General features: G+C 72.1%; 51 protein-coding genes, 1 pseudogene and 1 riboswitch (2 of these 53 running past the window's edge). Of the genes and pseudogenes, 13 read left to right on the top strand and 39 right to left on the bottom strand.

Annotated features, from left to right (window positions below; all coding sequences use genetic code 11):
• Nucleotides 1-139, top strand: partial view of a glycerophosphodiester phosphodiesterase gene (locus ACFZP7_RS25150; protein ID WP_046249486.1) — the end only. 608 nt of this gene lie to the left of the window's left edge; the window shows 139 of its 747 coding nt (coding positions 609-747); its start codon lies beyond the left edge, outside the window; the stop codon is at nt 137-139.
• 212 nt (nt 140-351) lie between these two features.
• On the opposite strand, the gene ACFZP7_RS25145 is transcribed toward ACFZP7_RS25150, so the two are convergent.
• From ACFZP7_RS25145 to ACFZP7_RS25135, 3 genes are all read right to left on the bottom strand, one after another.
• Complete coding sequence (locus ACFZP7_RS25145; protein ID WP_385635840.1) at nt 352-909, bottom strand: HXXEE domain-containing protein; 558 nt, start codon at nt 907-909, stop codon at nt 352-354.
• Nucleotides 910-921: 12 nt separating this feature from the next.
• Nucleotides 922-2,112, bottom strand: a complete 1,191-nt coding sequence (locus ACFZP7_RS25140; RefSeq protein WP_385635837.1) for a spermidine/putrescine ABC transporter substrate-binding protein — start codon at nt 2,110-2,112, stop codon at nt 922-924.
• A gap of 165 nt (nt 2,113-2,277) precedes the next feature.
• Nucleotides 2,278-3,717 (bottom strand): gamma-aminobutyraldehyde dehydrogenase, encoded by a 1,440-nt coding sequence (locus tag ACFZP7_RS25135; protein ID WP_019328894.1) that lies wholly within the window; start codon nt 3,715-3,717, stop codon nt 2,278-2,280.
• Between the two features lie 209 nt (nt 3,718-3,926).
• Here ACFZP7_RS25135 and ACFZP7_RS25130 point away from each other — a divergent pair, with 209 nt between their 5' ends.
• The 7 genes from ACFZP7_RS25130 (at nt 3,927) to ACFZP7_RS25100 (ending at nt 10,838) form a co-directional block, all read left to right on the top strand.
• Nucleotides 3,927-4,442, top strand: coding sequence for an Lrp/AsnC family transcriptional regulator (locus ACFZP7_RS25130; protein WP_029394089.1), 516 nt, complete (start codon nt 3,927-3,929; stop codon nt 4,440-4,442).
• Between the two features lie 2 nt (nt 4,443-4,444).
• Nucleotides 4,445-5,818, top strand: coding sequence for an aspartate aminotransferase family protein (locus ACFZP7_RS25125; protein WP_019328892.1), 1,374 nt, complete (start codon nt 4,445-4,447; stop codon nt 5,816-5,818).
• Between the two features lie 194 nt (nt 5,819-6,012).
• On the top strand, nt 6,013-6,792 hold the full coding sequence (locus ACFZP7_RS25120; protein ID WP_385635834.1) for an ABC transporter ATP-binding protein: 780 nt from the start codon (nt 6,013-6,015) through the stop codon (nt 6,790-6,792).
• A complete protein-coding gene (locus ACFZP7_RS25115; protein WP_385635831.1) occupies nt 6,774-8,231 on the top strand; it encodes a hypothetical protein in 1,458 nt (485 codons plus the stop codon). Before ACFZP7_RS25120 ends, ACFZP7_RS25115 begins: the two co-directional genes overlap by 19 nt.
• Nucleotides 8,232-8,370: 139 nt before the next feature.
• Entirely contained in the window at nt 8,371-8,778 is a 408-nt protein-coding gene (locus tag ACFZP7_RS25110) for a VOC family protein (protein WP_019328888.1), read from the top strand.
• Nucleotides 8,779-8,804: 26 nt separating this feature from the next.
• Nucleotides 8,805-9,953 carry an LOG family protein gene (locus tag ACFZP7_RS25105; RefSeq protein WP_385635828.1) on the top strand — a complete coding sequence of 383 codons (1,149 nt, stop codon included), beginning with the start codon at nt 8,805-8,807 and terminating at the stop codon, nt 9,951-9,953.
• A gap of 156 nt (nt 9,954-10,109) precedes the next feature.
• Nucleotides 10,110-10,838: an LAETG motif-containing sortase-dependent surface protein gene (locus ACFZP7_RS25100; protein ID WP_306693109.1), complete on the top strand. Its 729-nt coding sequence runs from the start codon at nt 10,110-10,112 to the stop codon at nt 10,836-10,838.
• A gap of 64 nt (nt 10,839-10,902) precedes the next feature.
• On the opposite strand, the gene ACFZP7_RS25095 is transcribed toward ACFZP7_RS25100, so the two are convergent.
• The 10 genes from ACFZP7_RS25095 to rpsB form a co-directional block, all read right to left on the bottom strand.
• Nucleotides 10,903-11,703, bottom strand: a complete 801-nt coding sequence (locus ACFZP7_RS25095; protein WP_385635825.1) for a maleylpyruvate isomerase family mycothiol-dependent enzyme — start codon at nt 11,701-11,703, stop codon at nt 10,903-10,905.
• A 25-nt stretch (nt 11,704-11,728) separates the two neighbouring features.
• On the bottom strand, nt 11,729-12,757 hold the full coding sequence (locus tag ACFZP7_RS25090) for an ABC transporter ATP-binding protein (RefSeq protein ID WP_109203891.1): 1,029 nt from the start codon (nt 12,755-12,757) through the stop codon (nt 11,729-11,731).
• Nucleotides 12,758-12,783: 26 nt separating this feature from the next.
• Nucleotides 12,784-14,463, bottom strand: a complete 1,680-nt coding sequence (locus tag ACFZP7_RS25085) for an ABC transporter permease (RefSeq protein ID WP_385635823.1) — start codon at nt 14,461-14,463, stop codon at nt 12,784-12,786.
• Entirely contained in the window at nt 14,439-15,524 is a 1,086-nt protein-coding gene (locus ACFZP7_RS25080) for a thiamine ABC transporter substrate binding subunit (RefSeq protein ID WP_385635820.1), read from the bottom strand. The genes ACFZP7_RS25085 and ACFZP7_RS25080 overlap by 25 nt, the downstream gene beginning before the upstream one ends.
• A gap of 78 nt (nt 15,525-15,602) precedes the next feature.
• Nucleotides 15,603-15,708, bottom strand: a riboswitch (TPP riboswitch).
• Between the two features lie 41 nt (nt 15,709-15,749).
• Nucleotides 15,750-16,856 (bottom strand): 23S rRNA (adenine(2503)-C(2))-methyltransferase RlmN, encoded by a 1,107-nt coding sequence (gene rlmN / locus ACFZP7_RS25075; protein ID WP_019328881.1) that lies wholly within the window; start codon nt 16,854-16,856, stop codon nt 15,750-15,752.
• A gap of 97 nt (nt 16,857-16,953) precedes the next feature.
• Nucleotides 16,954-18,078, bottom strand: coding sequence for a phosphatidate cytidylyltransferase (locus ACFZP7_RS25070; protein ID WP_385635817.1), 1,125 nt, complete (start codon nt 18,076-18,078; stop codon nt 16,954-16,956).
• The gene (gene frr / locus ACFZP7_RS25065; protein ID WP_029394086.1) at nt 18,078-18,635 is read right to left on the bottom strand and encodes a ribosome recycling factor; all 558 of its coding nucleotides are present in this window, start codon (nt 18,633-18,635) and stop codon (nt 18,078-18,080) included. The genes ACFZP7_RS25070 and frr overlap by 1 nt, the downstream gene beginning before the upstream one ends.
• A 181-nt stretch (nt 18,636-18,816) precedes the next feature.
• A complete protein-coding gene (pyrH, locus tag ACFZP7_RS25060; protein ID WP_019328876.1) occupies nt 18,817-19,575 on the bottom strand; it encodes a UMP kinase in 759 nt (252 codons plus the stop codon).
• A gap of 202 nt (nt 19,576-19,777) precedes the next feature.
• A complete protein-coding gene (tsf, locus tag ACFZP7_RS25055) occupies nt 19,778-20,614 on the bottom strand; it encodes a translation elongation factor Ts (protein ID WP_019328875.1) in 837 nt (278 codons plus the stop codon).
• A gap of 97 nt (nt 20,615-20,711) precedes the next feature.
• On the bottom strand, nt 20,712-21,614 hold the full coding sequence (rpsB, locus tag ACFZP7_RS25050) for a 30S ribosomal protein S2 (RefSeq protein WP_019328874.1): 903 nt from the start codon (nt 21,612-21,614) through the stop codon (nt 20,712-20,714).
• A gap of 271 nt (nt 21,615-21,885) precedes the next feature.
• Between rpsB and ACFZP7_RS25045 the strand changes: the two genes are divergently transcribed.
• The gene (locus ACFZP7_RS25045; protein WP_385635814.1) at nt 21,886-22,584 is read left to right on the top strand and encodes a murein hydrolase activator EnvC family protein; all 699 of its coding nucleotides are present in this window, start codon (nt 21,886-21,888) and stop codon (nt 22,582-22,584) included.
• Nucleotides 22,585-23,190: 606 nt separating this feature from the next.
• Here ACFZP7_RS25045 and ACFZP7_RS25040 read toward each other — a convergent pair.
• The 17 genes and pseudogenes from ACFZP7_RS25040 to ACFZP7_RS24960 form a co-directional block, all read right to left on the bottom strand.
• On the bottom strand, nt 23,191-23,748 hold the full coding sequence (locus ACFZP7_RS25040; protein WP_030971615.1) for a TetR/AcrR family transcriptional regulator: 558 nt from the start codon (nt 23,746-23,748) through the stop codon (nt 23,191-23,193).
• A 140-nt stretch (nt 23,749-23,888) separates the two neighbouring features.
• Nucleotides 23,889-24,731: an RNA polymerase sigma factor WhiG gene (gene whiG / locus ACFZP7_RS25035; RefSeq protein ID WP_029394084.1), complete on the bottom strand. Its 843-nt coding sequence runs from the start codon at nt 24,729-24,731 to the stop codon at nt 23,889-23,891.
• Nucleotides 24,732-25,014: 283 nt separating this feature from the next.
• Nucleotides 25,015-26,262 carry a DNA-processing protein DprA gene (gene dprA / locus ACFZP7_RS25030; protein ID WP_385635812.1) on the bottom strand — a complete coding sequence of 416 codons (1,248 nt, stop codon included), beginning with the start codon at nt 26,260-26,262 and terminating at the stop codon, nt 25,015-25,017.
• The gene (locus ACFZP7_RS25025) at nt 26,259-27,884 is read right to left on the bottom strand and encodes a YifB family Mg chelatase-like AAA ATPase (RefSeq protein ID WP_385635809.1); all 1,626 of its coding nucleotides are present in this window, start codon (nt 27,882-27,884) and stop codon (nt 26,259-26,261) included. Before ACFZP7_RS25025 ends, dprA begins: the two co-directional genes overlap by 4 nt.
• The gene (locus tag ACFZP7_RS25020) at nt 27,884-28,246 is read right to left on the bottom strand and encodes a YraN family protein (RefSeq protein WP_385631293.1); all 363 of its coding nucleotides are present in this window, start codon (nt 28,244-28,246) and stop codon (nt 27,884-27,886) included. The genes ACFZP7_RS25025 and ACFZP7_RS25020 overlap by 1 nt, the downstream gene beginning before the upstream one ends.
• 118 nt (nt 28,247-28,364) lie before the next feature.
• On the bottom strand, nt 28,365-28,673 hold the full coding sequence (locus ACFZP7_RS25015) for a DUF2469 domain-containing protein (RefSeq protein WP_003965949.1): 309 nt from the start codon (nt 28,671-28,673) through the stop codon (nt 28,365-28,367).
• Nucleotides 28,674-28,729: 56 nt separating this feature from the next.
• Complete coding sequence (locus ACFZP7_RS25010; RefSeq protein ID WP_030971609.1) at nt 28,730-29,254, bottom strand: NUDIX hydrolase; 525 nt, start codon at nt 29,252-29,254, stop codon at nt 28,730-28,732.
• Entirely contained in the window at nt 29,244-30,020 is a 777-nt protein-coding gene (gene lepB, locus ACFZP7_RS25005; RefSeq protein WP_385635806.1) for a signal peptidase I, read from the bottom strand. Before lepB (ACFZP7_RS25005) ends, ACFZP7_RS25010 begins: the two co-directional genes overlap by 11 nt.
• A 291-nt stretch (nt 30,021-30,311) precedes the next feature.
• Complete coding sequence (gene lepB / locus ACFZP7_RS25000) at nt 30,312-31,319, bottom strand: signal peptidase I (protein WP_046249475.1); 1,008 nt, start codon at nt 31,317-31,319, stop codon at nt 30,312-30,314.
• Nucleotides 31,210-32,292 (bottom strand): annotated as a pseudogene (gene lepB, locus ACFZP7_RS24995) (signal peptidase I); the annotation flags it as partial. The gene lepB (ACFZP7_RS25000) and the pseudogene lepB (ACFZP7_RS24995), both read right to left, overlap by 110 nt.
• On the bottom strand, nt 32,285-33,106 hold the full coding sequence (gene lepB / locus ACFZP7_RS24990; RefSeq protein ID WP_385635802.1) for a signal peptidase I: 822 nt from the start codon (nt 33,104-33,106) through the stop codon (nt 32,285-32,287). The gene lepB (ACFZP7_RS24990) and the pseudogene lepB (ACFZP7_RS24995), both read right to left, overlap by 8 nt.
• Nucleotides 33,107-33,151: 45 nt before the next feature.
• A complete protein-coding gene (gene rplS / locus ACFZP7_RS24985; RefSeq protein WP_016432403.1) occupies nt 33,152-33,502 on the bottom strand; it encodes a 50S ribosomal protein L19 in 351 nt (116 codons plus the stop codon).
• A gap of 136 nt (nt 33,503-33,638) precedes the next feature.
• Nucleotides 33,639-34,472 (bottom strand): tRNA (guanosine(37)-N1)-methyltransferase TrmD, encoded by an 834-nt coding sequence (gene trmD, locus ACFZP7_RS24980; RefSeq protein ID WP_385638518.1) that lies wholly within the window; start codon nt 34,470-34,472, stop codon nt 33,639-33,641.
• Nucleotides 34,472-35,056: a ribosome maturation factor RimM gene (gene rimM, locus ACFZP7_RS24975; RefSeq protein ID WP_385635800.1), complete on the bottom strand. Its 585-nt coding sequence runs from the start codon at nt 35,054-35,056 to the stop codon at nt 34,472-34,474. Before rimM ends, trmD begins: the two co-directional genes overlap by 1 nt.
• Nucleotides 35,057-35,183: 127 nt before the next feature.
• Complete coding sequence (locus ACFZP7_RS24970) at nt 35,184-35,423, bottom strand: RNA-binding protein (protein WP_003973401.1); 240 nt, start codon at nt 35,421-35,423, stop codon at nt 35,184-35,186.
• Between the two features lie 2 nt (nt 35,424-35,425).
• On the bottom strand, nt 35,426-35,845 hold the full coding sequence (gene rpsP, locus ACFZP7_RS24965; protein ID WP_019328776.1) for a 30S ribosomal protein S16: 420 nt from the start codon (nt 35,843-35,845) through the stop codon (nt 35,426-35,428).
• A gap of 240 nt (nt 35,846-36,085) precedes the next feature.
• Nucleotides 36,086-36,682 carry a hypothetical protein gene (locus tag ACFZP7_RS24960; protein WP_019328775.1) on the bottom strand — a complete coding sequence of 199 codons (597 nt, stop codon included), beginning with the start codon at nt 36,680-36,682 and terminating at the stop codon, nt 36,086-36,088.
• Between the two features lie 683 nt (nt 36,683-37,365).
• On the opposite strand from ACFZP7_RS24960, the gene ACFZP7_RS24955 reads away from it, so the two are divergent.
• Nucleotides 37,366-38,262, top strand: coding sequence for a class I SAM-dependent methyltransferase (locus ACFZP7_RS24955; protein WP_127444723.1), 897 nt, complete (start codon nt 37,366-37,368; stop codon nt 38,260-38,262).
• 181 nt (nt 38,263-38,443) lie between these two features.
• Nucleotides 38,444-39,046 carry a hypothetical protein gene (locus ACFZP7_RS24950; protein WP_385631280.1) on the top strand — a complete coding sequence of 201 codons (603 nt, stop codon included), beginning with the start codon at nt 38,444-38,446 and terminating at the stop codon, nt 39,044-39,046.
• A gap of 70 nt (nt 39,047-39,116) precedes the next feature.
• Here ACFZP7_RS24950 and ftsH read toward each other — a convergent pair whose 3' ends face one another.
• From ftsH to ACFZP7_RS24920, 6 genes are all read right to left on the bottom strand, one after another.
• Nucleotides 39,117-41,063, bottom strand: a complete 1,947-nt coding sequence (gene ftsH, locus ACFZP7_RS24945) for an ATP-dependent zinc metalloprotease FtsH (RefSeq protein WP_127444722.1) — start codon at nt 41,061-41,063, stop codon at nt 39,117-39,119.
• Between the two features lie 104 nt (nt 41,064-41,167).
• The gene (ffh, locus tag ACFZP7_RS24940; RefSeq protein ID WP_125769687.1) at nt 41,168-42,718 is read right to left on the bottom strand and encodes a signal recognition particle protein; all 1,551 of its coding nucleotides are present in this window, start codon (nt 42,716-42,718) and stop codon (nt 41,168-41,170) included.
• A 132-nt stretch (nt 42,719-42,850) separates the two neighbouring features.
• Nucleotides 42,851-45,334 carry a [protein-PII] uridylyltransferase gene (locus ACFZP7_RS24935; protein ID WP_385635795.1) on the bottom strand — a complete coding sequence of 828 codons (2,484 nt, stop codon included), beginning with the start codon at nt 45,332-45,334 and terminating at the stop codon, nt 42,851-42,853.
• Between the two features lie 29 nt (nt 45,335-45,363).
• A complete protein-coding gene (locus ACFZP7_RS24930) occupies nt 45,364-45,702 on the bottom strand; it encodes a P-II family nitrogen regulator (RefSeq protein ID WP_019328769.1) in 339 nt (112 codons plus the stop codon).
• A complete protein-coding gene (locus ACFZP7_RS24925; protein WP_385635792.1) occupies nt 45,699-47,048 on the bottom strand; it encodes an ammonium transporter in 1,350 nt (449 codons plus the stop codon). The genes ACFZP7_RS24930 and ACFZP7_RS24925 overlap by 4 nt, the downstream gene beginning before the upstream one ends.
• Before the next feature lie 315 nt (nt 47,049-47,363).
• Entirely contained in the window at nt 47,364-48,857 is a 1,494-nt protein-coding gene (locus tag ACFZP7_RS24920) for a hypothetical protein (protein ID WP_127440976.1), read from the bottom strand.
• Nucleotides 48,858-49,301: 444 nt separating this feature from the next.
• On the opposite strand from ACFZP7_RS24920, the gene ACFZP7_RS24915 reads away from it, so the two are divergent.
• A complete protein-coding gene (locus tag ACFZP7_RS24915) occupies nt 49,302-49,973 on the top strand; it encodes a bifunctional DNA primase/polymerase (RefSeq protein ID WP_385635789.1) in 672 nt (223 codons plus the stop codon).
• Nucleotides 49,974-50,075: 102 nt separating this feature from the next.
• Here the strand turns inward: ACFZP7_RS24915 and ftsY are convergent, their stop codons facing one another.
• On the bottom strand, nt 50,076-51,284 hold the full coding sequence (gene ftsY, locus ACFZP7_RS24910) for a signal recognition particle-docking protein FtsY (RefSeq protein WP_385635787.1): 1,209 nt from the start codon (nt 51,282-51,284) through the stop codon (nt 50,076-50,078).
• A 176-nt stretch (nt 51,285-51,460) separates the two neighbouring features.
• On the opposite strand from ftsY, the gene ACFZP7_RS24905 reads away from it, so the two are divergent.
• Entirely contained in the window at nt 51,461-52,912 is a 1,452-nt protein-coding gene (locus ACFZP7_RS24905) for a cytosine permease (RefSeq protein WP_385635785.1), read from the top strand.
• Between the two features lie 734 nt (nt 52,913-53,646).
• On the opposite strand, the gene ACFZP7_RS24900 is transcribed toward ACFZP7_RS24905, so the two are convergent.
• Entirely contained in the window at nt 53,647-55,065 is a 1,419-nt protein-coding gene (locus ACFZP7_RS24900; protein WP_385635782.1) for a sugar porter family MFS transporter, read from the bottom strand.
• Nucleotides 55,066-55,271: 206 nt separating this feature from the next.
• Nucleotides 55,272-57,010: the 3' portion of a chromosome segregation protein SMC gene (smc, locus tag ACFZP7_RS24895; protein WP_385635779.1), read on the bottom strand. The gene runs 1,816 nt beyond the window's last position; 1,739 of the gene's 3,555 nt are visible here — the last part of the coding sequence; its start codon lies off the right edge, out of view — the gene reads right to left on this strand; it ends in the stop codon at nt 55,272-55,274.

Raw genomic sequence — 57,010 nt, 5'->3', positions numbered from 1 at the left:
CTCCATGCGCCGGCTGATCGCGCTGGGCGTCGACTCGATCACCACCAACCGCATCGACACACTGTGCGCCCTGCGCGCCGCCGACGGAGCCCGCCCCGCCCCCGTACGGGAGGACCCCCACAACTCGCGGCCCGCGTAAGGGAATTCCCCGACTCCCGGCACGGGGCGGGCACCCTCCTCACCGACGATCCGCCCCGGGGCGCGGCGCACTAGGATGATCAAGTCCCTTCCGCCGCAACCGCCTTCACCCCGGGAGCAGTCGATGCGCGCCCGCACCCACACCGCCCTCGCCGCCGCCGCGGTCCTCGCCCTGGCCCAAGAGCGCGGAGCGGAACCCGGTCGTCGACGCGATCACCGTCGCCGCGCTGAAGTGACCCCCGTCAGCCACCGCCCCACCGCGTGCGCCCCGACCGTCGCCACGCCCGCGAGGCCGAGACCCACGGCGAGGTCGCGCGGGCGCGTGGGGCGCAGTACACCGGCGCGGCGCAGCCGGTGGCGGGCCCAGAGCGTGAACGGGACGACGACGAGCGCCGAGGTCGCGGACCCCGGTGTGTAACCGCGCACCAGTCCCGCCTGGGCGAGGTGGACCAGGCCGTGCAGACCGAAGGCGTCCAGCGCCGTCCGGTACACCGCCGACCGGCCTCCGGTGAGCCGGCCCGCGGCGGACGCGGCGGCCACGACCGCGGCCATCGCCCCGACCGCCACCGCGAACTCCCGGCCCTCCACCGACCCCGCCCGCCGCCACACCGCCTCCGGCACGGTGGGGAACCGCTCGCGCAGGGCGGGCAGCTCACGCCGCCACCAGTCCGGCACGGTCGCCAGTTCCTCGGCGTCGTGCAGCGCCCAGGCTGCCAGCAGCCCCAGCGTGACCGCCGCGCCCACCTTTTCATCACCTGGAGAATTACTCACGCGGCCAGTCTGCTACACCCCGACGATGCCGTTCCACCGCTTCGCGAACTCCGCCCGCTCCCCCGCCGCGATGTCCCGCGCGATCGCGAGCCGTTCGCGCATCGCCGCGTCCGGGAAGATCAGCGGGTCCTCGGCCAGCGCGGCCGTCTCCTCGTCGTCGGAGGAGGCGAGCACGTCCCGGGCGGCGGGGACCGGGCAGACGTAGTTGACCCAGGCGGCCAGCTCGGCGGCGACCTCCGGCCGGTAGTAGAAGTCGATCAGCCGCTCGGCGTTGGCCTTGTGGCGGGCCAGGTTGGGGATCATCAACGACTCCGACCACAGCTCGGCGCCCTCCTCGGGGACGACGAACTCGATGTCCGGGTCGTCCGCCTGGAGCTGGATCACGTCACCGGAGTACGCCTGGCAGGCCAGGACATCGCCGCTGGAGAGGTCCTTGATGTAGTCGTTGCCCGTGAAGCGGCGGACCTGGCCCCGGGCCACCTGCCTCTCCACCTGGTCGCACATCGTGTGGAAGTCGTCCGCCGTCCAGTCGGTGATGTCCACGCCGTTGCCCTGCATCAGCAGCGCGAACGCCTCGTCCATGCCGGACAGCAGGGTCACCCGCCCCTTGAGGTCGTCCGCCCACAGGTCGGAGACGTGCCGCACCTCCCGGCCGAGCCGGCGGCGGTTGTAGGCGATGCCGGTGATACCGGACTGCCAGGGCACGGTGAACGCGCGGCCGGGGTCGAAGGCGGGCGAACGCAGCAGCGGGTCCAGGTACCGGGTGACGTTCGGCTGGTGCGAGCGGTCCATCTCCTGCACCCAGCCGAGCCGTACGAACCGGCCGCACATCCAGTCGCTGATGACGATCAGGTCGCGGTCGGTGGGCTGGTGGTTCATCAGCGACGGGCTGATCTTGCCGAAGAACTCGTCGTTGTCGTTGATCTCCTCGACGTACGCGACGGAGATGCCCGTCTCCTCCTCGAACGCCTCCAGCGTCGGCCGCCGGCTCGGGTCCGCGTCGTCGGTGTCGATGTACAGCGGCCAGTTCGCCCAGGTCAGCCGCCGTTCGGTGGCGGACCGGTCGGTGGCGGCGCGGTCGCCGGGTGCGACGTAGGCGGCCGGTACGCCGCAGCCGGCCAGCGCGCCGAGCACGGCGGAACCGCCCAGGCCGCGCAGGAGGGTACGACGGGAGAACGGAGACGTCTTCGGGAGCAGGGGCATGGCAGGCAGGATCCCCCGCCCGCGATCACGGGGACAATCGACGCTGCGTCGAGAGGCCCGGTCCAGGCCCGACACCCTGTCCACCGGGGCGAGTCGGGCCCGCACACGACGCGGCCCCGGACGGGGTGTCTCCCGTCCGGGGCCGCGCGTGCGGAACCGCGTCCGTCACGCGTCCAGCGACGTCATCACGTGCTTGATCCGCGTGTAGTCCTCGAAGCCGTAGCCCGACAGGTCCTTGCCGTAGCCGGACTTCTTGAAGCCGCCGTGCGGCATCTCGGCGACCAGCGGGATGTGGGTGTTGATCCACACGCAGCCGAAGTCCAGCCGCTTGGACATCCGCATGGCGCGGCCGTGGTCCTTGGTCCACACGGAGGAGGCCAGCGCGTACTCGACGCCGTTGGCCCACTCGACCGCCTGGTCCTCGTCGCGGAAGGACTGGACGGTGATGACCGGGCCGAAGACCTCCTTCTGGATGATCTCGTCGTCCTGCTTGAGGCCGGAGACGACGGTCGGGGCGTAGAAGTAGCCCTTGTCGCCGACCCGGTGACCGCCCGCCTCGACCTTGGCGTGGGCGGGCAGCCGCTCGATGAACCCGGAGACCTGCTTCAGCTGGTTCGGGTTGTTGAGCGGGCCGTACAGCACGTCCTCGTCGTCCGGCTGACCGGTCTTGATCTCGGACGCGGCCTTCGCCAGCGCGCTCACGAACTCGTCGTGGATCGACTCGTGGACCAGCACCCGGGTGGCGGCGGTGCAGTCCTGGCCGGCGTTGAAGTAGCCCGCCTCCGAGATGCCCTCGACGGCCTTGGGGATGTCGGTGTCCTCGAAGACGACGACCGGGGCCTTGCCGCCCAGCTCCAGGTGGACCCGCTTGAGGTCCTTGGACGCCGACTCGGCGACCGACATGCCGGCCCGCACCGAGCCGGTGATGGAGGCCATCGCCGGGGTCTCGTGCTCGACCATCAGACGGCCGGTGTCGCGGTCGCCGCAGACGACGTTGAAGACGCCCTTGGGCACGATCGAGCCGATGATGTCGGCCATCAGGACCGTCGAGGCGGGGGTGGTGTCGGACGGCTTGAGGACGACCGTGTTGCCCGCGGCGAGCGCCGGGGCGAACTTCCACACGGCCATCATCATCGGGTAGTTCCACGGCGCGACCTGCGCGCAGACGCCGATCGGCTCACGGCGGATCATGGAGGTCAGGCCCTCCATGTACTCGCCGGCGCTCCGGCCCTCCAGCATCCGGGCCGCACCCGCGAAGAAGCGGATCTGGTCGACCATCGGCGGGATCTCCTCGGAGCGGGTGAGCCCGATGGGCTTGCCCGTGTTCTCCACCTCGGCCGCGATCAGCTCCTCGGCCCGCTCCTCGAACGCGTCCGCGATCTTCAGCAGGGCCTTCTGCCGCTCGGCCGGGACCAGGTCACGCCAGGCGGGGAAGGCCGCGGCGGCGGCCGCCATGGCGGCGTCCACGTCCGCCTGCCCGGACAGGGGGGCGGTCGCGTAGGCCTCGCCCGTGGCGGGGTTGACCACCTCGGTGGTCCGTCCGTCGGCGGCGTCCCGGAACTCACCGTCGATGTAGTTGCGCAGACGACGCAGCTCGGTGCTCACTGCCGGCCCTCCAAGTTCGGTGTCTTCTTCGGTCTCTCCGGTTCGGACCTCGCCGCTGTCGCGCGTGTCCGAACACTGAGACACCCACCCTAGACGGAGACCCCACGTTTTCAACACCCCTGGTCGCCTTCGTGTTGCGAAATCCGTCGGCTCAGACGCTTCAGACAACGAATTTCATCGATCCGGGCTTGCAAAACTGTCGATACGTCGTGCACAGTGAAGTCGTGGCCAGTCGAAGCGCAGACCAGAAGGACTCCCGCGAGTCCAGGGGCGGCGGTCCCCAGTTGGACGCCGTCTCCCTCGCCATCATCGAACAGCTCCAGGAGGACGGCCGGCGGCCGTACGCGGCCATCGGCAAGGCCGTGGGCCTGTCGGAGGCGGCCGTGCGCCAGCGCGTCCAGAAGCTGCTCGACCAGGGCGTGATGCAGATCGTCGCCGTGACGGACCCGCTCACCGTGGGCTTCCGCCGCCAGGCGATGGTCGGTGTCAACGTCGAGGGCGACGTGGAGTCCGTCGCCGACGCGCTGACGGCCATGTCCGAGTGCGAGTACGTGGTGATGACGGCGGGCTCCTTCGACCTGATGGTGGAAGTCGTCTGCGAGGACGACGACCACCTGCTGGACGTCATCAACAAACGCATCCGGGCCGTCCCCGGAGTGCGCTCCACCGAGAGCTTCGTCTACCTCAAGCTCAAGAAGCAGACCTATATGTGGGGAACCCGATAATCGTGAGCACCGACAGCCCCAAGGACCTCAGCAGGACCGCCTACGACCACCTGTGGATGCACTTCACCCGCATGTCGTCGTACGAGAACGCCCCCGTCCCCACCATCGTCCGCGGTGAGGGCACCCACATCTACGACGACAAGGGCAAGCGCTACCTCGACGGTCTCGCCGGCCTCTTCGTCGTCCAGGCCGGTCACGGCCGCCAGGAGCTGGCCGAGACCGCCATGAAGCAGGCGCAGGAGCTCGCCTTCTTCCCGGTGTGGTCCTACGCCCACCCGAAGGCCGTCGAGCTGGCCGAGCGCCTGGCGAACGAGGCCCCCGGCGACCTCAACAAGGTCTTCTTCACCACCGGCGGCGGTGAGGCGGTCGAGACCGCCTGGAAGCTGGCCAAGCAGTACTTCAAGCTGACCGGCAAGCCGACCAAGTACAAGGTCATCTCCCGCGCGGTCGCCTACCACGGCACCCCGCAGGGCGCCCTGTCCATCACCGGCCTGCCGGGTCTGAAGGCCCCCTTCGAGCCGCTGGTGCCGGGCGCGCACAAGGTGCCGAACACCAACATCTACCGCGCCCCGCTCTTCGGCGACGACCCCGAGGCCTTCGGCCGCTGGGCCGCCGACCAGATCGAGCAGCAGATCCTCTTCGAGGGCCCGGAGACGGTCGCGGCCGTCTTCCTGGAGCCGGTGCAGAACGCGGGCGGCTGCTTCCCGCCCCCGCCCGGGTACTTCCAGCGGGTGCGCGAGATCTGCGACCAGTACGACGTGCTGCTCGTCTCGGACGAGGTCATCTGCGCCTTCGGCCGCCTGGGCACGACGTTCGCCTGCGACAAGTTCGGCTACGTCCCGGACATGATCACCTGCGCCAAGGGCATGACCTCGGGCTACTCCCCGATCGGCGCCTGCATCATCTCCGACCGCCTGGCCGAGCCGTTCTACAAGGGCGACAACACCTTCCTGCACGGCTACACCTTCGGCGGCCACCCGGTCTCCGCCGCGGTCGGCATCGCCAACCTCGACCTGTTCGAGCGCGAGGGCCTCAACCAGCACGTCCTCGACAACGAGGGCAACTTCCGCGCCACGCTGGAGAAGCTCCTCGACCTGCCGATCGTCGGCGACGTCCGCGGCAACGGCTTCTTCTACGGCATCGAGCTGGTCAAGGACAAGAACACCAAGGAGTCCTTCGACGAGGAGGAGACCGAGCGGATCCTGTACGGCTTCCTGTCGAAGGCGCTCTTCGACAACGGCCTGTACTGCCGTGCCGACGACCGCGGCGACCCGGTCATCCAGCTCGCCCCGCCGCTGATCTCCAACCAGGAGACCTTCGACGAGATCGAGCAGATCCTGCGCGCCACGCTGACGGAGGCGTGGACGAAGCTCTGATCATCCTTCCAGAGGATCATCATCCGGCCCCGGTGCCGCCCGTTCGAGTGAGAAACGGCGGCCCGGGGCCGTGTGCTGTCCGGCCTCCCCACGGCGACTGCCTACGGTGCCCAGTGACCGATCGGCCCCGCCTTCGTTCGCCCGTACGGGGGAAGCGAACGGGGAAACACGGATCAGAACCGAGGTGTACGCCCATGGAGGCTCCGCCGGACAACGACGTGCTGTGGGCCCGCGCCCTGCACTTCACGCACCACGACGGCTCCCCCGCGCTGCAAGGCGTGTCGGTCGGCGTCCGCGAGGGCGAGATCCTCGCCGTGAGCGGGCCGCGGGGCAGCGGCAAGACCACCCTGCTGCGGTGCCTGTCCGGCATGGTCCGGCCGCAGGACGGCGAGGTCTGGTTCAACAGCGTGCCGGTGCACACCATGGGCCCCCTCAGGCGGGAGCGACTGCGCCGCGACCGCTTCGGCTGGATCGACCCCGCCCCGGTCCTCGTCCCGGAGCTCAGCGCCTGGGAGAACGCCGCCCTGCCCCTCATGCTGCGCGGCACCGGCCGGCGCCGGGCCAAGACCGCCGCCATGGAGTGGCTGGACCGTCTCGACGTCGGTGGCCGGACCGCCCGCAGGCGCCCGCACGAACTCCGGCAGGCCGAGCGGCAGCGTGTGTGCATCGCCCGCGCGCTCGCCGTGGCCCCCGCGGTGCTGTTCGCCGACGAGCCGACGGCGCCGCTGCACCGGGCCGACCGCGCGCACGTCCTGCGCACGCTCACCACGGCGGCCCGCTCCCACGGCATCACCGTCCTGCTCGCCACGAGCGACGCGCGGACCGCCGCGCTCGCGGACCGCACGGTCGCCCTGCTGGACGGGCGGCGGGTGCGGACCGTGCACCTGCCGCCGGTCGCGGAGACGGCGGTCGCCACCGGGACCCCCGGCACCCCCGGAGCGGAAGGCCGGGCGGCGTGCTCGCTCTCCGCCTGACCCGCGCCGCCCGCCTCGCCGTCCAACTGCGCCGCCTGCTGGTCGCGTCGGCGTCGGCGGGCACGGGCTTCCTGCTGCTGTGCGCCCTCGGACACGCGCTGACCCACCCCGACGCGCCCGGCGCCTCCTCCCTGCGCCTCGCCTGGTGCGCGGCGCCGCTGGCCGCCACGGTGTACCTGGCGGTCGCCGTGGCCCGCGCCGATCCCGGTACGCGACCCCGCCCGGGACTGTCGGCGATCGGCCTGGGCCCCGGCCGCCTCATGGCGGTGTCGGCGACGACCACGGCCCTGTCGGCGGCGCTCGGCTCGGTGGCGGCCCTCCTCGGCTTCCTGTACCTGCGCGGTGACCTGACGGGCGCGCCCGTCGACGGCGCCGTGTCCGGGGTGCTCGCCCTCGGCCAGCGCCTTCCCGCCCCGGCCGTGGTGACCCTGCTGGCGGTGGTACCGGCCGCCGCGTCGGCCGCCGTGGCCCTGACCCTCCGGCCCCGCGATCCCCGGCCCGCGCCCTCCGCCGGGGCCCGCCGCTACGGCCGTTTCGGCGCCTACGGCTGGGGAGCGGCCCGCGAGACCTTCGGCGCCTACGGCCGCTACGGCGCCCGCCTGGCTTCGGCTTCGGCGTCGGCATCCGCATCGGCATCGGTATCGGCTCCGGCGTCGGCTTCGGCATCGGCTCCGGCTTCGGCTTCGGCTTCGGCTTCGGCTTCGGCGCAGCCTGCGGGCGGTCGTGCCGCCGGGGCGGCCCAGGCGGACCCCAGCGGCGCCCTGCTCACGCAGGCGAGTGACACCCGGCCCCCGGCCACGACGGACGGCGACGGGTCCGCGCGGGACGCCACCGGCCCGGCCCCCGCGACCCCGCGCTCCCACACCACCCTGCTCCCCTGGGGCATCGCCGTACTCACCGCCGGCCTCGCCGTCGAGACCTACGCCGGCGACACCGCCACCCGCGACACCGCCCCCTCCGCGGGCGTCCTCCTCGGCTGGGCCCTCGCCACCCTCGGTCTGGCTCTCGCCGGGCCCGGCCTGACCCACCTCTGCGGCCGTCTGCTCCAAGCGGTCCGTCCCGGCGCGCTGCGCCTGCTCGCCGGGCGGGTCCTGATGGAGGAGTCGCACCGCGTCGGCCGTCCCCTCGGCGTCGTCTGCGCCGTGGCCTCCGCCGCCTACGCGGCCGCCGCCCTCCACGACGCGGACGCGACGGACTTCGGCCCGTTGAGCCTGATCGGCGCCGTCGTCGTCGCCGGCTGCACGGTGGCCACCCTCCTCACCGCCGCCGTCGAGGCCAAGCACGCCCGCACGGACACCACCGACGCCCTGCTCCGGCTCGGCGCTCCCCCGACGACGCTGCGCGCCGCCGCGGCCCTGCGCGCCGGTGCCCTGCTCGCCGTCTTCGGCCCCCTGACCCTGGTCGTCGCCCAGTTGGCGTCGCTGCCCCTGGCCCGCTGACGGACCGTCGAAGCGGGGGCCCGAGGTCGGGGAAAATTCCTCGAAGAAGTTTCCGGTCGAGCGATGAGTTCCGCCCGCCTCCCGCGTCTAACCTCTCGAACGGCACGACAGCAGCGCGACACCCACGGGAGAGGACCCCATGTACCAGCAGATGATCTTCGTGAACCTGGCCACCAACGACCTGGACGCCTCGAAGAAGTTCTTCGCCGGGCTGGGCTACGAGATCAACGCCCAGTTCAGCGACGAGACCACCGCCTCGATCCCGCTCAGCGACACCATCGTCGTGATGGTGCACACGCCGGAGAAGTACCGCCAGTTCACGAAGAAGGACATCGTGGACTCGACGAAGTCCAGCGAGGTGCTGATCGCGCTCAGCGCGGAGAGCCGCGAGAAGGTCGACGAGATGGTCGACAAGGCGGTCGCGGCCGGCGGTTCGGTCTCCGGCGAGACCCAGGACCACGGCTTCATGTACGGCCGCGCCTTCGACGACGTCGACGGCCACACCTTCGAGGTGGTCTGGATGGACCCGGCGGCGGTCCAGGGCTGAGCCACCCGCATGCCTAGCATGGGCGGGTGGATTCGACGACACCCGCCCAGCCCGACTTCCGGTCCCGCCAGTCCCACCACGCCGCACACGACCGGGAGATCGAGAGCCTCGCCGAGTTCGACCACGTCGTCTCGGCGCACGGCGCACTCGCCCACTACCGCGTCCAGGCCGTCGACCTGACGGGCCGTACGGACGTCCTGATGTCCGCGGACCCCACGGGCGCCGTCTTCCTCGGCTGCCCGATGGCGCCCGGCGCGGCGGCCCGGGTGGCCGCGGCCGGCGCCCTGGTCTTCCCGCCCATACCGGGCCTGCCCTTCGACCCCTACCGGGCGCGCGTCTACTCCCCGGACGAGCTGTACGCCTCGCTCGACGAGGGCTACGCGTCGACACCGGACGCCTCCTCGTACGACTGGTTCCAGCAGACCAAGGCGGACGGTGACGTCTTCGCCTCCATGCTGCGCGCCGTCCACGACGACGCCGTCTCCGACGCGCTCGACGAACTCCTCATCGGCACCCGGGTGGTGGGCGTCATGGGCGGTCACGCCATGGCCCGCGGCACCGCCGCCTACGCGGGCGCCGCACGCCTGGGCCGCGAACTGGCCCGCGCCGGCTTCACCGTGGCCACCGGCGGAGGTCCGGGAGCGATGGAGGCGGCCAACCTCGGCGCGTACGCCGCCCCGTTCGACGACGGGATGCTGGACGAGGCCCTGCTCCTGCTCGCCGAGGTGACCTCGTTCACGCCGTCGATCACCGACTGGGCGCGGTCCGCGTTCGAGGTGCGCGAGCGGTGGCCCCGGGGCGGCGCCTCGGTCGGCATCCCGACCTGGTTCTACGGCCACGAGCCGCCCAACGCCTTCGCGGCGCACATCGCCAAGTACTTCGCCAACGCCACCCGCGAGGACGGCCTGCTGGCCCGCTGCGACGCGGGGGTGGTCTTCCTGCCGGGCGCCGCCGGCACCGTCCAGGAGATCTTCGACAACGCGACGCCGAACTACTACGAGTCGCGGGGCGAGCCCACCCCGATGGTGCTGGTGGACAAGGAGCACTGGACGGAGCGGCTGCCCGCGTGGCCGCTGCTCGACTCGCTCGCCGGAGGGCGGACGATGCAGTCCCGGATCGCGCTGGTCGACCGGATCGAGGAGGCTCCCGCGGCGCTGAAACGTCTCGGCGGTTAATAAGACGGCAAAGCCAACGCCCTTGCCGGGCCCAGGCGTTGACACTGCTTATGCACCGCTTATAGACCAGTGAGGCTCGTGGGTGTGCCGAGGCCGCGGCAACGGGCATCGGCACTCCTCTCCACCCCCCGCATCTGCGCTCCCGTAAGGACAAACGTGGCAGTCCTGTCCATATTCAGAAGCACCGCAGCACGCCGAGGCGTTCGCGCCGTCGGTGTCGCCTCCGCCTCGGTGGCCCTGGCGATCGGCGCCGCCGGCAACGCCCTCGCCTGCGACATCAGCGAGTTCTCCGCCGCCGCGGCCTGCGAGGGCGGCAAGGGCGTCATCACCGTCACCGACGTGGACCCCGCCGGCATCCCCGCCACCGTCAGCGTGTACCTGCAGAACAACGGCGCCGACGCGAAGAAGGTCGGCGAGCAGGTGGTGAAGGGCTCGCGCGAGGGCACCACCATCACCTTCACCGAGGACTGGAAGCCGAACGCCGAGTACCGCGTCCACGTCAAGGCCGACCGTTACGTCGACGAGGACATCAAGCCGAACCTCGTCACCCCGGCGACCGCCTGCGGGACCGAGGAGACGCCGTCGCCCTCCCCGACCCCGTCGGAGAGCACCCCCGTCCCGTCCGACACCCCGTCCGACGAGACACCGACGCCGTCCTCGACGCCGTCCACGTCGGCGCCCGCTCCGGCGCAGAGCGAGAGCACCGCTCCGGCGGCGGCACCCAGCAACGCCCCGTCCCCGGCGGCCGGTGAGTCCAACCTCGCCGAGACCGGCGCCAACTCCAACACCGGCATGATCGTCGGCATCGCGGCGGCGCTGGTCGTCGTGGGTGGCGGCGCGGTCTTCTTCGGCATGCGGCGCCGTGGGGCCAACAGCGGCCGCTGACCCTCCCGCGTAGGCGCTGTCGGTGGCCCGTCCCCGAGAAGGGGGCGGGCCACCGACGTGAGACTCACCCGAACGTCGCCTGCTCCAGCCAGAACTCCAGCAGCTTCCGGTCACCGAGCACGTCGACCCCGCGGGTGTCCGGCGGCAGTCGCCGGTAGAAGACGAACAGCACCTCGGTGAGCGGTCCGCGCAGCGTGACGTCCGCCTCGGCGGGACCGCGTCGCCAGGTCACGCCCTCCTCGGGCAGTTCGATCAACCACTCCGCGTCCAGTCCGGCCGGTGCGTCGGTGGCGTGCAGGCGGATGCTCCTGCCCGGCGCTCGCAGCTCCTTCGCCGGTCCGTCCGGAAGGGCCCGCTGCACGAACCGCACGATCTCCAGCCACTCGTCGACCGCGTCGGCCGCCACCTCGGGCGCGACCGCCTCGACGGGCCGTCCCGCGGCGAGCGCCGCGTCCGCCCCGTGCACGACGATCTCGTGCGCCATCCGGCGCGCCCAGAACCCCGCGGTGTGGATACCGGCCCACGACCAGGCGCGCGCGTCCGGGCCCGCCTCCCGCAGCGCGTCGACGACCACCCGGCCGGACTCCGCCAGCCACGCGTCCAACGCGGCCACGTCTCCCCGCGTACCGGGACCCGCGGAGCCCGGCACCCGGTCCTCCGGGACCTCCTCCTCCGCGCGCGTGCCCACGATCGTCCCGGACCAGCGCAGCGCCCGGCCCACATGCCGCACCAGGTCCTCCAGCGTCCAGTCCGGGCAGGTCGGCACGGTGGCGGCCGGATCCGCTCCGGAGGTGAGGACCTCCCTCAATCGCCCGACCTGGAGGGCGATCTCGTCGCAGTAACGGTCATGTGCAAGGAGCGTCATGCCCGTCAGCCTACGAGCGACGGGATCATCCGAGCACCACGATTTCGGCCACGTCGAACTCCACGCCGACCACGTCCCCGACCTCCGGCGCCGCCCGCAGCGCGCACGCCGCCTCCAGGCGCGGGGCGTCCTCGGGCTGGAGGTGGACGGCCACGTGGGTGCCGCGGAAGGTGCGGGCGGTCACCGTGCAGCGCAGACCGGCGTCGGCGGCCACCAGACGCACCCCGGCAGGGCGGACGAGCAGGGTCCGGGCGCCCTGCGGGGCGTCCTCGGGAACCGGCACCTTGCCCCACGGGGTGTCGGCGGCCTGCCCGGCGACCGTCGCGTCGACCACGTTGTCGAAGCCGAGGAAACGGGCCACGAAGGCGTCGGCCGGCCGCTGCCACACCTCCAGCGGCGTCCCCGACTGGGCGATCCGCCCGTCCCGCATCACCACGACCCGGTCGGCCAGCGCGAAGGCCTCGCCCTGGTCGTGCGTCACGGCGAGCACGGTGGTGCCCAGGCGGCCGAACAGCTCCCGCAGTTCCACCACGAGCCGCTCCCGCAGCGAGCGGTCGAGCTGGCCGAGCGGTTCGTCCAGCATCAGCAGCCGGGGCCGGGGCGCGAGGGCCCGGGCCAGCGCCACCCGCTGCTGCTCACCGCCGGAGAGCGCGGCGACGGACCGCCGGGCGGCGTCCGGCAGCCCGACCAGTTCCAGCAACTCCTCGACCCGCTCCCGCTGTTCGGCACGGGACGCGCCCCGCATCCGCGGCCCGAAGGCGACGTTCCCGGCCACGTCCCGCTGCGGAAAGAGCTGGTGGTCCTGGAACATCAGCCCGACCTCGCGCCGGTGCGCGGGCACCCCCGCCTGGTCCCGCCCGTCCAGCGTCACCCGCCCGGCGTCCAGCGGCTGCAGTCCGGCGACCGCCCGCAGCAGCGTCGACTTGCCGCTGCCGCTGGGCCCGAGCACACACACCACCTCGTGCTCGGCGACCTCCAGGTCGACGGCGTCGAGCACGGGTCGCCCGCCGAAGCGGACGGTCGCGCCCTCCAGGCCCAGCAGGCTCGTCGGCAGGCCCAGCGGCAGGCTCGGCGGCATGTCTAGAACTCCCCGGTCCGGTCGGTCCGCAGCCGCTCCAGCACCACCAGGGCCACGGCGCACACCAGCATCAGAATCGTCGAAAGGGCCATCGCCTGGCCGTAGTTCATCTCCCCCGGCCGCCCCAGCAGCCGCGCCACGGCCACCGGCAGCGTCGGACTGTCGGGCCTCGCGATGAAGACCGTCGCCCCGAACTCCCCGAGCGACACCGCGAACGCGAACCCGGCAGCGACCAGCAGCGCCCGCCGCACCATCGGCAGGTCCACCTCGCGCCACACCCGCCACGGCGACGCCCCGAGCACGGACGCCGCCTCCCGCAGCCGTACGTCCACCGCCCGCAGGACCGGCAGCATGGTCCGTACGACGAAGGGGACGCCGACCAGCGCCTGCGCGAGCGGCACCAGGATCCAGGAGGAGCGGAGGTCCAGCGGAGGCTCGTCCAGCGCGATCAGGAACCCGAAGCCGACCGTCACGGCGGACACCCCGAGCGGCAGCATCAGCAGGGCGTCGAAGCCCCGCACGAAGCGGCCCGCGTCACGCCGGGTGAGCGCGGCCGCGGCCAGCCCGCCGATCACCACCGCGATGGCGGTGGCGGCGACGGCGTACTGGAGGGAGTTGCCGATCGCCTCGATCGGCGGAACCAGGAAGGTACCGCCGTCCGCACGGGTCAGCGCCCGGTAGTAGCCGAGACCGGACGCGCCGAGCGACCGCTCGACCAGGACGGCCAGCGGCAGCAGGATCAGCCCGGCGACGGTGACCAGGACCCCCGCCAGCAGCGCCCACTGCCCGGCACCGCGCGGGCGGCGCGCGGTCGTGGCCGCGTCCACCAGCCGCAGGCCGGTCTCCCGCCGCCGCACCGTCCAGGCATGCACGGCGAGGACGGCGGCGACCGCCACGAACTGGACCAGCGTGAGCACGGCGGCCGTGGACAGGTCGAAGACCTGGGAGGTCTGCCGGTAGATCTCCACCTCCAGGGTGGAGAAGGCGGGGCCGCCGAGGATCTGGACGACGCCGAAGGAGGTGAAGGTGAACAGGAACACCATCAGCGCGGCGGCGGCCACGGCGGGTGCGAGCGCGGGCAGCGTCACCTGCCGCCACGCCTTCGGCCGTGAGGCGCCGAGCATCCGCGCGGCCTCCTCCTGCCGCGGGTCGAGCTGCGACCACAGGCCGCCCACGGTGCGGACGACGACGGCGTAGTTGAAGAAGACGTGCGCGAGCAGGATCGCCCACACCGTGGTGTCCAGGCGCACACCCCACAGCTCGTCCAGCAGCCCACCGCGCCCGACCAGGGCCAGGAACGCCGTACCGACGACGACCGTCGGCAGCACGAACGGCACGGTCACCACGGCCCGCAGCACCTGTTTGCCGGGGAAGTCGAGGCGGGCGAAGGCATAGGCGCCGGGCAGGGCGATCAGCAGGGTGAGCGCGGTGGAGGCCAGCGCCTGCCAGGTGGTGAACCACAGCACCTGCCGGACGTCGGACTGCCCCAGCACCTCCCCGATCCGCCCGAGCCGCCAGGCCCCGTCGACCTTCAGTCCACGCGCGACGATCGCGGCGACGGGGTAGGCGAAGAACGCCGCGAAGAACGCGACGGGCACGGCCATCAGCCCGAGCCGCGCCGCGCTCCCGCGCACGTTCCTCACCCGTTCCACCCGCTTCACCTCACGACGAGCGAGGTCCACGACTTGACCCACTGGTCGCGGTTGTCTGCGATCTCGGCCGGGTCCATGGTCCGCGGCTTCTCGGCCGGCGGCCCGAACTTCCGGAACGCCTCGGGGATCGCGGCGTCCTCGCGCACCGGATACACGAACATGTTGAGCGGCAGGTCCTCCTGGAACTGCTTGCTCAGCATGAAGTCGAGGAGCGCCTTGCCTCCCTCGGGGTTCCGGGCGTTGCTCAGCAGACCGGCGTACTCGACCTGGCGGAAGCAGGTGCCCTGGGCGACACCGGTCGGCGCGGTGACCGGCTGCGGGTCGGCGTAGATCACCTCGGCGGGCGGGGAGGAGGCGTAGGAGACGACGAGCGGACGGTCGCCCTTGGCCTTCTTGCCACCGGACGAGCCGGAGAACTCCTCGTTGTACGCCTGCTCCCAGCTGTCGACGACCTTGACGCCGTTGGCCTTCAGCTTCTTCCAGTAGTCCTGCCAGCCGTCGTCCCCGTACTCGGCCGCGGTGCCGAGCAGGAAGCCGAGGCCGGGCGAGGAACCGGCGGCGTTCTCCGTGACGAGCAGGTCCTTGTACTCGGGCTCGATCAGGTCGTCGAAGGAGTCCGGCGGGGTCAGCTTGTGCTCGCTGAAGTACGCCTTGTCGTAGTTGACGCAGATGTCGCCGGTGTCGACGGGCGTGACCCGGTGGTCGGTGTCGGTCCGGTACGCGGCGTCGACCCGGTCGAGCCCCTTCGCCTCGTACGGCTGGAACAGCCCGTTGTCCAGGGCCCGCGACAGCAGCGTGTTGTCGACGCCGAAGAAGACGTCGCCCTGCGGGTTGTCCTTGGTGAGGACGGCCTTGTTCACGGCCTGCCCGGCGTCGCCGTCCTCCAGGACCCGGACCTTGTAGCCGGAGCTCTTCTCGAAGGCGGCGATGACGTCCTTCGAGACGGCCCACGAGTTGTGGCTGACGAGGGTCACGCTCTTGGAACCGCCGGACCCCCCGCCGTCCCCGTCGGACGACGATCCGCACGCGGCGAGGCCGCCGGCCATGCCCAGCCCGACGGCGAGGGCGGTGACCTTCTTGGTGATGCTCACTGGATTCCTCCTGGGTGACCAGGAGAAGACGCGGCCCCGCCCGGAACCCCTGGCGAGGTCTCGGGCAGGGCGCAACAGCTCGAGTGGTGACCGATCTCCCTACCCAGAATGACCTGGGCCAGGTTCGGAGGGTCTGCGGCCGGTGCCGCACTCTCAGCGCTGTGGCGCTCCCCTGTCGGAATATGAAGATGTGATTTCTGTCAGGTCGTACTTCCGCCGGTCAGGTTACCGCTCGCTCGCGGCGAGCTGACCGCACGCCCCGTCGATCTCCTGGCCACGGGTGTCCCGGATGGTCACCGGCACACCGTGCGCCGCGATCGCCTCCACGAAGGCCTTCTCGTCCTCGGGCCGCGAGGCGGTCCACTTGGAGCCGGGCGTCGGGTTGAGCGGGATCAGGTTGACGTGCACCGGCCTGCCCTTGAGCAGCCGCCCCAGCCGGTCACCGCGCCAGGCCTGGTCGTTGATGTCACGGATCAGGGCGTACTCGATGGACAGCCGGCGCCCCGACTTCGCGGCGTACTCGAAGCCCGCGTCCAGCACCTCGCGCACCTTCCACCGCGTGTTCACGGGGACGAGGGTGTCACGCAGCTCGTCGTCGGGCGCGTGCAGCGAGATGGCGAGACGGCACTTGAAGCCCTCGTCGGAGAAGCGGTGGATCGCCGGGACCAGACCGACCGTGGAGACGGTGATGCCGCGCTGCGACAGCCCCAGCCCGTCGGGCTCGGGGTCGGTGAGCCGGCGGATGGCCCCCACGACGCGGTTGTAGTTGGCGAGGGGCTCGCCCATGCCCATGAAGACGATGTTGCTGAGCCGCGCCGGCCCACCGGGGACCTCGCCGTCCCTGAGCGCCCGCATCCCGTCCACGATCTGGTGCACGATCTCGGCGGTCGACAGGTTCCGGTCCAGGCCGGCCTGGCCGGTGGCGCAGAACGGGCAGTTCATGCCGCAGCCCGCCTGGGAGCTGATGCACATGGTCACCCGGTCCGGGTAGCGCATGAGGACGGACTCGACGAGGGTCCCGTCGAACAGCTTCCACAGCGTCTTGCGGGTGGTGCCCTGGTCGGTCGACAGATGCCGGACGACGGACATCAGCTCGGGCAGCAGAGCCTCCCGGAGCCCCTCACGGGAACCGGCCGGGATGTCGGTCCACTGCTCGGGGTCGTGCGCGTACCGCGCGAAGTAGTGCTGCGAGAGCTGCTTGGCGCGGAACGGCTTCTCGCCGATGGCGGCGACGGCCTCCTTGCGCTCCGCAGGCGTGAGATCGGCGAGATGCCGCGGCGGCTTCTTGGCTCCGCGCGGGGCGACGAATGTGAGTTCTCCGGGCTTAGGCATGGCCCTACCAGTGTCGCAGACATACGGAGAGGGACCCGCCGCCCTGTGGACAACGGGTCCCTCTCCGAAGAAACAGCAGGTCAGCCGAGCGCGGCGGTCAGCCGGACCCTACGAAGATCACCAGCAGCAGCCACACCACCGGTGCCGTCGGCAGCAGGGAGTCCAGGCGGTCCATGATGCCGCCGTGACCCGGCAGGAGGGTGCCCATGTCCTTGATGCCGAGGTCGCGCTTGATCATGGACTCGCCGAGGTCGCCCAGGGTCGCGCTGACGGCGACCGCGAGGCCCAGCAGCAGGCCCTGCCACCACGCGCCGCCGTCGATGGCGAACTGCATGCACAGCGCGCCCGCCGCCATCGCGAAGGCGACCGCGCCGAGCAGGCCCTCGCGGGTCTTGCCGGGGCTGATGCGCGGGGCGAGCTTCGTCTTTCCGAAGCGCCAGCCGACGGCGTACGCCCCGGTGTCGCTGACGACGGTGAGGACCAGGAAGGTCAGGACCCGCCAGGGGCCGTCGTCCGCCATGAGCATCATCGCGACGAACGTGGCCAGGAACGGCACGTAGAACGCGGCGAACAGGCCCGCGGTGACGTCCTTGAGATAGCCCTCGGGCGGTTCGGTCATCCGCCAGACCAGGACCGCCAGCGCGGTCAGGGCCATGGCGACCCACGCGCCCTCGGAGCCCCGCACATACCCGGCGACGACCATCGCCGCGCCGCCGACGGCGAGCGGCACGAGGGGCGCCTTGATGCCCTTGCGCTCGTCCAGCCGCTTGGTCAGCTCCCACAGGCCCACCACGACGGCGATCGCGATCACACCGACGAAGACGGCCTTGACGACGAACAGCGACGCGATGATGACCACGCCGAGTCCGACGCCGACCCCTATCGCGGCACCCAGGTCGCGCCCCGCGCTCTTCTTCTGCGGCTGGGGCTGCGCCGGCTGCGGGACGTCGGGCATGGGCTCCGGATTCCGCGGCGCCGCCGCATACGGCTGCGCCGACTGGCTCTCGTCGAACAGGGGACCGCTCAGCCGAGCGGCCCCCTGGTCGTCGTCCTGGTCACCGCCGTGGTCGGGTACGTCGGGCACGATGGGCATGGGGCGAGTCTGCTGCGCGTAGTGCGCATCGTACGCGGGACCCGCCGGGGCAGCGCCCTGGACAGGTCCCCGGTCGGACGGCCCCCAGTACCCGGCTTGTGGCGGCGCTCCCCAGGAAGAGTCGTTCATCAGACCTCGAGCAGTTCGGCTTCCTTGTGCTTCAGGAGCTCATCCACCTGGGCGACGTACTTGGCGGTGGTGTCGTCGAGCTCCTTCTCCGCACGGCGGCCCTCGTCCTCGCCGACCTCGCCGTCCTTGATGAGCTTGTCGATCGCGTCCTTGGCCTTGCGGCGCACGGAGCGGATCGAGACCTTGGCGTCCTCGCCCTTGGCCTTGGCGACCTTGATGTACTCGCGGCGGCGCTCCTCGGTCAGCTCGGGGAACACCACCCGGATGATGTTGCCGTCGTTGCTCGGGTTGACGCCCAGGTCGGAGTCGCGGATCGCCTGTTCGATGTTGCGCAGGGCGCTCTTGTCGAAGGGGGTCACCACGGCCATGCGCGGCTCGGGCACGGAGAACGAGGCCAGCTGGTTGATCGGCGTCAGCGCGCCGTAGTAGTCGGCCACGATCTTGTTGAACATCGCCGGGTGCGCACGGCCGGTGCGGATCGCGGCGAAGTCCTCCTTGGCGACCACGACGGCCTTCTCCATCTTCTCCTCGGCCTCGAGGAGGGTCTCTTCGATCACCACTTGCTCCTGCGTGTCTTGAGTAGGCCCGGCTGCGGTCCCCTGTCGGAGCTGCGGCCGGCTGCGTCGCGTTCTTCCTGCACGGTTCCCGACCGGCGGGACATTGTCCATCCCCCGGCCCGGTCCCGCCCCGTCCGTCCCCCGGACAGGTGGCGTCCGCGGACAGGGGGTGCTTCTCCGGTCAGTCCCGGCTGTCCTGGTCACCCACAAGCGTGCCGATCTTCTCACCCTTGACGGCGCGGGCGATATTGCCCTCCTTCAGCAGTTCGAAGACCACGATCGGGAGGCTGTTGTCGCGGCAGAGCGTGACGGCCGTCGCGTCGGCGACCTTCAGGTCGCGGGTGATGACCTCGCCGTAGCCGAGCGCGTCGAACTTGACGGCGTCCGGGTTGGTCTTGGGGTCGGAGTCGTAGACCCCGTCCACACCGTTCTTGCCCATCAGCAGCGCCTCGGCGTCGATCTCGAGGGCGCGCTGGGCGGCGGTGGTGTCGGTGGAGAAGTAGGGCATGCCCATACCGGCGCCGAAGATGACCACGCGGCCCTTCTCCAGGTGGCGCACGGCGCGCAGCGGGATGTACGGCTCGGCGACCTGGCCCATGGTGATGGCGGTCTGCACGCGGCAGTCGACGCCCTCCTTCTCCAGGAAGTCCTGGAGGGCCAGGCAGTTCATCACGGTGCCGAGCATGCCCATGTAGTCGGAGCGGGCGCGGTCCATGCCGCGCACCTGCAGTTCGGCGCCGCGGAAGAAGTTGCCGCCGCCGATGACGACGGCGATCTGCGCGCCGTCGCGTACGACGGCCGCGATCTCGCGGGCGATGGCGTGCACCACGTCGGGGTCGACGCCCAGGCCCCCACCGCCGGAGAAGGCCTCTCCGGACAGCTTCAGCATGAAGCGGCCGCGTACTTTGCCGTCGTCGCTCTTCTCGGCCTTGGTGGTCATGGAGATCTCGCCTCTTTTACGTGGTCACACACACGAAGAAGGCCACTGCCGGTGGGGGCGTGTTTCGCATCCCATACGCGGCAATGGCCTCCTCGTCAGATCTGCTGTCGTCCGCCGCACGCGCGTGCGCCAGGGCATGCGCGGACGGCGCCGACGACTGCTGTCGACCCTACCGGGGTCGCGCGTCCGTCGCGGTACGGACTCAGATGCCGACCTTGATGCGCGTGAAGCGCTTCAGGGTGACACCGGCCTCTTCCAGCACCTTCTGGACGGACTTCTTGTTGTCCAGGGCGTAGGGCTGGCCGAGCAGGGTGGCGTCCTTGAAGAAGCCGTTGAGGCGACCCTCGACGATCTTCGGCAGGGCGGCCTCGGGCTTGCCCTCGGCGCGGGTGGTCTCCTCGGCGACACGGCGCTCGGACTCGACGACCTCGGCCGGGACGTCCTCCTTGGAGAGGTACTTCGGCGCGAAGGCGGCGATGTGCTGGGCGACGCCCTTGGCGATCTCGGCGTTCGGCTTGTCCAGCTCGACGAGGACACCGATCTGCGGGGGCAGGTCGGGCATCGTGCGGTGCATGTACGCGGTCACGAAGCCGCCGGAGAACTGCGCGAAGCGGTCCAGGACGATCTTCTCGCCGAGGTTGGCGTTGGCCTCGTCCACGAACGCCTGGACGGTCTTGCCGGGCTCGATCTCGGAGGCGAGGAGCGCCTCGATGTCGGCCGGGGCGGCCTTGGCGACGTGCTCGGCGATGGCCGTGGCGACGTTCTGGAACTTCTCGCCCTTGGCGACGAAGTCCGTCTCGCACTTCAGCTCGACCAGAACACCCGAGGTGTTGTCGTCGGCGATGATCGAGACGACCGCGCCGTTCTCGGCGGAACGGCCCTCGCGCTTGGCGACGCCCTTCTGGCCCTTGATGCGCAGCGCCTCGACGGCCTTCTCGACGTTGCCCTCGGCCTCGTCCAGCGCCTTCTTGCAGTCCATCATGCCGGCGCCGGTGAGCTCACGGAGCTTCTTGACGTCGGCGGCGGTGTAGTTCGCCATGATTCCGGAATCTCTCTCGAAGTCTGAAGATCTACGGGCGCCGGACGGCGGGGGCTTCGTGGGCCCCCGCCGTCCGGAACCCGGAGGTGGTGAGGGGTCAGGCCTGCTCGGCGTCCGCGGCGGGGGCCTCGGCGGCGGCCGGAGCCTCCTCGGCAGCCGGAGCCTCCTCGGCGGCCGGAGCCTCGGCCGGCTTCTCGGCCTCGGCGGCGGGCGCCTCCTCGGCCTTCTTCTCGCCCTCGAGCAGGTCGCGCTCCCACTCGGCCAGCGGCTCGCCGGCGGCCTTCTCGCCCTTGTCGCCGGTGGCGGCGCCGGAGCGGGCGATGAGGCCCTCGGCGACGGCGTCGGCGATCACGCGGGTGAGCAGGGTGACGGAGCGGATCGCGTCGTCGTTGCCCGGGATCTTGTAGTCGACCTCGTCGGGGTCGCAGTTGGTGTCGAGGATGGCGACGACCGGGATGTTGAGCTTCCGGGCCTCGCCGACCGCGATGTGCTCCTTCTTGGTGTCCACGATCCAGACGGCGCTGGGCACCTTGGACATCTCGCGGATACCGCCGAGGGTCTTCTCCAGCTTGGCCTTCTCGCGGGAGAGGACCAGCAGCTCCTTCTTGGTGAGGCCGGAGGCGGCCACGTCCTCGAAGTCGATCTGCTCGAGCTCCTTGAGGCGCTGCAGACGCTTGTAGACGGTCGAGAAGTTGGTGAGCATGCCGCCCAGCCAGCGCTGGTTGACGTAGGGCATGCCGACGCGGGTGGCCTGCTCGGCGATGGCCTCCTGCGCCTGCTTCTTCGTGCCGACGAACATGACCGTGCCGCCGTGGGCGACGGTCTCCTTGACGAACTCGTAGGCGCGGTCGATGTACGACAGCGACTGGAGCAGGTCGATGATGTAGATGCCGTTGCGCTCGGTGAAGATGAAGCGCTTCATCTTCGGGTTCCAGCGACGGGTCTGGTGACCGAAGTGGACGCCGCTCTCCAGCAGCTCCCGCATCGTGACGACGGCCATGGCCGTATCTCCTTGGTGTTCTCGGTTGTGCCGCGTGAGCCGGACGGCTCCCGCGCCTGACGCCCGCGACGCGCCTGCCACAAGGGACCGAGGGGCGCTGACACGAGCCTTGACCGGCCTCGTGTCGGGGCGTGCGAAGTCGACCCGGTGACCCGGATCGCCATCAGAAGTGTACGGGACCCGCGGGGCCCCGGGTGACGCGGCTGTCCACAACCGGGGAGCGCTCCACAGGACGGAGCGGTGACCGGCCGGGGTGCGGGACGGTTTCGGCATGCGAACGAGGCGGTGGGTGAGCGGGCGATGCGTGACCGGGCGGTGGGTGAGCGCGGGTGTGTGGGTGGTGGTGCTGCTGAGTGTGGTGGCCCCGGGACCGCCGGAGGCGGGGCGGGCGTCGAACACCAAAACGGCTGCTGCTGCGGCGGTGGTGGCCGAAGGTGCGGACCGGCTCCCGGACCCCCCGGACCCCGGAGTGCCTGCCGTGGCGCGCGGCTGGCCGGTCGGTGACCGGCCGACGGTGCTGCGGGGCTGGGAGCCCCCGGCGACCCCGTACGGCCGGGGCCACCGCGGTGTGGACCTCGCCGCGCCGGCCGGAGCGCCGGTGCGGGCGGTGGCGGCCGGGACGGTGTCGTTCGCGGGGCGGGTGGCGGGGAGGGGGGTCGTCTCGGTGGAGCTGGCGGGGACGGGGGATCCGCCGCTGCGGACGACGTACGAGCCGGTGGCGGTGTCGGTGGAGAAGGGCGAGGAGGTCGCGGCGGGCGGGGTGCTCGGCACGGTCGAGCCGTCGGGCTCGCACTGCGCGGGCTGCCTGCACTGGGGCCTGTTGCGCGGCGACGTCTACCTGGACCCGCTCTCCCTGCTCCCGCCGTGGCTGCTCGACGCGGGACCCGCGGTGCTGCTGCCGGTCCTGGGCGTCCCGGGCCCCGCCGGCCCACGGGCACAGGGACGTCAGGCATACGTACCGCGTCAGTGAGGGGCACGGACGCCACCCGGCGACTGCTGCCGGTCGCTGGCCTCGCACCTGCCGGAGCGCCCGGGCATCTGGTGCACCGCGAGCGCGGGGAACGAAAAACCGGCGGCCCTGCGAGGCAGAGGCAGGCGTCACCCTGCGGATGCGAGCCGCCGAGTGACTCCAGCGGGGCACTGGGCCTACACCGGCCGGGCATCTGGGTGCGCCGCGAGCGCGGCTACGGAGGCCGGGCACCGGCCTTATGGGGAGCCGTCGCCCTGCGGGTGCGCGCTGCCCTACGGCTCCTGCGAGGCACCGGCCGAGGCACTTGGGCGCCCGGTGCACCGCCGCACGGTGCCACTGACGCCGGCCATGAGGCCGGGCATCACTCTGTGGTTGCGGGCCGTCCGACGGCTCCCGCAGGGCACCGGCCGGAACGCCTGGTGCCTGATGCGCCACGGGCACGGAAACCGACCCCGGGCACCGGCCCTGCGGACGGGCATCACCTGAGGATGCGAGCAGCCCGACGACTCCAGGCCGGGCATGGGCCACACACCGGCCGGAACGCCTGAACACCTGGTGCGCTGCGAGCGCGGGAACGGACGCCGGTCCTGCGGGCCGCAGGGGGCGTCAGCCTCGTACGCCTCGTAGGGCCATGGAGACCGCCGCCTCCGTGATCGCGTCCGGCTCTTCCGCCGCGCCCAGCTCGATCCGCCGCACGGCCGCGTCGACGACTCCCTGCAGCAGCATCGCCGCCAGCCGCGGCTGGGCGTGGCCCATCTCCCCCAGCGCCTCGACGATCATGGCGATCAGTCCGCCGTGCGCCGCGCGGATCTTCTCCCGCGCGCCGGCGTCCAGCTCGCTCGCGGAGATCGCCACGACGGCCCGGTGCCGCCGGTCCCCGACGAGGTCGAGCTGCTTGCGGACGTACGCCTCGACCTTGCCCTCGGGGGCCGTCTCGCGCTCCATCGCCGCCTCGACCTCCGCGGCCCAGACCGGGAAGTCGACGGCGCACAGCTCCTCGACGACCGCCGCCCGGGACCGGAAGTACTCGTAGACGGACGACCGGGCCAGGCCCGTGCGCTCGGCGAGGGCGGGGAAGGTCAGCGCCTCCGTCCCGCCGTCGGACAGCAGGGAGCGAGCCGCGTCCAGCAGGGCGGCACGCTGCATCGACCGGTGCTCGGCCACGGAGGCCGCTCGAATCCTTGGCACGTCACCACTTTACGGACGCGGGCCCGCCTCCGGGAGTCGCTCACCCGGCCGCACGACCGCCGACCGGGTCACCGGGCGTGCCCGCCATCGGGCCGACCGCCGGGCTCCCGGGCAGGTCAGCGGCCGAATCCGGCGAGCTTCGCGCGCAGTTGCAGCACCGACTTGGTGTGGATCTGGCTGACCCGGCTCTCCGTCACACCCAGCACGTTGCCGATCTCGGCGAGGGTGAGGCCCTCGTAGTAGTAGAGCGTGACGACGGTCTTCTCTCGCTCCGGCAGCGTGTTGATCGCCCGGGCCAGCAGCCGCCGCAGCTCCCGGTCCTCGGCGACCTCCACCGGATCGTCCGCGGCGGTGTCCTCCAGCGTGTCCATGAGGCTCAGCCGGTCCCCGCCCTCGCTCCCGGCGTGCAGCAGCTCCTCCAGGGCCACCACGTTGGCCAGCGACAACTGGCTGAAGACCGCGTGGAGGTCCTCGACGGCGATTCCCATCTCGACGGCCACCTCGCTCTCCGAGGGGGTGCGGCGCAGCCGGGCCTCCAGGGTCGCGTAGGCACGCTCGACGTTGCGGGCCTTCTGCCGGACCGACCGCGGGATCCAGTCCAGCGCCCGCAGTTCGTCGATCATCGCGCCCCGGATGCGAGTGATCGCGTACGTCTCGAACTTGATCTCCCGGTCGACGTCGAACTTCTCGATCGCGTCGATCAGCCCGAACACTCCCGAGGAGACGAAGTCCGCCTGCTCGACGTTGGGCGGCAGTCCCACACTCACCCGGCCCGCCACGTACTTCACGAGGGGCGAGTAGTGCAGGATCAGCTGTTCCCGCAGCCGCTCGTCCCCCGTCGCCTTGTACGACCGCCACAGCTCGTCGAGCGTCGAGGGGGCGGGCGGTCGCACGCTGCCACCGTCGCGGGCGGCTGGGGGGAGCGCCGCCCGGTCGGACCCGGAGGTGTGCTGGGGCATTCGTCGCCTTGTGCCGTTCTGCCGTGATCTGGTGTGCCTGGTGAGGCCGCCGGTCTGCCGTCTGGTTGTCGCCTGTTGTCAGGAACTGCGTGGGGGTCATCGTGAGCGTAGCGTGACTGGACTGTCGCGGTGCGCGAAGAGCATAGGGACGCCGGTACGCAGATACGTTCCGCTGAACGCCCTACAGGGGGGACGATGATCGCTCTGCGTGATCACTCGAATACCCCAACTGCCGGGAATCCCAAGGGCGTCGGGGTTCCCCCGGACGGCCGAACACGCAGGGTCAACACGTGCGCCGGCCGCCGCGGACCGAGATCATCGCCTGGCGTGTCAACTTCCAGCCGTCGCCGTGTCGTTCGACGTAACCAAGTGCTCGAAGCTCGTACAGTCTCGCGATCGCGTCGTCCGGTGTGGTCTGGGCCCGGCGCGCCACCTCGGCCGCGGTCGCCGATCCTCGCGCGGGGAGCCCGGCCAGCACCTGTCGGATGCGGTGTTCCAGCAGGTCGGTGGGGAGCACCGGCCCGCGCCGGTCCGGGGGCAGCTCGCCCATGTCGCCGACCAGTTCGACGACCTCGGCGGCGTCCCCGACGAGGACCCCGTCGCCGCGCAGCAGCTCGTGGACTCCCCCGGAGAGCGCGCTGGTGGCCGGTCCGGGGACGCCCATCGTGTGCCGGCCCAGGCGCTGGGCGGCCCGCGCGGTGACCAGCGAGCCGCTGCGGTACGCGGCCTCGACGACCACCGTGCCCCGGGTGAGCGCGGCGATCACCCGGTTGCGGAGGATGAATCTGCTCGGCGTCGGGTGATCGCCCGGCGGCAGCTCCCCGATCACCAGCCCCTGCTCCGCGATTCTGCTGATCAGCTTGGCGTGGCCGGGCGGGTAGGGGCGGTCGACTCCGCAGGCCAGCACGGCCGCCGTGGCGCCGCCCGCGCCGAGGGCGCCCCGGTGGGCGGCGCCGTCGATCCCGTAGGCGCCGCCGGAGACCACGACCCAGCCGCGTTCCGCCAGGTCGGCGGCGAGGGTGGCGGCCATGTGCGCCCCGTACTCGGTGCAGGCGCGGGCGCCCACGACGGCCACCGACCTGAGCGCCCACACGCGCAGATTCGGCCTGCCGCGCACCCACAGCCCGAGGGGCCGGGCATCGCCCAGGTCGTCGAGCTGGCCGGGCCATTCGCTCGTCCCGGGGGTCACGAACCGCGCACCCGCCGCCCGCGCGACCGCGAGGTCCCGGCGTGGGTCGGCGCGCACGGCCCGGGCGCGGAGCCCGGCCCACCGTTTCGCGCTCACGCCCGGCAGGGGGCGCCCGCCCTCGCGCAGCCGGCGCACCACCTCCGCGACGCCCCGCTCGCGCACCCACCGTCCGCCGGTCTCGTCGCCGGGTTCGACGACCCTGGTGAGGAAGACCCGGCCGAGCAGCTCGTCGTCGTCCGTCGGGGAGCCGGCCGAGCCGACGTCGTCCCCGCGCCCCTCGTCCCCACGGGCGTCGAGACCGTCTCCTGCCACCTTGCCCTCACCCGCCGCTCCCCCGCTCATGCCGGCGCCCCCAGGGTCATGAGGGCGCCCCGCGGCACGCCGGTGCGCAGTTGCAGCGCCAGGGCGACGTCGCCCGCGTCGGGGCGGTCGTGGCCGACGAGGTCGGCGACGGTCCAGGCCACGCGCAGCACCCGGTCGAGACCGCGGGCGGTGAGCACGCCCCGCTCCAGGCTGCGCTCCGCCTCGTCCATCGCGCCTGGAGCGGCGTGCCAGCGGCTGCGCAGCTCCCGTCCGGGCACCTCGCTGTTGGTCCCCCACGGCGTGCCCTCGAGGCGCAGGGCCGTCCGCTCCCGGGCCGCCCTGACCCGGTCGGCGACCGTCGCGGTGCTGTCGCCGCGGGAGCCGTCCCCGGCCAGCTGGCCGCGGGTGAGGCGGTCCACCTCGACCCGGAGGTCCACCCGGTCCAGCAGGGGGCCGGACAGTCTGGCCTGATAGCGACGGATGGCGGAGGGCGGGCACTCGCACAGCTCGTCGGTGCGCGAGAACCGCCCGCACGGGCACGGGTTGGCGGCGAGCACCATCAGGAACCGCGCCGGGAAGCGCACCACGCCCGCGCTGCGCGCGATGACGACATGCCCGGACTCCAGAGGCTGGCGCAGGGCGTCGAGGGCGTGGCTGCTGAACTCCGGTGTCTCGTCGAGGAACAGGACGCCGCGGTGCGCGAGCGAGACGGCGCCCGGCCGCGCGATGCCGGGCCCGCCTCCGACCAGGGCCTGCATCGTGGCGGAGTGGTGCGGCGCGCAGTAGGGGGCCGCGTCGATGAGCGGTTTGCCCGGCGGCAGCAGGCCGGCCACCGAGTGCACCGCGGTGACCTCCAACGACTCGGCCCGGCGGAGCGGGGGCAGGATGGCCGGCAGCCGCTCGGCGAGCATGGTCTTGCCGGCGCCGGGCGGGCCTTCCAGGAACAGGTGGTGGCCGCCGGCCGCGGCGACCTCGACCGCCGTGCGCGCCGATTCCTGGCCCACGACGTCGGCGAGGTCGTGGGCGTGCTCGTACTGCGCCGCGCCCATGCTGTGCATCCCGGTGGCGGCGCCGGTGCCGGGCATGCGCAGGCCCGCGAGGAGCGGATCGGGCCTGCCCTCCTCGTCCCGCTCCTCCTCGGGCACGGGCTCGTCGGCGAGGACGGCGATGAGCTGGCGCAGGCTGCGCACGCCGAGCACCGAGACGCCCGGCACCAGGGACGCCTCGGCGGCGGCGCACTCCGGCACGACGACCTGCTCGTACCCGGCCTCGGCGGCGGCCAGGACCGCCGGCAGGATGCCGCGCACCGGACGCACCCGTCCGTCCAGGCCCAGCTCGCCGATCATCACGATGTCGGCGAGGACCCGGGGGTCGATCCGCTCGGCGGCGCCGAGTACCGACGCCGCGACCGCCAGGTCGAAACCGCTGCCGCTCTTGGGCACCGACGCCGGGCTGAGTCCCACCGTCAGCTTCTTCTGGGGCCACTCGGCGCCCGAGTTCACGACCGCGGCCCGGACCCGGTCCCGGCTCTCGGTCAGGCTCTTGTCGGGCAGCCCCACCAGCGTGAACGCCGCCACACCGGGCTCCAGGTCGGCCTGGACCTCGACGACCACGCCTTCGACGCCGACGAGCGCCACGGAGCACGTACGCGCGAACCCCATCACGCCACCCCCTTGGCGTGCTCGACCACCGGGGCGCCGCGCCGCGGGAGGAGAACCCCGACCAGGTCGATGCGGACGCCGCCGGGCGGGGCGCCTCCGTGCGCGTGGATCCAGCGTTCGGCGAGGCGCCTCAGCCGGTCCGCCTTGTCGGGGGTCACCGCGGCCATCGGGTGCTCGAAGGAGCCGGCCCTGCGCGTCTTGACCTCGCAGACGACCAGGACGTCCCCGTCCCGGGCCACGATGTCGATCTCCCCGGTCCTGCCGCAGCGCCAGTTGCGCTCCAGGACCGTCATGCCGGCCCCGGTCAGCCTGCGGGCGGCGAGCGTCTCGCCGTACCTGCCCATCGCACCTCGTGCGTTCATGTCGGCACCACCTCCGGCGCCAACGATGAGGGCAGCTCAGCGAGCTGTTGGATCTTGGTGGACGGTCACGCGCTTGTGGAGAACCCGGTCACCCGCGCGGGTGCGGACTTCGGGGCCGTCAGCCGCCGGGGAGCTCCAGGTCGCTCTTGTTCAGCTCCTCGATGTTCACGTCCTTGAACGTGAGGACGCGGACCTGCTTGACGAAGCGGGCCGGCCGGTACATGTCCCAGACCCAGGCGTCGGCCATGGAGACCTCGAAGAACACCTCTCCCTGGACCGAGTGCACCTGCATCTCGTAGTCATTGGTGAGGTAGAAGCGCCGCTCGGTCTCGATCACGTATTTGAACAGACCGACGACGTCGCGGTACTCCCGGTAGAGCTTCAGCTCCATCTCGGTCTCGTACTTCTCGAGGTCCTCGGCGCTCATGGCATGTTCCCCTTCAGCCGTGCGGTCCCACCATTGTGCGCCAGTCCCGTGAGCCCCTAGACGATTTCGGTGTCCAGGGTCACCGGCCCGGCGGGCGGACCTTCGTCGAGCAGCTTGCGCAGCAGCTCGGCGAGTCTGGTCGGATACACCGTCTCATGTGCCCGGGTCAGTTCCCGACACGTCCACCAGCGCGCTCCGGCGACGCTGCGCCGCTCCAGTTCGGTCAGGCCGAGGGCCCGGGTCGTGGTCTGGCTGGTCCGGGCCAGGTAGTACCACTCGTCCTGGTCCCAGCGACGGCCCGCGAAGGGGAAGGAGCACCGGCGCCGCCACAGCACCGGGCCCAGCTCGATGTCGGTGATGCCGGTCTCCTCGGCCAGCTCCCGCCGTGCGGCCTCCTCGCGGGTCTCGTCGCCCTCCACGCCGCCGCCCGGGGTGAACCACCAGTCGTCGGCCGGGTCGTCGGGTTCGTGACCGTGCAGGAGCAGGATGCGGTCCTCGGAGTCGAGCAGCACCACCCGGGCGACCCTGCGCAGTCCGCCCTCGTAGGTGTCCCGCCCGGCCGGTGGCGTCTCAGCGGCCACCGGTGCTCCCCGTCCCGGTCCGGGCGCGGGCGGCCGCGGCCCGCTTGGCGAACGGTCCGTACGCGGCGCCGCCGAGGATGAGCACGGCACCGGCGACGACCAGGGCCACCACCGTGCGGAGCGGGCCGGGCGACGAGAGGCCGCCCAGCGCCTCGAAACCGGTCGGGCGCTCCAGCATGCCGTTCATCGGCCAGACCACGGCGTCGACGCGGGCGTCCACGGCGCCGCGCGACACGGTGCCGCCGGCGGCGTCGGTGAGGTGGGCGGTGGAGTCCACAGAGTTGTCCCGCTCGTCGCCGAGCAGGAACAGGCGGCCCTCGGGCACGGTGACGGTGGGGAAGTCGCTGATCTCGGCCGGCGTACCGGCGGGCAGGTACGGCTCGTCGATCGCCTTGCCGTTGACCTTGAGCTTGCCTTCCTGGCAGCAGGAGACGGTGTCCCCGCCGACGGCGACGACCCGCTTGACCATCGGGGCGTTCGCCCAGGTCGCGTCCTTGAAGACGACGACGTCGCCACGGCGGACGTCGGCGCCTTCGATGCGCTGCGCGAGCACCCGGTCACCGGCGCCGATGGTCGGCGCCATCGAACTGGTGGGGACGGTGTAGGGGCGGTAGACCACCGCTCCCCAGGCGAACCCTCCGAGGAACAGCACCAGACCGAGTGCCACGGCGAGGCCGGACAGCCGCTGCCCCGTCCGGCTGCCCACCGGGGCCTTGCTCCCGCCGCCGCCACGCGGGGCCGTACGTGTCGTGCTCTCGCCACCCATGAAGCCGCACCTTACCCGGCGGTACCGGAACGGGGCAGCCCCTCCCGGAGCGGAGGCGACCACCCTCACGAGGCCCCGGCCGGGCCGAACGCACCGCCCGACGGAAGCGAAGCGGGGGGCGGCCGTCTTCTCGGCGAGTCCCGGCGTGTTCGTCGGTCGCGGCGAGATCGACGGGTTCCGACGGACTCAGCGGGTCGCAGCCGCGGACTCGACGGACCTCGGCGACTCGCCGAGCCCCGCACGGCCAGGCGGCCCGCCCCGCCTCAGTTCTCAGTGCGTCTCCGCCGCGTCTCAGCGCGTCTCCGCCGCGGCGATGCGCCGGCGGCGCCACCAGACGACCGGGACGACACCGGCGAGCGCCAGTCCCTGGGGGGCGACCGACAGCGCGGCGGCGGCCGAGGAGCGGGTCTGCGGGCCGTCCGCCTGCAGACCGTCCTGCTCGAAGGTCTCGGGGACCGGCAGGTTGTCCCAGCGGTTCATCGGCCAGGCGATCACGATGGCCCGGCCGACGACCTCCTCCACCGGGACCATGCCGCCGTGCTTGTCGGACTGGTTGTAGCGGGAGTCGCGGGAGTTCTGCCGGTGGTCGCCCATGACCCAGATGGAGCCCTCGGGGACCTTCACCTTGAACTGGCCGCCCTGGTCGTCCTGGCTGCACGGCGTGTTGCCCGGGTAGACGTACGACTCCTCGTTCAGCGCCTTGCCGTTGACCTTGAGCGGGCCCGTGCCCTCGCACTCGACGGTGTCGCCGCCGACCCCGATGACGCGCTTGATCAGGTCCTTCTCGTCGGCGGACGGCATCAGGCCGACCCAGCTGAGGACCGTCTGCAGCGCGTTCGGGTCCGGCGTCGGCTCGCCCGCGAGCCAGTTGTCCGGGTCGTGGAAGACGACGATCTCGCCGCGCTCGGGCTCGGAACCGAACCAGGGGGTGAGCTTGTCCACCAGGACACGGTCATTGATCGTGAGCGTGTTCTGCATCGAGGCGGACGGGATCGAGAACGCCTGCACCAGGAAGGTCTTGATCAGCAGGGCGAGCACCAGCGCGATGCCGATGAGGATCGGCAGTTCCTTCCAGAAGGAACGCTGCTTCTTGGCGGCCTTGGTGCTGGGGGGCGGCGTCCCGCCCACGCCCTCGTCCTGCGTCCCGCTCTGTTCGTCCGTCACCCTGCCGTCCTCGGTCCCGGAGTCGTGTCCGAAGGCCGGGGCGCCGTCCGGGGCCGGGCCGGCCGACCCCACGGGGCGTCCGCGGTTCTCCTCGCCGTCGTGTCCGGACCGTGCGCCAACCGCCACATCCCCCACGCCAACTCCTCACTCTCTGCCACCGCCTGCGCCTCACCCGGTGCAGGCCCACCACTCCCATAACGAGCGGGAGTTCCGCAGGGGTCGGGAGTTGAATCATCGCGTTCGGATCGTAGGGGGCAACCCTATGCGACAGTTCGGGGGCGGCGGTCGAGGCGGAGGCCGAGTCGGACACGGACGCGTACGTTTTCGGTTCCTCCAGGGTGGTCCAGTGCCCGAACGGCCAGGCGATCACCATCGCCCGCCCCACCACCTCGTCCTCGGAGACCGTGCCGAAGTCGGTGTCCTGGTGGGCGCGGGAGTCGGCGGAGTTGGACCGGTGGTCGCCCATCACCCACAGGCGCCCCTCGGGGACCGTGACGTCGAAGGGCGTCCGGGAGGGGACGTCACCGGGGTACAGGTAGTCCTCGTTCAGGGGGACGCCGTTGACCGTGACGCGTCCCTGGGTGTCGCAGCACTTGACCCGGTCCCCGCCGACGCCGACGACCCGCTTGATGAGGTCCTTCTCGTCGTCGGACGGCAGCAGCCCGATGAAGGCCAGACCTTCCTTGACCTGCTTGACGACCACGGGGTCGTCCTTCTTGGTGGTCTGCTCGCCCTGGAGCCAGCCGCCGGGATCGCGGAAGACGACGACGTCCCCGCGCTGCGGCTCGGAGCCGAACCAGGGGGTGAGCTTGTCCACCAGGACGCGGTCACCGATCCGGATGGTCTGCTCCATGGAGCCCGAGGGGATCACGAACGCCTGGACCAGAAAGGTCTTCAGCACCAGCGCTATGAGAACGGCCACGCCGATGAGGAGCGGTATCTCCTTGACCGCGCTTCGCCTGCGGCGTCGCTTGACCTTGCGCTGCAGTTTTCGCCGCTCGGCCCGGGACCGGCCGCCGGACGGCGGGCCGGTGCGCCGCGAGCCGGTGGGCAGCAGGTTCTCGGTGGGGCTGCTGGGAGCCCCCCGCGGTTTGCCCCGGCTACCCATCGGCGCCCTCGGACCGGCGCGCACCACCGGCCGCTCCGTCCAGCGCACCACCGGCCGTACCGCCGGACACGTCGTCCCCCGTACCCGCGCCCACTCCGTCCGCCTCCCCCGCCTCCGCCTCCGGCACCCGCCCGTAGGCGTCCGGACGGTCCAGGTGGGTCGCGTGGCCGAAGGGCCAGACGATCCAGTCGGCGCGGCCGATCACCTCGTCGACCGGGACCATGCCGCCGCCCGGCGAGCCCAGGTGGTCCCGGGAGTCGCTGGACGCGGACCGGTGGTCGCCGAGGACGAACAGGGTGCCGTCGGGGACGACGACGTCGAAGGGCACCGTGGACGGGCGGTCGCCGGGGTGGAGGAAGGCCGACTCGTCGACCGACTGGCCGTTCACCCGGAGCCTCCCCTCCCTGTCGCAGCACACCACGTGGTCCCCGCCCACACCGACAACGCGTTTGATGTAGTCGCCGTGCCCGAAGAGCCCGGTGCCGTCGAAGACGACGACGTCTCCCCGCCGCGGCCCGTCACCGAAACGGTACGCCAACTTGTTTACGAGAACCCGGTCCCCGATCCTCAATCCGCGCTCCATGGACCCGCTGGGGATCTGGAACGGCTGGAGCACGAAGGTGCTCAGCAGCAGCAGGAAGGCGAGCAGTGCCAGGAGGGTCACGGTGATCCGGCCGCCCGGCACCCACCGCGCGATCCACCCCGTGAACGCGGAACGCGACCGTTCCTCCGGTCCCTCCGGTTCCGAGGGCTGCTCGGAGTCGGAAGGGCGGGAGGAGCGGTCGCGCTCCGTGTGCTGTGCTTCGGTGTCCATCGGGGCCAGATGCTATCCGGCCCCGGCGCGGACCTCGGAGGGCGCTCAGCTCTCGCGCTTCTCCTTGATCTTCGCGGCCTTGCCGCGCAGCTCGCGCAGGTAGTACAGCTTGGCGCGGCGGACGTCACCGCGGGTGACGAGCTCGATCTTCTCCACGATCGGGGTGTGCACCGGGAAGGTGCGCTCGACGCCGACGGAGAAGGAGACCTTGCGGACCGTGAAGGTCTCGCGCACGCCGGCGCCCTGGCGGCGGATGACGACGCCCTTGAACTGCTGCACACGGGAGCGGTTGCCCTCGATGACGCGCACGTGGACGTTGACGGTGTCGCCGGGGCGGAAGGCCGGGACGTCGCTGCGCAGCGACGCGGCGTCGACGGAGTCGAGCAGGTGAGACATTTCGTCTGCTTTCTTCGCTGATGCCACAGGTCATCAGCGGAAACTAGGTGTTTCGGAATCAGGGTCGTGCGGGTCGGGACGGGCGTCGTCTCCCCCTGTGGCAGGGGCGCGCTCCGGACGGACGCACAACAGCCGCCTATTCTTCCATGCCGGGGGTCCTGCGCCAAAATCGGCCGTACGGCTCCCCCTCCGGGTCGGGCTCCCAGCCCAGGATGGAGAGCATCTCGCGGTCCTTCTTGTCGAAGGCCGCGGGCTCGCACCGCTCGATCAGGTCGGGCCGGTTGGCCGTCGTGCGCCGCAGGGCCTCGTCCCGTCGCCAGCGGGCGATCTTGCCGTGGTGGCCGCTGAGCAGCACGTCCGGGATGCCGCGCCCGCGCCACTGCGGCGGCTTGGTGTGGACGGGGCCCTCCAGGAGGTTGGCCATGGCGCCGGGGGCGAAGGAGTCGTCCCGGTGGGACTCGGCGTTGCCGAGGACGCCGGGCAGCAGCCGGGCCACGGCCTCGGTGACGACGAGGACGGCCGCCTCGCCGCCGGCCAGGACGTAGTCGCCGATGGACACCTCGAAGACCGGCATCCGGGTCGCGTACTCGTCGATCACCCGGCGGTCGATGCCCTCGTAGCGGGCCGGGGTGAAGATCAGCCAGGGCCGCTCGGAGAGGTGGCCGGCGAGTTCCTGGGTGAAGGGCCGGCCGCTGGGCGTGGGGACGACCAGGGCGGGCGCGCCCGAGCCCGTCTCGTAGCCGTCGGCCAGGACGGCGTCCAGCGCCTCGCCCCACGGCTCGGTCTTCATCACCATGCCGGGACCGCCGCCGTACGGGGTGTCGTCGACGGTGTTGTGGCGGTCGTACGTCCACTGCCGCAGGTCGTGCACGTGGACGTCGAGCTGCCCACGCGCGCGTGCCTTGCCGACCAGGGAGACGTTCAGCGGTTCCAGGTACTCGGGGAAGATCGTGACGACGTCGAGCCGCATCACGCGCCGTCCCCTTCTTCGCCTTCTTCGGCGGCGTCTTCTTCGGCGGCGTCGCGCGAGGAGGCGATCTCGGCTCGGTCGTCGATCAGGCCGGGCGGCGGGTCGATGACCGCGCGCTGCTCGTCGAGGTCGATCTCGGTGACGATCTCGGCGACGAACGGCACATAGACCTCGCTGCCGTCGGGCCGCTCCACGACGAACAGGTCCTGCGTGGGCAGGTGGGAGATCTCCGTGATGCGGCCGACCTCGGTGCCGTCCTCGGTCACGACGTCGAGGTCGATCAGCTGGTGGTCGTAGTACTCGTCCTCGTCCTCGGGACGCTCGTCCGGGTCGACGTCGGCGATCAGGAGGGTGTTGCGCAGCGCCTCGGCGCCGGTGCGGTCGTGGACGCCGGCGAAGCGCAGCAGGAGCCGGCCGCTGTGGACCCGGCCGGTCTCGATGGTGAGCGGCCCCGCGGAGGCGGGGTCGGTGGCCAGGACGGCACCGGGGCCGAGCCGCAGCTCCGGCTCGTCGGTGCGGACCTCGACGGTGACCTCGCCCTTGATCCCGTGGGCGCGGCCGATGCGCGCGACTACCAGCTGCACTGTGGTTGATCTCCTGTCGGAACTGCGGCGAGCCGTACGGGACTGCTGCCGTACGGGGCTCACAACGACTGCGGGCCGGGGACGGCCCAGTGGCCCTCCCCGGCCCGAGCCGGTGCTGCGTTCGGCGTCAGCGGACGTGGTCCACGTCGACGAGGTCGACGCGGACGCCCCGGCCGCCGATGGCGCCCACGACGGTGCGCAGAGCGCGTGCGGTGCGGCCGTTGCGGCCGATCACCTTGCCGAGGTCGTCGGGGTGGACCCGGACCTCGAGCACCCGCCCGCGGCGCAGGTTGCGCGAGGCGACCTGCACATCGTCAGGGTTGTCGACGATGCCCTTCACGAGGTGCTCGAGAGCCTCCTCGAGCATGCTCAGGCCTCGGTCGACTCGGACTCGGCCGGAGCCTCGTCCTTCTTCTCGGCCTTCTTCTTCGGGGTGATCGCCTCACCCTTGCCCTCGTCGTCGCCACCGAGCGCCTCGAAGGACGGACGGGCCGACTTCTCGGCCGGCTGCAGCAGCGGCGCCGGGGCGGGCTCGCCCTTGAACTTCTGCCAGTCGCCGGTCTTCTTCAGGATGGCGAGCACGGGCTCGGTCGGCTGGGCGCCGACGGAGAGCCAGTACGCCACGCGCTCGGCGTCGACCTCCATCACCGACGGGTTGTACGTCGGGTGGTACTTGCCGATCTCCTCGATGGCCCGGCCGTCACGGCGGGTACGGGAGTCGGCGACGACGATGCGGTAGTGAGGCGAACGGATCTTGCCCAGACGCTTCAGCTTGATCTTGACTGCCACGGGAGTGGGTTCTCCTGGATTTGACGTGGGTGGGCACGGCGGGAAGGCCGCGTGGGGTTGCGGTACCCGAGTGCCCGATGGACGCGTCAGCCGGAGGAGAGAGGGGTCCTGTGCGACTGTCGAGTACAGCTAGCCATTGTGCCACACGCGTGCGGACCCGCCGGACCGAGGGCCGGACCGGAAGGCGGACCGGGCACCGCGCACCGCGCCCGGATCCGGCTGCCACGAGCAGCCGGATCCTCAGCCCGCCGCCGCGCCGACCACCTCCGGGATACGGAACGGCTTGCCGCAGCCGCCGCACATGATCGGGGCCTGGGCCAGCACCGACGGAACGACCCGCACGTTGCGCCCGCAGTCGCAGACGGCCTTCACCCGCACCCCTCCCCCGGAGGAGCCGTGGCGGGCGGCCGGGCCGCGGAAGCTGCGGGCGGAGTCGGTCGCGGTCGCGGCGGTGTGGGCCTTCAGGGCGCGCTGGAGGCGCTCCATCGTCGGGCGGTAACGGCGCTTCGCCTCGGGGGTGAGCGTGACCAGCGAGAAGCCGCTGCTGGGATGCGGCTCCTCGGGGTGGTCGAGGCCCAACTCCTCGGCGATCGCAAGGAATCGACGGTTGTGATAGCGCCCCGCGCGGGAGGTGTCGCGTACTCCGCGCGCGGCGGCGATGCCGTGGACTGCCTCATGGAGCAGTCGCTCGAAGGAGAGCTCGTGCCCGCAGGCGGACGACGACTCTCCGATCAGGGACTCGGGCGCGGCAAGATCCGGCAGCTCGGTGTGGTGCCGCTGAATGTCGGCCCACGCCTGCGCCAGCTCTGCGGCGAGAACAGGTGGTGTCGTGCTCACGTAATGACAACGAGCCGGGGTGCCGCTGTGTTCCTATTCCGGGGCATCCCAAATAATTTGCACGTACCCGTCAGTTGCCGCTGATGCGTCGCGACGAGGGCGGGTGCGCTGATCTGCGGAGAAGCCTCACAGCTCACCACAAGCTGGTGCGTAGTCCGACGTACGCGCCGGCGCGTAGGCCCCGTCCACGCGCCGGGGTGCGTGGGGCTCGCGCGTGCGCAAGGGGCGTTTCGGCCGCGCTCGCGTCGGCGGGGCGCCACCCGATCGGGCGTATCCCGCCCGAGTCGACGACCGCGACGTTACCGGGTGCGCCCCAGCCGTGCGGCACCGCCCCGTCCCGTACCGCCCCGGCTCGCCGCGCGGCGGCCGCCGAGCCCCCGGACCGTGGCCGGAACCGCCCCGTCGGCCCGGCCGGCACCCGCTGTCATCGCCCGGGGACGGGTTCCGGCCATCCGCCGAAGACGTCGCGCGGGGGCTACCCCGAGTACCGCGCGGCCAGGCCAACGTTGCCGGGAAGTGAAATCTCGCCACAGCGGCCGGGTCCGGGCAAACCGGGCCCCGCTACCACTGGACGCCGCGGCGAGCCCGGAGTTACCTGGCATACGGGGGGAGTGCGAGCGCACTGCACGGGGGCCACGGAATCGGGCACAACGGCAAACACTCGTCGATTGGGGCGCTTTCCTATGACACCTACGCTCGTGCGGCAGCACCCGTCCCACGCGGGGCACGTGCCTCGTGTGGACCCGCGTGCACGCGCGCGTGACTGGTCCGAGATACAGGAGCGGATGCTCGTACCGCTCTACGAGGCCGTCTACGAGCGACTGGACGTGGGCGGCGGCACACGCGTGCTGGGACTGGGCTGCGGTTCCGGACTGGCCCTGCTGATGGCCGCCTCGCGGGGTGCGGCGGTCACCGGTCTCGACTCCCGCTTCCCCGAACGCCTGGAGTTGGCGCGGCGACGGCTGCACGCCGAGACCGCCGGGCCGCCCGGGGGCGGGGCGCGGGAGGGGCGGGACCGGCCCGCGCGTACGGGCGACGGGGTGCGGGTGGTCGAGGGCGCGCCCCGGGACGCGGCGGACCCGTCGGAGCCGCCGTTCACGCTGGTGACCGCCTTCGAGCCCATCGGGTGCCTCGCGGGCGACGCGGACGGGCTCGCCGAGCTGCTCGCCCGGGCGACACCGCTCGCCGCGCGCGGGGCGGCCGTCGTGCTGGCCGGCTGGGGGCCGCCGGAGCGGTGTGCCACGACGTCGGTGCTGCGGGTGGCCACCAAGCTCGCGGACCCGCTGCGCAGCGCGGGCAGCTGGCGCCCCGCCCTGCGCGACGACCTGGAGGAGGTCGCCCAGCGGGCCGGGCTCAGGCCGGACGGCTCGGGACGGGTGGCGTGCCCCTTCGGCTACGCCGACACCGGCAGCGCGGTGCGCGGACTGCTGTCGACCGGCCTCTTCGACGCCGCGATCGCGGCCACGGACGAGGAACAGGTCGACAAGGAGCTGACGGAGGCGCTGCACCCGCACCAGCGGGCCGACGGGACGGTGTGGATGCCGAACGTCTTCCGTTACCTGATCGCCCGGACTCCCTGACGACCGGTTCCGACCGGGCGGGTGCGGCACCTGAACGGCTTCTTCCCACGTGGGTGCGGTGCGGGTGTGAAGGGTGTGAAGATGCCGGTCGGTGCCGCCTCCCGAACCTCCAGGTGGATCCCGGGCCTCTAGTCTGATCCACCGTTCGGGGGAAAGACACATCTGCATACAGGAGCCTGTAGTGCCGCACCACAAGACCGCGCTGCGTCTCGCCGCGCCCGTCGCCGTCCTCGCGCTGGCCCTCACCGCGTGCGGGGGCTCGGACGACACCGACGCCGACGCGAAGAACCCGGCGAGCCCGGAGGCGTCGGCATCTCCCTCCCGGGCGGCCTCGGGCGGGGACCTGGGCACGGGCGAGAGCGCGACGGGCAAGGTCGCGGAGGACCCGGGCGAGGTCACCTACGAGGTCGTGGCGCAGAAGGTGGAGGTCGGTACCGAGGCGGAGGCCGCCGAGGCGGTGGCGGACGCCGCGGACGCCAAGGGCAAGGTGCTGGCCACCGCGCACGTGAAGTACACGCACCAGGGCGGCCCGGCCCTCACCGACGGCTCCAGCGTGCACGACGGCACCACGGTCTTCGCCGACGGACAGCGCGGCGGCATCCTCATCGGCGCCTCCGAGGACGGCCCGGGCTGCGAGGACCCCTACGACGTGGACAGCTGGAAGCAGGGCGAGAGCCACGTCTTCTGCGAGACCTACGTGATCCCCGCGGGCGCCACGAGCGTCGAGGTCCACTGGGAGGAAGAGGACGGCGAGCCCTACGTCTGGAAGTTCCCGCAGAAGTAGGGGCCCGCGCCAAGGCGCTCCCCGGAGACGGGCCTCCGCGCGCAGGCGCACCGGGAGGGGCCGAAGGTGATCAGACCTCCGGCCCCTCCTTCGTCAGCCGGGTGATCCCCGCGATCCGGTAGGCGTCCGCCTCGTCCAGCGTCTCTTCGGCGAGCAGCGCCTCGGCGAGGGCGTCGAGCCGCCCCCGGTGTTCGCGCAGCTTGTGCACGGCCTCCGCGTAGCACTCGTCGACGACCCGCCGCATCTCGCCGTCGATGGCGTCCAGCGTCGCCGGCGCGGCGGCGAGCCCGTACGCCTGCTGGGCGTCGCCGGGCAGCGCGGAGAGCCGGCCCACCTGCCGGCTCATCCCCCAGCGGCCGACCATGCCGCGCGCGATCCGGGTGACCTGTTCGAGGTCGCTCTCCGAGCCGGTGGTGATCACGTCGTACACCACCTGTTCGGCGGCCATCCCGCCGAGCGCGCCGATGATCCGCCCGCGCAGGTACTCCTCGGTGTACGCGTACTTGTCCGCGTCCGGCGTCGACAGCGTCACGCCCAGCGCCCGGCCGCGCGGCACGATGGTGATCTTGCGGACGGGGTCGGCGCCCGGCTGCAGCATCCCCAGCAGGGCGTGACCGCTCTCGTGGTAGGCGGTGCGCCGCCGCTCCTCCTCGGGCATCACCAGGGGCCGTTCGGCGCCGAGCTGGACCTTCTCCAGGGCCTCGGAGAGGTTGGCCTGCGTCACCCGGTCCTGCTTCCGCTTGACGGCGATCAGCGCGGCCTCGTTGGCGAGGTTGGCGAGTTCCGCGCCGGTCATGCCCGGGGTCGTGCGGGCCACCTGGGCGAGGTCGACGTCGGGGGCGAGCGGGATCTCCCGGGTGTGGATCTCCAGGATCGCCCTCCGGCCGCCCCGGTCCGGCGGCGAGACGCTGACCACCCGGTCGAAGCGGCCGGGGCGGGTGAGGGCGGGGTCGAGGATGTCGGCGCGGTTGGTGGCGGCGATGACGATCACGCCCTCGGCGCCGGAGAAGCCGTCCATCTCCGTGAGGATCTGGTTCAGGGTCTGCTCGCGCTCGTCGTGGCCGCCCATGCCGGACCCGCCGCCGCGCGCGCGGCCGATGGTGTCGATCTCGTCGATGAAGATGATCGACGGCGCCACCTTGCGGGCCTCGGCGAACAGCTCCCGCACCCGGGACGCGCCCACGCCCACGATCATCTCGATGAACTCGGACGCGGACGCGGAGAAGAACGGCACGCCGGCCTCGCCGGCCACCGCGCGCGCCAGCAGCGTCTTGCCGGTGCCGGGCGGACCGGACAGCAGGACGCCCCGGGGCATCTTGGCGCCCATGCGGCGGTAGGCGGCGGGGTTCTTCAGGAAGTCGACGACGTCACTCAGCTCGCCTTCCACCTCGTCGATCCCGGCGACGTCCGCGAAGGTGGTGCGCTGCTTGCCCGGCTCCAGTTCGACCGGCTTGGGCGGCGCCTTGCGGCCGAGCATGCCGCCCGCACCGCCGCCGAGGGCGCCGCGCATCCGCCGGGCGATGAAGACCCACAGCACCACCAGGAGCAGCATCGGCGCCAGCGCGATCAGCAGGTTGACCAGGAAACTGCGCTGCTGGACGACGGGCTCGGCGGTGACGGTGACGTCGTGCTCGGTCAGCTCGTCCCAGAGCCGGTCGTCCGCGAAGGTCGGCCGCTCGGTCGTGAACTTGGTGTACGTCCCGTCGCCCTCCGGGTTGTCCCGGGCCTTCCTCAGCTGGCCCTGGATGGCGTCGCCCTTGGCGTAGATCTTGCTGACGTTGCCCTCGTCGACCTGCTTGCTGAACTCCGTGTAGGAGATGGTCGGCTCGTCACCCTCGTTGAAGAAGGAGAGCACGAGGTTGGCGATGAGGTAGACGACCAGCGCGGCCAGGACCAGGTTCCACCAGCCGCCGCGCATCCTCCTGCCACCGGACGGCGGCTTGTCGGGCTCGTCGGGCGTGCCCTCGGTGCGCCAGGGAGGCTCGGGTGCCTTGCGCGGCGGGGACGGGTTGGTCATACCGGGACGTTACGACAGGAAAGCCGCGCGAGCATGCGGGTGTACGACGCCGGGGGCGCCCCCTCCGAGGAAGGGGCGCCCCCAGTGACGTACGGACCGGCGCGTCAGCCCATGAACTTCTTGAACTCCTCCGGGAGCTCGAAGTCCTTGCCGCCCTGCTGCGGCAGGCCGAGGGCGCCCCCGCCCTGAGCGGCGGCGGCGCGGCGGGCGGCCTCCTCCTGCTCCTGCTGCTTGCGCTTCATCGGGTTGCCGGAGCGCTGCTTGCCCTTGGCCTTCTTCTGCTGCTTCTTCTGCCGGCCGGGACCGCCACCCATGCCCGGCATCCCCGGCATCCCGGGCATGCCGCCGCCCTGGGCCATGCGGGACATCATCTTGCGGGCCTCGAAGAACCGCTCGACCAGGTTCTTCACGGCGCTGACCTCGACACCGGAACCCTTGGCGATACGGGCGCGGCGCGAGCCGTTGATGATCGTCGGCTCCTGGCGCTCGGCCGGGGTCATCGACTTGATGATGGCGGCCGTGCGGTCGACGTCGCGCTCGTCGAGGTTGTTGATCTGGTCCTTCATCTGGCCCATGCCGGGCAGCATGCCGAGCAGCTTGCTGATGCTGCCCATCTTCCTGACCTGCTCCATCTGGGCCAGGAAGTCGTCCAGGGTGAAGTCCTGGCCCTTCTTGGACGCCAGCTTGGAGGCCATCTTCTCGGCCTCTTCCTGGCTGAACGTCTTCTCCGCCTGCTCGATCAGGGTGAGCAGGTCACCCATGTCGAGGATGCGGGAGGCCATCCGGTCAGGGTGGAAGGCGTCGAAGTCCTCGAGCTTCTCGCCGTTCGACGCGAACATGATCGGCTTGCCGGTCACCGAGGCGATCGACAGGGCCGCACCACCGCGGGCATCGCCGTCGAGCTTGGAGAGCACCACGCCGTCGAAGCCGACGCCGTCGCGGAAGGCCTCGGCGGTGTTGACCGCGTCCTGACCGATCATCGCGTCGACGACGAACAGGATCTCGTCGGGGCTGACGGCGTCGCGGATGTCCGCGGCCTGCTGCATCAGCTCCTGGTCGATGCCGAGGCGGCCGGCGGTGTCGACGATGACCAGGTCGTGGACCTTGGCCTTGGCGAACTCGATGGAGTCCTTGGCGACCTTGACCGGGTCGCCCACGCCGTTGCCCGGCTCGGGCGCGTAGACCGCGACGCCGGCGCGCTCGGCGACGACGCTGAGCTGGTTGACGGCGTTGGGGCGCTGGAGGTCACAGGCCACCAGCAGCGGCGAGTGCCCCTGCTCCTTGAGCCAGTGGCCCAGCTTGCCCGCGAGGGTGGTCTTACCGGCACCCTGCAGACCGGCCAGCATGATCACGGTCGGCGGCTGCTTGGCGAAGCGCAGGCGGCGGGTCTCGCCACCGAGGATGGCGACCAGTTCCTCGTTGACGATCTTGAGGACCTGCTGGGCCGGGTTGAGCGCCTTGGAGACCTCGGCGCCGAGGGAGCGTTCCTTGACGCGCTTGATGAACGCGCGCACCACGGGCAGGGCCACGTCGGCTTCGAGGAGCGCGATGCGGATCTCGCGGGCCGTGGCGTCGATGTCCGCCTCGGACAACCGGCCCTTGCCGCGGAGATTTTTGAAAGTCGCGCTAAGGCGGTCGGAGAGGGTATCGAACACGGTGGCGTCGGTCCTCGGAGTCGGGGGCGTCTGAGCGTCTTCCAGGGTATCCGGCTCCGCGGGACATTCGTCCCCGCCCGCCGCATCCGGCCTCCCGCCCGCCGCTTCCGGCGGACGGGACCGTCCCCGAGGTCACCCCCGCAGTGCCTCCTCCAGCGCTCTCGCCACGTCGCCCGCCTCCTCCCCCGGCAGTCGCGCGCCCTCCGGACCGGTGACGTAGAAGGCGTCCACGGCGTTGGAGCCCAGGGTCGAGGCGTGCGCACTGCGCACCCGCACCCCCGCCGCCTCCAGCGCCCGCCCCAGCCGGAACAGCAGTCCGGGTGCGTCCTGCGCCCGGACCTCGATCACGGTGGCCAGCCGGGACGCGGCCGGCGCCACCGTCACCCGGGGCGGGGGCGGCGCCACGCCCCGGCGCCGGGGGTAGGCGGCGTCGCGCTCGGCGAGTCGCGCGGCGATGTCCAGGGTGCCGTCCAGGGCCCGGACGAGGTCGGCGCGGAGGCGGGCGGCCTGCGGCAGCGAGCCGTACTCGGCGGCGACCCGCCAGTCCAGCAGCAGCACGGTGCCGTCCACCCCGTCCGGCAGCGGCAGGGACCGCAGCTCCGCGGTGCGGACCGTCAGCCGGTGCATGGCCAGGACCCCGGCGACCGCGGGGAGCACGCCCGGCTGGTCGGGCACGGCGATCAGCAGCTCCACGCCGAGCGGTTCCGGGGCGGCGGGCGGCGCGGCGCCGCCCGTCGGCGCCGGATCGCCGGTCTGCGCCGGAGCGGCCGGCGGTTCGGTCTGGGCCCGCAGGGCGAGCACCGGCCCGCCGGTGCGGAACGCCTCGACGGCGAGCCGTTCCTGCTCGGCGGTGGGCGCGCCCGCCTCGGGCTCCGCGGGCGGGTCCCCGGCCAGGACCGCCGCCACCCGCTTGACCAGGTCGGCGACGAGGGAGCCGCGCCAGGAGGACCAGGCCGCCGGTCCGGTGGCCAGCGCGTCCGCCTCGGTCAGGGCGTGCAGCAGCTCCAGGGTCCCCTCCGTGCCGACCGCCTCGGCGACCGTGCGGACGGTGACCGGATCGTCGAGGTCGCGCCGGGTGGCCGTCTCGACGAGCAGCAGATGGTGCCGTACGAGGGTGGCGAGGACCGCGGTGTCGGCCCGGTCGAAACCGATGCGGGCGGCCACGTCCCGGACGATGGTCTCCCCGGCCACCGAGTGGTCGCCGGGCCAGCCCTTGCCGATGTCGTGCAGCAGCGCGGCGACCAGGAGCAGGTCGGGCCGGTGGACCCGGCGGGCGAAACCGGCGGCGCGAACGGCGGTCTCGATGAGGTGACGGTCGACGGTCCACACGTGCACGGCGTTGCGCTGCGGGCGGCAGCGCACCCGCTCCCAGTCGGGCAGCAGCCGGGTGACCAGCCCTTCGGCCTCCAGCGCCTCCCAGACCTGCACCGTGGGCCGGCCCGACCCCAGCAGGGTCACCAGCTGCTCCCGTGCTTCGGCGGGCCAGGGCGTGGGCAGCGGGCCCGCGCCGGCCGCGAGGCGGCGTACGGCGTACCGGGAGAGCGGGAGGCCGGCCTGGGCGGCGGCGGCAGCGGCCCGCAGTGGGAGGACCGGATCGCGTTCGGGGCGCGCGGTGCGGGCGAGCACCACCTCGCCGTCCTGCTCCACGACGCCCTCGGCGAGCGGGGAGCGTTCGGGGGCGGGCTTGCCGCCGCCCAGCAGGGCGCGCAGCCTGGGCCGCACGGAGCGCGCCCGCAGCACGCGCCCCACCTCGCGCCAGGTGACGTCCCCGGCGTAGGAGATGACGCGGGCCGCCTCGTACACCTGCCGCAGCAGCGTGTCGGCGTCGAGCAGGCCCAGCTCGGCGGCCACCTGGTCCTGCTCCTGCAAGGCCAGCCGGTCGGTGGCCCGTCCCGTCGCCAGGTGCAGGGCGTCGCGTACGTCGAGCAGGCGGCGCCGGGCGTCGGCGAGGCCCTCGCGCGGGGCGTCGGCCAGCCAGGAGGCGGCGACGGCGCGCAGCGCGGTGGCGTCCCGCAGGCCGCCGCGTGCCTCCTTGAGGTCGGGTTCCAGCAGGAACTGCAGCTCGCCCTGGCGTTCGGCGCGCTCGGCGCACAGCTCGCGCAGCTCGGGCAGGCGTCTGGGGGCCTGGTTGCGCCAGTCGGCGAGGACGGCGGTGCGCAGGGAGGCGGTCAGTCCGAGGTCGCCGGCGAGGTGGCGGGCGTCCAGGAGGCCGAGGTGGACCTTGAGGTCCTCACCGGCCGTCTTCCGGGCCTCGCCGGGGGTGCGCACGGAGTGGTCGAGGGCCAGTCCGAGGTCCCACACCGGGTACCAGAGGCGGTCGGCGAGGGCGGCGACCGCCTTGTCGTCGCCTCCGTCGTGCAGCAGGAGCAGGTCCAGGTCGCTGCGCGGGGACAGCTCGCCGCGGCCGTAGCCGCCGACGGCGACCAGGGAGACACCCCGCAGCGCTCCGGCACCGGCGGTGAAGAGGCCGGCCAGCCAGTCGTCGGTCAGCGCGGCGAGGGCGGCACGGCGCGGCGGCCCGGACCGCGCCCCCTCGGTGAGGAGGCGCAGCCGGGCCGCCGCGTAGCCGCCGGGTCCGGAGTCCTCTGCTTCGTTCGTCACGTCCGTACTCGTCACCCGGCGACTCCTGTCCTGTTCGTCCCGCCTCAGAGGGCGTCCGGGCCGCGCTCGCCGGTCCGCACCCGTACGGCCGTGTCGACCGGGACGGACCAGACCTTTCCGTCACCGATCTTGCCGGTGCGGGCCGCCTTGACGACGACTTCGATGAGCTGTTCGGCGTCGTCGTCCTCGACCAGCACCTCGATGCGGATCTTGGGCACCAGGTCGACGGTGTACTCGGCACCGCGGTAGACCTCGGTGTGGCCGCGCTGGCGGCCGTAGCCGCTGGCCTCGGTCACGGTCAGTCCGTGGACCCCGAAGGCCTGGAGCGCCTCCTTGATCTCGTCGAGCCGGTGCGGCTTGACCACGGCGGTGATGAGCTTCATGCGTCCACCTTCTTGCTCTCGGCCTGGGCGGCGGGCGCGGGGGCGGCCGCCGGAGCGGTCGTCCGGGCGGCACCGCCGCCGGCGCCGCTGAAGTCGTACGCGGTCTCGGCGTGCTCGGCCTGGTCGATGCCGGCCACCTCGTCGTCCTCCGGGACCCGCATGCCGATCGTCCTGTGCAGGATCAGGGCGAGGATGGCGGAGACGACCAGGGAGTAGGCGAAGACGCCGAAGACACCGGCGCACTGCTTCCAGAACTGGTCGAGGCCGCCGCCGTAGAACAGGCCCTCGACCTCGGACTGGCCCTTGCCGGTGGCGAAGAGGCCGACGAGGAGGGAGCCGAGGATGCCGCCGACGAGGTGGACGCCGACCACGTCGAGGGAGTCGTCGTAGCCGAACTTGTACTTCAGGCCGACCGCCATGGCGCACAGCACGCCGGCGACGACGCCGATGGCGATGGCGCCGAGCGGGGAGACCGCGCCGCCCGCCGGGGTGATGGCGACCAGGCCGGAGACGGCGCCGGAGGCCGCGCCCAGCGTGGTGAAGGCGCCGTGCCGGATCTTCTCGTAGGCGAGCCAGCCGAGGACGGCCGCGCCCGTGGCGACCTGGGTGTTGACGAACATCAGCGCGCCGACGCCGTCGTCGTTGCCGAGCCAGGAGCCGGCGTTGAAGCCGAACCAGCCGAACCAGAGCAGGCCGGCGCCGAGCATGACCAGCGGCAGGCTGTGCGGGCGCATCGGGTCCTTCTTGAAGCCGACCCGCTTGCCGATGACCAGGATCACGCCGAGCGCGGCGGCACCGGCGTTGATGTGCACGGCCGTACCGCCGGCGAAGTCGATGACGCCCAGCTCGAAGGCCCAGCCGCCGGCGCCCCACACCCAGTGGGCGACGGGGAAGTAGACGATCGTGGCCCACAGGGCGACGAAGAGCGCCCAGGCCGTGAACTTCACCCGGTCCGCGAGGGCGCCGCTGATCAGGGCGGGGGTGAGGACGGCGAACATCAGCTGGAAGACCAGGAAGACGAAGACGGGGATGGTGTAGCCGTCCCACAGCTCGGTCAGGCCGATGTTGCTCAGGCCCACCCAGTCGGAGTTCCAGCCGATGAGGCTCCCCGAGTCCGTGCCGAACGCCATGGAGAAGCCGTAGAGCACCCACAGGACGGTGACGATGCCGAGGCTGATGAAGCTCATCATCAGCATGTTCAGGGTGCTTTTGACGCGGACCATGCCTCCGTAGAAGAAGGCCAGGGCCGGGGTCATGAGCATCACCAGGGCGGAGCAGATGAGCATGAAGCCCGTGTTGGCGGCAGAGAGCTCCGTCTCTGCGGCGAGCGTGATGGCTGGAGCCATCGGCGTCTCCTCGTCGTTGGTACGGCCCCGTGCGGGCGAAGCCTGGGCGGGCAGTGAGGGGTGGGCCGGTTATGCGCCAAGAGATTGGCGCAGCGCGGTTTCGGTGGACGCCCCTCGTTGTTTCGCCGCCGTGACGAAGGCACTGTGCGTGTTACGCGTCGGTGAACTGCCGGATGCGGGGCCGGGCGCCCGTGGGCGCGGCGGGATGCCCCGGCCGGGGACGCGAGCCGGCCGCGACGGCCTCCGAATGACCTGGCATGGGGGAGCCGAGTCGGGCAGTTCGGGAGGGCCGGCCGCGGCCGGGGCTGGTGGGGGTCAGACCGCTTCGGCGGTCTCCGGGAGTTCCTGCGCGAGCCGTTCGGTCAGGTCGATGACCTCGCCGAGGTCGCCGAAATCGCGTACGGCCGTGTCGACGGTCTTGCGGATGCGGGTGTTGACGCGTTCGGAGCGGACCTTCTTGGCGATGCCCATGGCCTCGACGGCCAGTCCGGTGGCGTGCTCGGGCTCGCGGCGCAGCAGGTGCACGGTGGCCATGCCGATGAGGTTCAGCGCGTAGGAGCGCTGGTGTTCCTCGTCCTCGGCGAACAGCTCCACCGCGCGGCGCATCAGCGGCTCGGCCAGGGAGGCGTAGGTGGGGCTGCGGCCCGCGACATAGGCGAGGTCGCGGAAGGAGTGGCTGTTCTCCCCGTACAGCTCGGCCTCGGAGAAGAAGCGGATCCAGTCGGGGTCGGGCTCGTCCCACTCGTCGGCCTCGGCGAAGGTGTCCTCGGCCATCCGCACCGCGCGCTTGCAGCGGCCGGGCTGTCCCATGTTGGCGTAGGCGCGGGCCTCCATCGCGTACAGCATCGACTGGGTGCGGGGGCTGGCGCAGTCCCGGCTGCCGTACTGCGCGAGGTGGATCAGCTCCAGGGCGTCGTCGGGCCGGCCGAGGTGGATCATCTGCCGGCTCATGCTGGAGAGGATGTACGAGCCGAGCGGCCGGTCACCGGCTTCCTTGGCGGCGTGCAGGGCGAGGACGAAGTACTTCTGCGCGGTGGGCTGGAGCCCCACGTCGTACGACATCCAGCCGGCCAGCTCGGCCAGCTCGGCGGCGACCTTGAACAGCTTGGCGCGGGTGGCCTCGCCCTGGGGCTCCTGGAGCAGGTCGGTCACCTCGTGGAGCTGGCCGACGACCGCCTTGCGGCGGAGGCCGCCGCCGCACTGGGCGTCCCAGCGGCGGAACATCACCGCGGTGGACTCCAGCAGCTCCAGCTCCGGCCTGGACAGGCGCCCGCGCGCGCGTGAGCCCGGCGCGGCCTCGCGTCCGGCGCCGGTGGCCGGGGGCGAGGGGACGAGCCAGCGCTGCATGGGCTCGATGAGGGACGGGCCCGCGGAGAGGGCCAGCGAGCTCCCGAGGAAGCCGCGCCGCGCCAGCATCAGGTCGCTGCGCGAGAACTCGCTGAGCAGGGCCACGGTCTGCGGGCCCGTCCAGGGCAGGTCGACGCCGGTGGCGGAGGGGGTCGGGCGGGAGGTGCGCAGGCCCAGGTCCTCGACGGAGACGACGACGCCGAAGCGCTCGGAGAACAGCTCGGAGAGGATGCGCGGGATCGGCTCGCGCGGATTCTCGCCGTCGAGCCAGCGGCGCACGCGCGAGGTGTCCGTGGAGATGTGGTTGGCTCCGAGCTGGCGGGCCCGGCGGTTGACCTGACGGGCCAGCTCGCCCTTGGACCAGCCGCTGCGGGCGAACCAGGAGGTGAGCAGCTCGTTGGGGCGCTTGTCGGCGTGCGAAGCGCTTCCCGCGTCCGTACCGCTTCCGCCGTTGCCGCTCACTGGAACGCCCCCATCCCTGGAACCACCTGTCGCCGAGTGCGCCAAGCCCTATCAGAATGCCGGTGGGCGGGGCCTTCCGTCCGGCGGTTGCCGGCCTTCGAACGGAAAGCCGAGTTGCCTCCGGCATACCCACGAGTGCATGTGCCCCACGGCTTCATGCACACAAAGTAATCCTACGATCACCCGTCCAGCCATGGCGATTGCAGAATCGCCACCATTCGCCACCCCTTCGAATGAACTCACGGTGGCCCGCACGCGATTCACTTGACATAGGCCAACCGGGAGTCGGTGCAACGGTGCACTCCGGGGCGCGCGCCTGCCCGCACGCGACCCGGAGTGCATCAGGACGCTGTCTGAACCGCGCCACACTGGGGAGTTGGAAGCAGAGAGTCACGTTTCGCGTCCGCTGCGTAACCGCGTCGGGTCGGACCCGTTGGAGGGGGCATGGGCTTCACGATCGGCATCGGCGGCACTCGGGGCATGCGCGACCTCCGGTCCGCCGCACGCCGCCGCGTTCGCGCCTCGGAGTGCACCGCGGTGGCCGAGTTCACGGGACTGTGGGGCTGGGACGTGGTGCCGGGGGCCCGTGCCGCCGGGGGCGCGTGCTCGTGCGGGCGGCGCGACTGCCCGGCGCCGGGCGCCCATCCCCTGGACTTCGCTCCCGAGGTGCCCGCGGGGGCGACCCTGGACGAGGCGAGCGAGGCCTGGGCCCAGTTCCCGGGCGCCGCGCTGATGCTGCCGGTCGGACGGCGGTTCGACGTGATCGAGGTGGCCGAGCCCGCCGGGGTGCGGGCGCTGGCCCGGCTGGAGCGCATGGGCCTGCCGCTGGGGCCGGTCACGGCGACCCCGCAGGGCCGCGCCCACTTCTTCGTCGCACCGGGCGCCGCCGCCGAGCTGCCCGGGCTGCTCTACCGCATGGGCTGGGACGACCCCTCCGCCCTCGACCTGCGCGGCCTCGGCCCCGGCACGTACGTCACGGCGCCGCCCTCCGACCGGGGCGGACGGGGCCCGGTGCGCTGGCTGCGCCCGCCGGCCCTCGACTCGGCGACGAAGCCCCCGTCGGCCCGCCTGCTGCTGGGGACCCTGGCGTACGTGGCGCACCGCTCGCGGGCGTAGGGCCGCCGGCACTCACCGACACACACCCGCCTACGACGAAGCGCCCGCCCCCGCCGGTGTCCGACGGGGGCGGGCGCTCCTGCTCGTCACGCCGCGGGCGGGTCACTCTCCGATGAGGGCGTCCACGAAGGCCGCGGGCTCGAACGGCGCGAGGTCGTCCGCGCCCTCGCCGAGCCCGATCAGCTTGACCGGCACGCCCAGCTCGCGCTGCACGGCGACCACGATGCCGCCCTTGGCCGTGCCGTCCAGCTTGGTCAGCACGATGCCGGTGATGTCGACGACCTCGGCGAAGACCCGGGCCTGGATCAGACCGTTCTGACCGGTGGTGGCGTCGAGCACGAGCAGCACCTCGTCCAGCGGCGCGTGCTTCTCCACGACCCGCTTGACCTTGCCCAGCTCGTCCATGAGGCCGGTCTTGGTGTGCAGGCGGCCGGCGGTGTCGATGAGCACGACGTCCGACCCCAGCTCCTTGCCCTCCTTGACGGCGTCGAAGGCGACGGAGGCCGGGTCGCCGCCCTCCGGGCCGCGCACGGTGTGGGCGCCCACCCGCTCGCCCCAGGTCTGGAGCTGGTCGGCTGCGGCGGCACGGAAGGTGTCGGCGGCGCCGAGCACGACGCTGCGTCCGTCGGCGACCAGGACCCGGGCGAGCTTGCCGGTGGTGGTGGTCTTGCCGGTGCCGTTGACCCCGACGACCATGACGATGCCGGGCTTGCCGCTCGGCGGCTCGGTCTTGACCTCGCGGTCCATGTCGGGGCCGACCAGGGTGATCAGCTCCTCGCGCAGCAGGCCGCGCAGCTCTTCGGGGGTGCGGGTGCCGAGCACCTTCACCCGCTCGCGCAGCCGCTCGACCAGCTCCTGGGTGGGCTGCACGCCGACGTCGGCGGTGAGCAGGGTGTCCTCGATCTCCTCCCAGGTGTCGTCGTCGAGGTGCTCCCGCGAGAGCAGGGCGAGCAGGCCCTTGCCCAGGGCGTTCTGCGAGCGGGAGAGGCGGGCACGGAGCCGGACCAGTCGGCCGGCGGTGGGCTCGGGAACCTCGATCTGCGGGATCTCGAGCTCTTCGACGACGGGCGGCTCCTCGACGGTGGCGGTGCCGCCGTCCGGGAGGTCGACCTCCTCTATCGTCCGGCGCGTTTCGTCGCGCGGCGTCTCGGCCTCTTCGCCGACGTGCGGCTCGGCCGGAGGGGCGGTGATGTCGGGCGCGGCGGGAGGCGGCGGAGGCAGCTGCTTCTTGCGGCGGCTGCCCACGATCAGCCCGCCGAGCGCGCCGATCACGACCACGGCGATGACTACAGCAAGGATGACGATTTCCATAACGCGTCCAGTATCAGCCATGGACCCCCCGGGGCCGCCTCTTGTGGCTTCCACCAAAGGACAAAGGGCACTGGAAGGCAGGAGTCGGATCAAAGTACGATGGTAGAGGCCACGTCAACGCGCGTAGAGTCCCGACCGCCCCCTCTTCTCACACGATCGAGGCACGGACCCCCCACATGAGCAAGACCGCCGAGACCGAAGGCGCCCTGGAGACCCGCGGCATCGAGCAGGTGCCCGACCACGAGCGCACCGCACGGACCCGCGAGCTTTTCCCGACCTGGGTCGGGGCCAACATCAGCGTGCTGCTGCTCACGATGGGCGCGAGCCTCGTCGTGGCGTACCGGCTCAACTTCTGGCAGGCCCTGGTCGTCGCGGCCGCCGCGCCGGTCGTGTCGTACGGCCTGGTGGGCCTGATCGGTATCGCCGGCAAGCGCGGTGGCGCGCCCGGCATGGCGCTGTCGCGCGCGGTGTTCGGCCAGCGGGGCAACCTGCTGCCGGGTTCGCTGATCTGGATCGCCCGCTGGGGCTGGGAGACGATCAACGCGGTGACCGGCGCGTACGCCGTGCTCACCGTGCTGGACATCGTGTTCGGCATCAAGGCCAACAGCGTGCTGGACATGGTGACGCTGCTCGCCTTCGTGGTGGCGACGTTCGCGATCTCCGGCCTGGGCATCAACGCCGTGCAGAAATGCAACAAGTACGCGACGTACCTGTTCGGCGCCTTCTCGGTGCTGGTGCTGGGGTACCTGATCGTCGACACCGACTGGTCCGCCGTCTTCGACCGGTCCGCCGGTTCGGTGGCCGCGATGATCACGGGGGTCGGCCTGATCGCCGCCGGCGGTGTGAGCTGGATCCCGTCCGCGCCCGACTTCACCCGGTACCTGCCGCGTACCGCCTCCTCGAAGGGGATCGTCGGCGTGACCGTGGGCGGCGCCGGCATCGTCGTCCTGCCCATGGTCCTGATGGGCATGATCATGGCCGTCTCCACGCCGGACCTGGCCTCGGCCGCCGACCCGGTCTCCTTCCTCGGCGAGATCCTGCCCACCTGGATCGCGGTGCCGTACCTGCTGATCGCGCTGATCGGCATGCTGCTGATCAACTCGATGTCGATGTACTCGGCCGGCTTCACCGCCCAGACCCTGGGCTTCAAGATCCCGCGCCACTGGGCCGTCTCGGTCAACGCCGTCATCTCGCTGGTCTTCGGCGGCGTGCTGATGCTGGTGGCGACCAGCTTCATGGGCTCCTTCATCGCCTTCCTGTCCCTGCTGGCCGTCGCCTTCTCCGCCTGGGTCGGCGTCTTCGGCGCGGACATGCTGCGCGGGCGGGAGTACGACGGTGAGGCGATGGCGGACACCTCGCGCACCAGCGCCTACTGGTACCGGGGCGGCTTCTCCCCCGCCGCCGTCGCCTCCTGGGCGGTGGGCCTGGCCGCGGGCCTGATGTTCACCACCTCGGACTGGTTCACCGGCCCGCTCGCCGCGAACAACTTCGTCGGGGAGTACGGGCTGGGCTGGGTGGCCACGGTCGTGATCTCCGGTGCGCTGTACGCGGTGCTGCCGAAGCCGGCGCTGGTCGTCCCGGCGGCGCAGGCCGCGCGGGCGGCCGAGCGGGAGCCCGCGACCGTCTGAGCCGTCCCCGCGCCCGTCTCCGGCCCGCGTACCCCCGCCGTTCCCTCACGTCCCCTCTCGCCGCCCGGCGAGGGGGGACGTTCGCTTTCCACCGGGCGCGCACGACGGTCCGCGGGCGTCGGCTCGTCGTACGGGGATGCGCCGTGTCGGACGAAGGGCGGGCGGGAGCCGCGCCGTACCGCGGGACGGCGGAGACCGCGTGCCGCAGGGGTCGGCGCGGGGCGTCGGCGGACGTCCCCCGCCCACTGCCCGGTGCCCGCAGCCGCCGGATGCCGTCCGCCGGGCGTGAGCGGCCCACAGCGCCGTCGCATGGGCGGGGGCGGCCCATCCCCCGCCGCCGGCCTCGCCCACGCGGGCGTCTCGGCCGGGGGCGGCCACGCGCATCGGCACCCGCGAGCCACGGGCCTGCGCGCGCCACCAGCGGGCGCGTGCCACGGGCGGGCGCGTGCCACGGGCGGGCGCGTGCCACGGGCCTGCGCGCGCACCAGCGGGCGAGTGCCACGGCTGAGCGCGTGCCACGGCTGAGCGCGTGCCACGGCTGAGCGCGTGCCACGGGCGGGCGCGAGACGCCCGCCGAATCCCCCGTACCCGCCGCGGGCGAGGGGTGACGGGCGGCCGTCCAAGCGCCCGAACACACCGCCGCCCCGCCCGGAGGTTCCGGACGGGGCGGCGGACGGTACGAGGAGAGGGGCAGCGGGGATGTGGCCCTTCTCCCCGAGTTCGGGGCGGGCCGGTCAGCCCATCTCCTCCAGGGCCTTGCCCTTCGTCTCCTTCACGAACTTCAGGACGAACGGGATGGAGAGCGCGGCGAAGATCGTGTAGATCACGTACGTGCCGGAGAGGTTCCAGTCGGCCAGCGACGGGAAGCTCGCGGTGATGGCCCAGTTGGCGATCCACTGGGCGGAGGCGGCCACGCCCAGCGCGGCGGCGCGGAGCCGGTTGGGGAACATCTCGCCGAGGAAGACCCAGACGATCACACCCCAGGACAGGGCGAAGAAGAGCACGAACAGGTGGGCGGCGATCAGGGCGACCCAGCCCTGGGTGGCCGGGAGCTTGCCGTCGACCAGGTCGAAGGAGAACGCCCAGGCCTCCAGCGCGAGGCCGCTGACCATACCGACCGAGCCGATCAGGGCCAGCGGCTTGCGTCCGACGCGGTCCACGAAGATCATCGCGATCACGGTGCCGACGATGTTGATGATCGACGTCGTGAACGAGTAGAAGAAGGAGTCCGTCGGGTCGACGCCGACCGACTGCCACAGCGTCGAGGAGTAGTAGAACGCGACGTTGATGCCGACGAACTGCTGGAAGACCGACAGGCCGATACCGATCCAGACGATCGGCTTGAAGAAGAAGCTGCCGCCGAGCAGCTCCTTGAAGCTGGCCTTCTCCTCACGGTGCATCGCGTGCTCGATCTCGGCGAGGCGCGCGTCGAGGTCGACTTCCTTGCCCTCGACCTCTTCGAGGATCTGCTTGGCCTTCTCGTGCTTGCCCACCGAGATCAGGAAGCGGGGGGACTCCGGGATGGCGAAGGACAGCAGCCCGTACAGGACGGCCGGGACGACCATGACGCCGAGCATGACCTGCCATGCCTCCAGGCCCATCAGCTCACCGCGCTGGTCGCCGCCGGCGGCGTTGAGCAGACCCCAGTTGACCAGCTGCGAGACGGCGATGCCGATGACGATCGCGGCCTGCTGGAAGGAACCGAGCCGGCCGCGGTACGCGGGCGGGGAGACCTCGGCGATGTAGGCGGGGCCGATCACCGAGGCCATACCGATGGCGAAACCGCCGATGACGCGCCACATGGCGAGGTCCCACAGCGCGAAGGGCAGGGCAGAGCCGATGGCGCTGACGGTGAAGAGGATCGCCGCGATCTGCATGCAGCGGATGCGGCCGATGCGGTCGGCGATGCGGCCCGCGGTCGCGGCGCCGATGGCACAGCCGATCAGCGCGATGGCGATGACCTGGGCCAGCACCGCGGACCCGACGTCGTAGCGGTCCCGGATGGCCTCGACCGCGCCGTTGATCACGGAGCTGTCGTAGCCGAAGAGGAAACCGCCCATCGCGGCCGCCGCCGCGATGAAGATGACGTGCCCGAGATGTTCGGGGTGAGCCGTCCTGGCTCCTGATGTGGATGCCTGCGATGTGCTGGCCACGTGTACTCCTCGGGCTACCGGCAACGCTGCCGGGGTGGTTCGCCTTCGAGATGCCACTGAAAGGGACCTGAAGGTAAAAGCAACGTTGCAGAGACTATGCCTTCAAGTTTCGAAGTCAATAGGTCGAGTGGTGTGAGTTTGGAGATGCAGTGGGGGCTTGAGCGTTCAAGAGTTGAAGCTATGTGCCTGCTGTGAGGACCAGTGAACTAGCGCAGCCGCTGACTGATGACCTTCGACACACCGTCGCCCTGCATGGACACGCCGTAGAGCGCGTCGGCGACCTCCATCGTGCGCTTCTGGTGGGTGATCACGATCAGCTGCGACGCCTCCTGCAGCTCCTGCATGATCCGGATCAACCGCTGGAGGTTGGTGTCGTCGAGCGCCGCCTCGACCTCGTCCATGACGTAGAACGGGCTGGGCCGCGCCTTGAAGATCGACACCAGCATCGCGACCGCGGTCAGCGAACGCTCCCCGCCCGAGAGCAGCGACAGCCGCTTGACCTTCTTGCCCGGCGGCCGGGCCTCGACGTCCACACCCGTGGTGAGCATGTGGTCGGGGTCGGTCAGGATCAGCCGTCCCTCACCGCCCGGGAACAGCCGGCTGAAGACGCCCTCGAACTCCCGGGCCGTGTCCCGAAAGGCCTCGGTGAAGACCTGCTCGACGCGCTCGTCGACCTCCTTGACCACCTGGAGCAGGTCGGCGCGGGTCTTCTTCAGGTCCTCCAGCTGCTCGCTGAGGAACTGGTGCCGTTCCTCCAGTGCCGCGAACTCCTCCAGCGCCAGCGGATTGACCTTGCCCAGCTGCTGGTAGGCGCGCTCGGCGGCCTTCAGGCGCTTCTCCTGCTCGGCACGGACGAAGGGCCGTGGCTGGTTGCGGGGGTGCCCGGGGTCCTCGGGAAGCACCTCGCCCTCGGCGGGGGGCGAGGGCGGCACCATCCGATGGGGGCCGTACTCGGCCGCGAGCCCCGCCGGTTCCACACCGAGTTCCTCCAGCGCCTTGGCCTCCAGCTGCTCGATGCGCAGCCTCTTCTCGGCGCCGAGTACCTCGCCCCGGTGGACTGAATCCGTCAACTTGTCGAGCTCCGCCTTCAGGTCGCGCCCGGCGGCGCGCGCGGCGGTCAGCTCCTGCTCGCGCCGGGCCTTGGCGGCCTCCGCCGCGGTGCGCTCCTCGTCGGCGCGGGCCAGGGAGACCTCGACGTGCGCGAGCAGCTGCCGGGCGCCGGCGGCGACCGCCTCGGCGACGGCGGCCTCGTGGCGGAGCCTGGCCCGGCGCTGTTCGGCACGCGCGCGTGCCTCGCGTTCGGCGCGGGCGGCCCGGTCCAGGGAGTCGGCGCGCCCGGCCAGGCCCTTGACCCGCTCCTCGTGGGTACGGGCCTGGAGGCGGGCCTCCATCTCCGTCTGCCGGGCGTTGGCGCCGTCGGCGGCGAGCCGGTCGCGCACGGAGGTGTCGGGCTCTTCCTCGACCGGCATCTCCTCGGCGACGGCCAGCCGCTCGGCCAGTTCCTCGACCTCCATGAGCGCCTTGTCCAGCGCCTCCTGGGCCCGCGCCGCCGCGGCGGCGGACCGTTCCGCCTCACCGGCGGCGCCCCGTGCCTGCCCGGCGAGCCGGCCGAGCTGCTGGGCGACGGCCGACTTCTCCCGGTCGGCGGCCCGGCGCCGCTCCCCCAGCTCCTCGACGAGCGCGGCGCACTCCCGGCGCCGCTCGACGGCCGCCTCCTGCTCCCGGGCCAGCTCCTCGCACCGCACGCCCAGCTCCGCCAGCTCGGCCGCGGCCTGGTCCACGGACGCCTGCACCTCCAGCAGGCTGGGCGCTCCGGCGGACCCGCCCTGCGCGAAGTGCGCGCCCAGCAGGTCACCCTCGGCGGTGACGGCGGTCAGCTCCGGGTGGGTGTAGACGAGGTCCTCGGCCTCCTCCAGGGTGCCGACCACGACGATTCCGCGCAGCA

Source organism: Streptomyces sp. SudanB5_2050 (assembly GCF_964272335.1).
GTDB lineage: Bacteria > Actinomycetota > Actinomycetes > Streptomycetales > Streptomycetaceae > Streptomyces > Streptomyces rochei.
The sequence above is the reverse complement of the archived record's forward strand: the minus strand, read 5'-3'. Positions and strand labels throughout refer to the sequence as shown.

What these genes read in the sequence shown, in the direction of transcription:
- rlmN (WP_019328881.1), bottom strand. Translation starts at nt 16,856, where the DNA reads ATGCCTAAGCCCGGAGAACTCACATTCGTCGCCCCGCGCGGAGCCAAG.
- tsf (WP_019328875.1), bottom strand. Translation starts at nt 20,614, where the DNA reads ATGGCGAACTACACCGCCGCCGACGTCAAGAAGCTCCGTGAGCTCACC.
- dprA (WP_385635812.1), bottom strand. Translation starts at nt 26,262, where the DNA reads ATGAGCGGGGGAGCGGCGGGTGAGGGCAAGGTGGCAGGAGACGGTCTC.
- ACFZP7_RS24930 (WP_019328769.1), bottom strand. Translation starts at nt 45,702, where the DNA reads ATGAAGCTCATCACCGCCGTGGTCAAGCCGCACCGGCTCGACGAGATC.
- ACFZP7_RS25015 (WP_003965949.1), bottom strand. Translation starts at nt 28,673, where the DNA reads ATGAGCGCCGAGGACCTCGAGAAGTACGAGACCGAGATGGAGCTGAAG.
- ACFZP7_RS24955 (WP_127444723.1), top strand. Translation starts at nt 37,366, where the DNA reads ATGACACCTACGCTCGTGCGGCAGCACCCGTCCCACGCGGGGCACGTG.
- rplS (WP_016432403.1), bottom strand. Translation starts at nt 33,502, where the DNA reads ATGTCTCACCTGCTCGACTCCGTCGACGCCGCGTCGCTGCGCAGCGAC.
- ACFZP7_RS25140 (WP_385635837.1), bottom strand. Translation starts at nt 2,112, where the DNA reads ATGCCCCTGCTCCCGAAGACGTCTCCGTTCTCCCGTCGTACCCTCCTG.
- trmD (WP_385638518.1), bottom strand. Translation starts at nt 34,472, where the DNA reads ATGCGGCTCGACGTCGTCACGATCTTCCCCGAGTACCTGGAACCGCTG.
- ACFZP7_RS25020 (WP_385631293.1), bottom strand. Translation starts at nt 28,246, where the DNA reads ATGAACGCACGAGGTGCGATGGGCAGGTACGGCGAGACGCTCGCCGCC.
- ACFZP7_RS25045 (WP_385635814.1), top strand. Translation starts at nt 21,886, where the DNA reads ATGCGAACGAGGCGGTGGGTGAGCGGGCGATGCGTGACCGGGCGGTGG.
- ACFZP7_RS25120 (WP_385635834.1), top strand. Translation starts at nt 6,013, where the DNA reads ATGGAGGCTCCGCCGGACAACGACGTGCTGTGGGCCCGCGCCCTGCAC.
- rpsB (WP_019328874.1), bottom strand. Translation starts at nt 21,614, where the DNA reads ATGGCCGTCGTCACGATGCGGGAGCTGCTGGAGAGCGGCGTCCACTTC.
- lepB (WP_385635802.1), bottom strand. Translation starts at nt 33,106, where the DNA reads ATGGACACCGAAGCACAGCACACGGAGCGCGACCGCTCCTCCCGCCCT.
- ACFZP7_RS24905 (WP_385635785.1), top strand. Translation starts at nt 51,461, where the DNA reads ATGAGCAAGACCGCCGAGACCGAAGGCGCCCTGGAGACCCGCGGCATC.
- ftsY (WP_385635787.1), bottom strand. Translation starts at nt 51,284, where the DNA reads ATGGAAATCGTCATCCTTGCTGTAGTCATCGCCGTGGTCGTGATCGGC.
- ftsH (WP_127444722.1), bottom strand. Translation starts at nt 41,063, where the DNA reads ATGACCAACCCGTCCCCGCCGCGCAAGGCACCCGAGCCTCCCTGGCGC.
- whiG (WP_029394084.1), bottom strand. Translation starts at nt 24,731, where the DNA reads ATGCCCCAGCACACCTCCGGGTCCGACCGGGCGGCGCTCCCCCCAGCC.
- pyrH (WP_019328876.1), bottom strand. Translation starts at nt 19,575, where the DNA reads ATGACCACCAAGGCCGAGAAGAGCGACGACGGCAAAGTACGCGGCCGC.
- ACFZP7_RS24915 (WP_385635789.1), top strand. Translation starts at nt 49,302, where the DNA reads ATGGGCTTCACGATCGGCATCGGCGGCACTCGGGGCATGCGCGACCTC.
- ACFZP7_RS24925 (WP_385635792.1), bottom strand. Translation starts at nt 47,048, where the DNA reads ATGGCTCCAGCCATCACGCTCGCCGCAGAGACGGAGCTCTCTGCCGCC.
- ACFZP7_RS25110 (WP_019328888.1), top strand. Translation starts at nt 8,371, where the DNA reads ATGTACCAGCAGATGATCTTCGTGAACCTGGCCACCAACGACCTGGAC.
- ACFZP7_RS25095 (WP_385635825.1), bottom strand. Translation starts at nt 11,703, where the DNA reads ATGACGCTCCTTGCACATGACCGTTACTGCGACGAGATCGCCCTCCAG.
- ACFZP7_RS25070 (WP_385635817.1), bottom strand. Translation starts at nt 18,078, where the DNA reads ATGAACGACTCTTCCTGGGGAGCGCCGCCACAAGCCGGGTACTGGGGG.
- ACFZP7_RS25025 (WP_385635809.1), bottom strand. Translation starts at nt 27,884, where the DNA reads ATGGGGTTCGCGCGTACGTGCTCCGTGGCGCTCGTCGGCGTCGAAGGC.
- ACFZP7_RS24970 (WP_003973401.1), bottom strand. Translation starts at nt 35,423, where the DNA reads ATGCTCGAGGAGGCTCTCGAGCACCTCGTGAAGGGCATCGTCGACAAC.
- lepB (WP_385635806.1), bottom strand. Translation starts at nt 30,020, where the DNA reads ATGGGTGGCGAGAGCACGACACGTACGGCCCCGCGTGGCGGCGGCGGG.